Origin of the sequence: Bartonella sp. MU37NMGALS (assembly GCF_042194015.1) — a bacterium.
GTDB lineage: Bacteria > Pseudomonadota > Alphaproteobacteria > Rhizobiales > Rhizobiaceae > Bartonella > Bartonella grahamii.
Genome location: NZ_JBHIML010000006.1, coordinates 57672 through 115342, shown reverse-complemented (window position 1 = coordinate 115342; position 57671 = coordinate 57672). Strand labels below are relative to the sequence as shown.

36 protein-coding genes and 4 pseudogenes (2 of these 40 cut by a window edge) are annotated in these 57671 nt (G+C 36.4%); 26 read left to right on the top strand and 14 right to left on the bottom strand.

All coding sequences use genetic code 11. The features are described 5' to 3' along the window. The 3 genes from ACFIJP_RS05170 to alaS all read left to right on the top strand — a co-directional run. Positions 1 to 1258, top strand: partial view of a replication-associated recombination protein A gene (locus tag ACFIJP_RS05170; protein ID WP_375626037.1) — the 3' portion only. The gene continues 62 nt to the left of window position 1, outside the view; the window shows 1258 of its 1320 coding nt (coding positions 63-1320); its start codon lies off the left edge, out of view; its stop codon occupies positions 1256 to 1258. Between the two features lie 996 nt (positions 1259 to 2254). Then, on the top strand, positions 2255 to 3298 hold the full coding sequence (recA, locus tag ACFIJP_RS05165) for a recombinase RecA (protein WP_015856564.1): 1044 nt from the start codon (positions 2255 to 2257) through the stop codon (positions 3296 to 3298). A 209-nt stretch (positions 3299 to 3507) separates the two neighbouring features. Further along, positions 3508 to 6174 carry an alanine--tRNA ligase gene (gene alaS / locus ACFIJP_RS05160; protein WP_375626034.1) on the top strand — a complete coding sequence of 889 codons (2667 nt, stop codon included), beginning with the start codon at positions 3508 to 3510 and terminating at the stop codon, positions 6172 to 6174. 1167 nt (positions 6175 to 7341) lie between these two features. Here the strand turns inward: alaS and ACFIJP_RS05155 are convergent. Next, positions 7342 to 9123 carry a glucan ABC transporter ATP-binding protein/ permease gene (locus tag ACFIJP_RS05155; protein ID WP_375626032.1) on the bottom strand — a complete coding sequence of 594 codons (1782 nt, stop codon included), beginning with the start codon at positions 9121 to 9123 and terminating at the stop codon, positions 7342 to 7344. A 237-nt stretch (positions 9124 to 9360) separates the two neighbouring features. Between ACFIJP_RS05155 and ACFIJP_RS05150 the strand changes: the two genes are divergently transcribed. From ACFIJP_RS05150 to ACFIJP_RS05125, 6 genes and pseudogenes are all read left to right on the top strand, one after another. After that, on the top strand, positions 9361 to 10344 hold the full coding sequence (locus tag ACFIJP_RS05150) for an RluA family pseudouridine synthase (protein WP_375626030.1): 984 nt from the start codon (positions 9361 to 9363) through the stop codon (positions 10342 to 10344). A 796-nt stretch (positions 10345 to 11140) separates the two neighbouring features. After that, on the top strand, positions 11141 to 12160 hold the full coding sequence (locus ACFIJP_RS05145) for an ATP-binding cassette domain-containing protein (RefSeq protein WP_375626028.1): 1020 nt from the start codon (positions 11141 to 11143) through the stop codon (positions 12158 to 12160). Beyond that, positions 12135 to 12791 (top strand): ABC-2 family transporter protein, encoded by a 657-nt coding sequence (locus tag ACFIJP_RS05140; RefSeq protein WP_375626026.1) that lies wholly within the window; start codon positions 12135 to 12137, stop codon positions 12789 to 12791. The genes ACFIJP_RS05145 and ACFIJP_RS05140 overlap by 26 nt, the downstream gene beginning before the upstream one ends. 152 nt (positions 12792 to 12943) lie before the next feature. Then, positions 12944 to 13435 (top strand): annotated as a pseudogene (locus ACFIJP_RS05135) (ABC-2 family transporter protein); the annotation flags it as partial. A 416-nt stretch (positions 13436 to 13851) separates the two neighbouring features. Next, positions 13852 to 14211 (top strand): hypothetical protein, encoded by a 360-nt coding sequence (locus ACFIJP_RS05130; protein WP_375626025.1) that lies wholly within the window; start codon positions 13852 to 13854, stop codon positions 14209 to 14211. A 525-nt stretch (positions 14212 to 14736) separates the two neighbouring features. Continuing rightward, entirely contained in the window at positions 14737 to 15102 is a 366-nt protein-coding gene (locus ACFIJP_RS05125) for a response regulator (protein WP_375626023.1), read from the top strand. Positions 15103 to 15334: 232 nt separating this feature from the next. Here the strand turns inward: ACFIJP_RS05125 and rpsI are convergent, their stop codons facing one another. Together rpsI and rplM are read right to left on the bottom strand one after the other, a co-directional pair. After that, complete coding sequence (rpsI, locus tag ACFIJP_RS05120; RefSeq protein WP_015856545.1) at positions 15335 to 15820, bottom strand: 30S ribosomal protein S9; 486 nt, start codon at positions 15818 to 15820, stop codon at positions 15335 to 15337. Positions 15821 to 15822: 2 nt separating this feature from the next. Continuing rightward, a complete protein-coding gene (gene rplM, locus ACFIJP_RS05115) occupies positions 15823 to 16287 on the bottom strand; it encodes a 50S ribosomal protein L13 (RefSeq protein ID WP_015856544.1) in 465 nt (154 codons plus the stop codon). Positions 16288 to 16583: 296 nt separating this feature from the next. Between rplM and recJ the strand changes: the two genes are divergently transcribed. Then, positions 16584 to 18368 (top strand): single-stranded-DNA-specific exonuclease RecJ, encoded by a 1785-nt coding sequence (recJ, locus tag ACFIJP_RS05110; protein ID WP_375626021.1) that lies wholly within the window; start codon positions 16584 to 16586, stop codon positions 18366 to 18368. Positions 18369 to 18385: 17 nt separating this feature from the next. Here recJ and parE read toward each other — a convergent pair whose 3' ends face one another. From parE to ACFIJP_RS05090, 4 genes are all read right to left on the bottom strand, one after another. Further along, on the bottom strand, positions 18386 to 20452 hold the full coding sequence (gene parE / locus ACFIJP_RS05105; protein WP_375626019.1) for a DNA topoisomerase IV subunit B: 2067 nt from the start codon (positions 20450 to 20452) through the stop codon (positions 18386 to 18388). Between the two features lie 81 nt (positions 20453 to 20533). Next, on the bottom strand, positions 20534 to 21271 hold the full coding sequence (gene lipB, locus ACFIJP_RS05100; RefSeq protein WP_375626017.1) for a lipoyl(octanoyl) transferase LipB: 738 nt from the start codon (positions 21269 to 21271) through the stop codon (positions 20534 to 20536). A 122-nt stretch (positions 21272 to 21393) separates the two neighbouring features. Next, complete coding sequence (locus ACFIJP_RS05095; protein WP_375626015.1) at positions 21394 to 22245, bottom strand: TPM domain-containing protein; 852 nt, start codon at positions 22243 to 22245, stop codon at positions 21394 to 21396. Beyond that, positions 22245 to 22871 (bottom strand): LemA family protein, encoded by a 627-nt coding sequence (locus tag ACFIJP_RS05090; RefSeq protein ID WP_375626013.1) that lies wholly within the window; start codon positions 22869 to 22871, stop codon positions 22245 to 22247. The genes ACFIJP_RS05095 and ACFIJP_RS05090 overlap by 1 nt, the downstream gene beginning before the upstream one ends. A 252-nt stretch (positions 22872 to 23123) precedes the next feature. Here ACFIJP_RS05090 and ACFIJP_RS05085 point away from each other — a divergent pair. From ACFIJP_RS05085 to ACFIJP_RS05045, 9 genes and pseudogenes are all read left to right on the top strand, one after another. Next, positions 23124 to 23933: pseudogene (locus ACFIJP_RS05085) on the top strand (class I SAM-dependent methyltransferase). A gap of 1330 nt (positions 23934 to 25263) precedes the next feature. Then, positions 25264 to 26802, top strand: a complete 1539-nt coding sequence (hutH, locus tag ACFIJP_RS05080) for a histidine ammonia-lyase (protein WP_375626011.1) — start codon at positions 25264 to 25266, stop codon at positions 26800 to 26802. Between the two features lie 415 nt (positions 26803 to 27217). Continuing rightward, positions 27218 to 27577 carry a hypothetical protein gene (locus ACFIJP_RS05075; protein WP_375626009.1) on the top strand — a complete coding sequence of 120 codons (360 nt, stop codon included), beginning with the start codon at positions 27218 to 27220 and terminating at the stop codon, positions 27575 to 27577. Between the two features lie 448 nt (positions 27578 to 28025). Continuing rightward, the gene (locus ACFIJP_RS05070) at positions 28026 to 29402 is read left to right on the top strand and encodes an amino acid permease (protein WP_375626007.1); all 1377 of its coding nucleotides are present in this window, start codon (positions 28026 to 28028) and stop codon (positions 29400 to 29402) included. 1101 nt (positions 29403 to 30503) lie between these two features. Continuing rightward, complete coding sequence (locus tag ACFIJP_RS05065; RefSeq protein ID WP_375626005.1) at positions 30504 to 30710, top strand: hypothetical protein; 207 nt, start codon at positions 30504 to 30506, stop codon at positions 30708 to 30710. A 405-nt stretch (positions 30711 to 31115) separates the two neighbouring features. Next, positions 31116 to 31517 (top strand): annotated as a pseudogene (locus ACFIJP_RS05060) (hypothetical protein). 361 nt (positions 31518 to 31878) lie between these two features. Further along, entirely contained in the window at positions 31879 to 32280 is a 402-nt protein-coding gene (locus ACFIJP_RS05055) for a hypothetical protein (RefSeq protein ID WP_375626003.1), read from the top strand. A gap of 1511 nt (positions 32281 to 33791) precedes the next feature. Continuing rightward, positions 33792 to 36545: an autotransporter outer membrane beta-barrel domain-containing protein gene (locus ACFIJP_RS05050; protein WP_375626001.1), complete on the top strand. Its 2754-nt coding sequence runs from the start codon at positions 33792 to 33794 to the stop codon at positions 36543 to 36545. Between the two features lie 805 nt (positions 36546 to 37350). Then, positions 37351 to 38139, top strand: coding sequence for an ATP12 family chaperone protein (locus ACFIJP_RS05045; protein ID WP_375625999.1), 789 nt, complete (start codon positions 37351 to 37353; stop codon positions 38137 to 38139). 34 nt (positions 38140 to 38173) lie between these two features. Here ACFIJP_RS05045 and ACFIJP_RS05040 read toward each other — a convergent pair whose 3' ends face one another. The 4 genes from ACFIJP_RS05040 to uvrA form a co-directional block, all read right to left on the bottom strand. Continuing rightward, complete coding sequence (locus tag ACFIJP_RS05040) at positions 38174 to 38719, bottom strand: hypothetical protein (protein WP_375625998.1); 546 nt, start codon at positions 38717 to 38719, stop codon at positions 38174 to 38176. Positions 38720 to 38874: 155 nt separating this feature from the next. Beyond that, positions 38875 to 40284: a type I glutamate--ammonia ligase gene (gene glnA / locus ACFIJP_RS05035; RefSeq protein ID WP_273791493.1), complete on the bottom strand. Its 1410-nt coding sequence runs from the start codon at positions 40282 to 40284 to the stop codon at positions 38875 to 38877. Between the two features lie 59 nt (positions 40285 to 40343). Then, on the bottom strand, positions 40344 to 40682 hold the full coding sequence (locus ACFIJP_RS05030; RefSeq protein ID WP_273754282.1) for a P-II family nitrogen regulator: 339 nt from the start codon (positions 40680 to 40682) through the stop codon (positions 40344 to 40346). 1065 nt (positions 40683 to 41747) lie between these two features. Then, complete coding sequence (gene uvrA / locus ACFIJP_RS05025) at positions 41748 to 44663, bottom strand: excinuclease ABC subunit UvrA (protein WP_375625995.1); 2916 nt, start codon at positions 44661 to 44663, stop codon at positions 41748 to 41750. A 333-nt stretch (positions 44664 to 44996) separates the two neighbouring features. On the opposite strand from uvrA, the gene ssb reads away from it, so the two are divergent. The 5 genes and pseudogenes from ssb to ACFIJP_RS05000 all read left to right on the top strand — a co-directional run bounded on the left by ssb (position 44997) and on the right by ACFIJP_RS05000 (position 50173). Beyond that, positions 44997 to 45503, top strand: a complete 507-nt coding sequence (gene ssb / locus ACFIJP_RS05020) for a single-stranded DNA-binding protein (RefSeq protein ID WP_375625993.1) — start codon at positions 44997 to 44999, stop codon at positions 45501 to 45503. Between the two features lie 228 nt (positions 45504 to 45731). Further along, the gene (gene gyrA / locus ACFIJP_RS05015; protein WP_375625991.1) at positions 45732 to 48515 is read left to right on the top strand and encodes a DNA gyrase subunit A; all 2784 of its coding nucleotides are present in this window, start codon (positions 45732 to 45734) and stop codon (positions 48513 to 48515) included. A gap of 24 nt (positions 48516 to 48539) precedes the next feature. After that, a pseudogene (coaD, locus tag ACFIJP_RS05010) lies at positions 48540 to 49059 on the top strand (pantetheine-phosphate adenylyltransferase). Then, positions 49049 to 49642 carry a peptidylprolyl isomerase gene (locus ACFIJP_RS05005; RefSeq protein ID WP_375625989.1) on the top strand — a complete coding sequence of 198 codons (594 nt, stop codon included), beginning with the start codon at positions 49049 to 49051 and terminating at the stop codon, positions 49640 to 49642. The pseudogene coaD and the gene ACFIJP_RS05005 overlap by 11 nt, the downstream one beginning before the upstream one ends. A gap of 18 nt (positions 49643 to 49660) precedes the next feature. Continuing rightward, positions 49661 to 50173 carry a peptidylprolyl isomerase gene (locus ACFIJP_RS05000; RefSeq protein WP_273788293.1) on the top strand — a complete coding sequence of 171 codons (513 nt, stop codon included), beginning with the start codon at positions 49661 to 49663 and terminating at the stop codon, positions 50171 to 50173. A gap of 305 nt (positions 50174 to 50478) precedes the next feature. On the opposite strand, the gene ACFIJP_RS04995 is transcribed toward ACFIJP_RS05000, so the two are convergent. Continuing rightward, entirely contained in the window at positions 50479 to 50616 is a 138-nt protein-coding gene (locus ACFIJP_RS04995) for a hypothetical protein (RefSeq protein WP_375625988.1), read from the bottom strand. 968 nt (positions 50617 to 51584) lie between these two features. Between ACFIJP_RS04995 and tgt the strand changes: the two genes are divergently transcribed. Further along, positions 51585 to 52703, top strand: coding sequence for a tRNA guanosine(34) transglycosylase Tgt (tgt, locus tag ACFIJP_RS04990; RefSeq protein ID WP_375625986.1), 1119 nt, complete (start codon positions 51585 to 51587; stop codon positions 52701 to 52703). Between the two features lie 1275 nt (positions 52704 to 53978). Further along, a complete protein-coding gene (locus ACFIJP_RS04985) occupies positions 53979 to 55178 on the top strand; it encodes an MFS transporter (protein ID WP_375625984.1) in 1200 nt (399 codons plus the stop codon). A gap of 42 nt (positions 55179 to 55220) precedes the next feature. Here the strand turns inward: ACFIJP_RS04985 and ACFIJP_RS04980 are convergent, their stop codons facing one another. Together ACFIJP_RS04980 and ACFIJP_RS04975 are read right to left on the bottom strand one after the other, a co-directional pair. Beyond that, a complete protein-coding gene (locus ACFIJP_RS04980) occupies positions 55221 to 56648 on the bottom strand; it encodes an MFS transporter (protein WP_375625982.1) in 1428 nt (475 codons plus the stop codon). 119 nt (positions 56649 to 56767) lie between these two features. Continuing rightward, positions 56768 to 57671 carry the 3' portion of an NADP-dependent isocitrate dehydrogenase gene (locus ACFIJP_RS04975; protein ID WP_375625980.1) on the bottom strand. It continues 311 nt past the right edge of the window, so the window shows 904 of its 1215 coding nt (coding positions 312-1215); its start codon lies beyond the right edge, outside the window; it ends in the stop codon at positions 56768 to 56770.

Genomic DNA, 57671 nt, shown 5'->3' with positions numbered 1-57671 from the left:
AGAAAGAATGCGCCCTTGCTCTCTCAATGATGTTGTGGGACAAAAGCATTTGATTGGAGAGGATGGTTTGCTTTCACGTATGGTGGCAACTGGCTCAATTGGATCGATGATTTTTTGGGGGCCTCCAGGGACGGGAAAAACAACCGTTGCACGTTTGTTAGCACTTGAAACGAACTTCGCATTTGAACAGATTTCTGCTATTTTTACAGGAGTTTCTGAACTTAAAAAGATTTTTGAAGTTGCGCAGAGGCGTTTTATATCTGGAGATAAAACAGTTCTCTTTGTTGATGAAATTCATCGGTTTAATCGTGCACAGCAGGATAGTTTTCTTTCTGTGATGGAAGATGGTACTGTGGTACTTATAGGTGCAACAACCGAAAATCCTTCTTTTGAACTTAATGCTGCTCTTCTTTCGCGTGCACGTGTTGTAACATTTCTTTCACATGATCATGAAAGTTTGGACATGCTTTTGAGGCGTGCTGAAGAAGTGGAGGGAAAAACTCTTCCCTTGGATAATGATGCCAGAGACGTTTTCATAGAGATGTCTGATGGTGATGCGCGGGTAGTGTTAACATTGGCAGAGGAAGTTTGGTCTATTGCACCATTGGGAGAGATTCTTGATGTTGTTGCTTTGCAAAAAGTTATTCAGCGTCGTGTGCCCATTTATGATAAAGGACGAGATGGGCATTATAATCTCATTTCAGCGTTGCATAAATCCGTTCGTGGATCTGATCCTGATGCTGCGCTTTATTATTTGGCACGTATGTTGGATGCTGGTGAAGATCCTCTCTATATTGGGCGAAGATTGGTTCGTATGGCTGTTGAAGATGTTGGTTTGGCGGATCCTCAAGCTCTGGTCATTTGTAATGCAGCAAAAGATGCCTATGATTATTTAGGATCACCAGAAGGAGAATTGGCTTTGGCGCAAGCATGTCTTTATGTTGCAACTGCGCCAAAGTCAAATGCAACATATCTCGCGTATAAAGCAGCACTGCGTTGTGCGCGCAAAAATGGCTCTTTATCACCTCCTAAGCATATTCTTAATGCTCCTACGAAATTTATGAAGGAGGAAGGGTTTGGAAATGGTTATTGTTATGACCATGATGAACCAGACGCTTTTTCAGGACAAGAATATTTTCCCGAAACACTTGGGCGTCAGAGTTATTATAAGCCAGTTGAGCGTGGTTTTGAGCGTGAAATTGTAAAACGTCTTGAGTGGTGGAAACAATTGCGCAAAAAACGTAAAGATCAAAAATAAAATTTGAGTAGAAACACGTGTTTTATTGATCTTGGATTTATTTTTTATCTCTTATGTTATTGTATGAGCAATTTAGCTTATATTTTAAATATTTATTACATTGCTCGTAGAGATTTTTTTGATATCTTCAAAAGTGCATATTTTTTTATCAAATTTAAATGTGTTATTCAACTTTTAAGCTGCTTTATTTTTGTGGTTTTTATTAAATAATATAATTGATTTATAACGATAACTCACTGTTTTGTAAGTTGAATGAAAGTCCTAAATACCGTGAATTTTACTCATTCCAAGCCTGGTATTTGTTGAAGCAATCAAATCATTCGCTTGTGTGTTATAAGCAGGATTAGTGTGTGATAAAAACTGTACAAGAAAGAACTAAAAACTCTTCTTATGAAGCGTCTCAAGTGTCGAGAGCTGTCGCAACATTGGGGGATGATAAATAGTGTGATGGTGTGCCGGTTTGCTTCTTCTTTAGTGTAAAGATGGTGGCTCCCAAAGGGCTTTACAGTATACCGCATTCATGGGTGTTGTCACGAAGTGAGGTTTGGGGGTGTTGAGAGATGTTTCTTAAATCAAGTGCATGAATATGCAACACAATGGCGTTTTGTTCTTTGATGCGATAGGGGATGAGGTTGATTGATAATGCGTTTTTGTGTGATCAATAGCAGGAGAATTCTTAGTCTCTTAAGTACTTAATCAAAGGGATAAGCAGAAGGGCAGTAGAACATTGTGTTTAAATTTAAATTGTTCCTTTTCTAGAGGGATATAAATATGCTAACTACGCTCTCATGGGGATATTATTTTATTGGAGTTTATTTTGTGTGATAAGATAAGCAATGCCAATTCTTTATTGTGATGGTCATGAATGTTATGGGCATAATGTGGGGATAGGAATGGAAATAGTCTGTGAAAATCTAAACTCAAGCCTTTAGTTAAATTAAAAGTACAGTGTACACTTAAGTTTTAGGTTATTATGAATCGGTCAAGGATATAATCGTGGATAAAACAAAAGCTCTCGATGCTGCTCTCTCACAAATTGAACGTTCTTTTGGTAAAGGCTCGATTATGCGTCTTGGGCAAAAAGAGCAGGTTGTTGAAATTGAAACAGTTCCAACAGGGTCGTTATCCTTAGATATTGCTTTGGGGATTGGTGGATTACCGAAGGGGCGTATTGTTGAGATTTATGGACCAGAAAGTTCTGGGAAAACAACATTGGCTCTACATGCTATTGCTGAGGCACAGAAAGGGGGTGGGATTTGTGCTTTTATTGATGCAGAGCATGCACTTGATCCTATTTATGCGCGTAAGCTTGGTGTTGATTTAGAAAATTTGTTCATTTCTCAGCCAGATACTGGTGAACAGGCATTGGAAATTACAGAAACGTTGGTTCGTTCTGGTGCAGTTGATGTGCTTGTTGTGGATTCTGTCGCGGCTTTAACACCGCGAGCAGAAATTGACGGTGAAATGGGTGATGCTTTGCCCGGATTGCAAGCTCGGTTAATGAGTAAAGCTTTGCGAAAATTAACAGCAGCAATTTTTCGCTCTAACTGTATGGTTGTCTTTATTAATCAAATTCGCATGAAAATTGGTGTAATGTTTGGTTCTCCCGAAACGACAACGGGTGGAAACGCTTTAAAGTTTTATGCTTCTGTTCGTTTAGATATTCGTCGCATTGGATCCATTAAAGATAGGGATGCAATCGTTGGTAATCAGACGCGTGTTAAAGTGGTGAAGAATAAACTGGCACCCCCATTCAAACAAGTTGAGTTTGATATTATTTATGGTGAAGGTATTTCCAAAGTAGGTGAATTGATTGATTTGGGTGTCAAGGTTGGTATTGTGGAAAAATCTGGTGCTTGGTTTTCTTATAATTCTCAGCGTTTAGGACAGGGGCGTGAAAATGCAAAGCAGTTTTTACGTGAACATGCGGAAATAGCTACAGAGATTGAATCAGCTTTGCGCCAAAATGCTGGTTTGATTGCGATTGAATTGTTAGAAAATGCAGGGTCAGAAAATATAGAAAGTGATGAAACCATTTGATGGAGCGTTTTTTTCGTCTATAATTTTTTTCCTTTAAGATTTTTCTGTTTTTTTGTTTGAGTTTTTAAATATACAGTCATTTTTTTCTCAATTTTTTAAAACAAATATTCCATTCTTTGATTAAATTGACTCCATGCGTGGCGAAGAGGATATTTAATGAGGGGGGATTTTTCTTTTATGGTTTTGTGCTGTATTAAGCAGGTGTCAGTATGAATAGTGTTAATAATATTCGGTCAATATTTTTGGATTATTTTCATCGTAATGGGCATAAAGTTCTTTCTTCTAGTCCGCTTGTTCCGCGAAATGATCCTACACTTATGTTTACAAATGCAGGGATGGTGCAGTTTAAAAATGTTTTTACTGGACTTGAACAACCTCCTTATAAGCAGGCAACAACGGCACAAAAATGTGTTCGTGCGGGTGGAAAGCATAATGATCTTGATAATGTTGGTTATACGGCGCGCCATCATACATTTTTTGAAATGCTGGGTAATTTTTCTTTCGGTGATTATTTCAAAGAAGAAGCCATTTTTTTATCATGGAATCTTTTAACAAAGGAATTTTTCCTGCCAAAAGATAAATTGTTGGTGACAGTTTACCAGAGTGATGATGTTGCTGCTGAACTGTGGCGTAAAATTTCAGGTCTTCCAGATGAAAAAATTGTCCGTATTGCGACGGCTGATAATTTTTGGTCGATGGGAGAAACAGGCCCTTGTGGGCCTTGTTCGGAGATTTTTTATGATCATGGTGATAAAATCTGGGGCGGTCCTCCTGGAAGTATGGAAGAAGATGGCGATCGCTTTATTGAGATTTGGAATCTTGTTTTTATGCAATATGAGCAGATTTCCAAGGAGGAACGTGTTGACTTGCCTCATCCTTCTATTGATACCGGTATGGGATTAGAGCGTATTGCTGCTGTTTTGCAGGGTGTTCATGATAATTATGATATTGATCTTTTTCGTGCATTAATTGCTGCATCAGAAGAAATTACAGGGATTGAGGCAAAGGGTGATTTTATTGCCAGCCATCGTGTCATTGCTGATCATCTTCGTTCATCTGCATTTTTGATTGCTGATGGTGTGCTTCCTTCTAATGAAGGAAGAGGATATGTTTTACGTCGTATTATGCGTCGTGCTATGCGTCATGCGCATCTTCTTGGTGCTAAAGAGTCATTGATGTGGCGACTTTTGCCTGCTTTAATTCGCGAAATGGGACAAGCCTATCCTGAATTGGTGCGTGCTCAATCTTTGATTTCAGAAACTTTAAGGTTAGAAGAAATACGTTTTCGTAAAACGCTTGAACGAGGACTTGGTTTGTTAAATGAAGCAAGTACCGATCTTAAAGAAGGAGATCATTTAAATGGTGAAGTTGCTTTCAAGCTTTATGATACCTATGGTTTTCCGCTTGATTTAACGCAGGATGTTTTGCGGCGTCGTGGAATATCTGTTGATGTTGATACCTTTAATAAAGCGATGGAACGTCAAAAAGAGGAAGCGCGTGCCAATTGGTCTGGTTCTGGGGAAGCTGTAACAGAAAAGATCTGGTTTTCTGTTCGTGATCAAGTGGGGGCCACAGAGTTTTTAGGTTATGAAACTGAGACAGCGAAAGGTATTCTTACAGCTCTTGTGTGTGATGGTAAAATTGTTGATCATATTTCTTCAGGTCAGAAAGCTATATTTGTTGTTAATCAGACACCTTTTTATGGTGAATCTGGTGGGCAAATTGGTGATAGCGGTATCATTTCTGGTGAAAATTTTATTTTTGAGGTGCATGATACCCAAAGAAAGGGTGATGGTCTTTTTATTCATATTGGGGAGGTGAAATCTGGTCAGGCATCGAGATCTGATTGTGTCGAATTAACGGTTGATATTGTTCGTCGTAAGAAAATTCGCGCGAATCATTCTGCTACTCATTTGTTACACGAAGCTTTACGACAAGTTTTGGGATCTCATGTTACACAAAAGGGCTCTCTTGTATCGCCAGATCGGTTGCGTTTTGATTTTTCACATCCAAAATCCGTTTCACCAGAAGAACTGAAAAAAATAGAAGATTTAGCAAATGAGATTATTTTGCAAAATAGTAAAGTAATAACGCGCCTCATGGCTGTAGATGATGCCATTTCTGAAGGAGCAATGGCATTGTTTGGTGAAAAATATGGTGATGAAGTTCGCGTTGTTTCTATGGGGGAGCCACTTGAACAGGGAAGATTAGAAAAGCGTTGGTCAATAGAGCTTTGTGGAGGTACACATGTGGAGCGAACAGGTGATATCGGTTTGATTCATATTGTTTCTGAAAGTTCTGTTTCAGCTGGAGTGCGGCGTATTGAAGCTTTAACAGGCAAAGAAGCACGTCTTTATCTTAGCCGCCAAGATGAACGTATTCATGAAATTGCTGATCTTTTAAAAACTTCTTCTGCTGGTGTGGAAGAACGGGTGCGGATTTTGCTTGATGATCGTCGTAAACTTGAAAAAGAATTGAATGATGTACGCAAGAAAATGATGTTGAGTGGTGGAATAACAGAAAGGAGCCAAGGTGATATTACTATCATCAATGGGTTTTCTTTTACCGGACGCGTTGTTAAAAATATTTTACCACGGGATCTTAAGGCGCTCGTCGATTCTGAGAAAAAACAAATCGGATCTGGAGTGGTTGCGTTTATTAGTGTCTCGGAGGATGGAAAAGGGAGTGCTGTTGTCGGTGTTACGAATGATTTAACTCATAGATTGAATGCTGTTGATCTCGTTCGTATTCTTTCAGCTATGCTTGGTGGTAAAGGTGGAGGTGGCCGTCCTGATATGGCGCAGGCTGGTGGTCCTGATGGGAACAAAGCTGATGAGGCATTTGCGGCACTAAAAGATTTTCTGGAAAAAAATTAAAGAATGAAATCATTCTGCATAGGTGTTTTTTTACATTTTTATATTGGGTTGGCATCTAAGTATCACGAATATCTGTCTGGTGTGTTTCTGAAATCAAGATACAGCGTAATTGGAGGACAATACAATTGTAAAGACAAAAACAGTGTTTGTCTTTATTGTCACTTTTTCATTTGGCTTTGTAGCTTCCAAGCGTTTCAGGATTCACCGTTTTAAGATAAGATAGATTATGCAGCACTTCATGCTTTGCTGTCTATTCTTTTACTAGGAAGGCTAGTTATTGTGTTGCTCCTATAGATTTTTTTGAAGAAACATCTCTTTTTATGAAAGGGATAATACAAGATTTATTGCATACGATTATCCTTATAAAGTTATAAGCTGTCATTATTTTATTAGCTTTCAAATAACTAAAATCCCTTTCCTTGAAAAGGCTTATAAAAGAGTTGTTGTATCTTAGAGCTATTGTATTGTTTTCATTTTGCTTGTTATGTACAAGCAAACAGTTTTTTTGTTTATCATTAAAAGGTTTTGAAAAGAACATTCTCCTATCTTTATAAATCAAAGGAATGTTACACAAATCTAAAGATTTAGATTAATGTATGATTTATTATGATGAGATTTCCTTAATAAATTAATTTATAATGATAATTTATCGTTTCAAATTCTGTGTATGTTAAATTAATCAAAATTACTTACGGATGTCGTTGTGAAATGGGCTTAGGAGCATTGAGAAATGTTTCTAAAAAAGCCATATGAATGTGCAAAATAATGATGTTCTGTTCTTTATGAGAGGACTATAAAGAACGTGATAAACAAAAAGCAATACATAATATTCATTATCAAAAAGCTATTGTTTTAGTTCGTTTTGAAATTCGTAAAGCTGAGTTAAAAGAAGACGGTAAAACTGGAAGTTATTCTTACCTTTACAGCTTTATATTTTTCCTAAATGAGAGTGTATACTCGTTAATACGCACAGATATAGGGCAATATTTTTGTCCAAATCTAGTAAAATTGCAATAGCAGAGAAAATACTAAATTGTTTTAATATCTGTCTTAAATACCTAAAATGGATTGTGGCATTTTTAGAAATCTTTTTACTTGTATTATATAAGCGCTCTTGTTGTATTGAGGAGGATTTTTTTTGCATAAGATTTATGAAGAGTATCATTTTTATGATGCTATGGCTTCGTGTAAGGGGATAACATTTTCTCCTTCTCTTTCTGGTGGTTTGATTGTTAAACCACTTGCCTTTAAAAATTTAGAGAAACGCCCTCCTTTATCTATCAATTCTTGAAAGTTTCCTTTTTCCATTAAGTAACCATGTTCCAGAAAGAGTATCACATCAGCATTGCGTACTGTTGAGAGGCGATGTGCTATAATAAAAGTAGTGCGGTTATGGCGTATTGAATCCAGAGCATCTTTGACACGTGCTTCTGTTTCAACATCAAGAGCGCTTGTTGCTTCATCTAGAATGAGAATAGGGGCATTTTTTAAAACAGCGCGTGCAATTGCTAGTCGCTGTTTTTCTCCACCTGATAATTGAGATCCTCGTTCGCCCACCATTGTGTTATAACAATCAGCTTTTTTTAGAATAAAATCGTGAGCTTCTGCTATTTTTGCTGCTTCATAAAGTTCTTCATTTGTTGCGCTCGCTTTTCCTATTGAAATATTGTCATAAATAGTGCGGTTGAAAAGACCTGAGTCTTGAAATACTGTTGCTAGAGACTTGCGTAAAGATTCGCGATTGATCGAGCATATATTTATTCCATCAATGGAGATATGCCCAATGGTAGGGTCGTATACGCGCTGCAACAGATTGATCAATGTTGTCTTCCCAGCCCCTGTTGGTCCTACAATCGCAACAGTTTGTCCTGCTTTAACCTCAAAGGAAATATCAAAAACGCCTTGAGAAGAATTTGGAAATTTATAGGTCACGTGATGAAATTGGATGGCGCCTTTAACATTTTGGAGGGAAGGAAGATTTTGTGGTTCGTTGGTATGAAAGGTTGAGTCTTCCATTTCAAAAAATTCTTGCAGTTTTGCTTGTGAGGATATTGCACAATTAATGAAATTGCTCATTTGGTCTAGACGACTAATCATGAGTTGTGCAAATCCAACAAAAGCAACGATTTCACCTACTCGTAATTGACCTTTTGCAACAAAAAAAGCTCCAAGGAGAAGAACACAAACGATTGAAATTGTTGAAGCCATTCGATTTAAGCCACTGGCAAGCGCCCACCAATTAAGAACAGGATTTTGTGCTTTAAGCAGAGCATTTGTATGTTGATGCAGTATAGAAGTTTCTTCTTTTATTCGGTTATAACTTTGTACAATGGAAACATTAGAAATTGAATCACTGACATGTTTAAAAAGGTTGTGGTGGTAGCATTCTACAGCGGCTTGTCCGTCTTTTGTTTTTCGCATCACTAAACGTGCAATTAATACGTAGATGATGGCAAGCACAACCAAGACTATTGAAAGACGCCAATTCATATTAAACGCTATGGGGATGAGAACCAATAAAGCGACAAGCGTTGAGAGGTGTTGGCGCATAAAATCAAGCCATATGGTTGACATGGAATCTATTGCGCGCAAAAGTGTATGGAGTGCGTTGGAAGTTCCGCGTTGTTGATGCCAAATTAAAGGCATGGCAATGATACGTTCGAAAGATTCCGTTAAAACCGTTAAGCGGCGTCTATGGGCTAAGCGGTCAGCACCGCGAGCAACAAGGACATAAGCAATAATATGTGAAAGTCCAAAACAAACCCAAAGGGTAAGAGTAGGAATGATAGCTGATTTTTCTGAAATAGAATCAATAACGCGTCCGAATAAAATAGGTTCTGCAATAGTGATAATAGCTAACATAACATTAGCGGTACAGATTAAAAGGGATGCATTTTTTTCTCTATTTAGGTAAGTGAGAACACGTGCATAGGTTTTGAATAAGGACACGGTTAATTATCTCCATTCGCTATTAAGCGTAAAGGTTGTTGATTTTTACTACGCTTAGTTTTTAGCTAATAAAATTTGGACGTTAAGAAAAGGCAATTTTGGATACTAACTGTAATATGGTGTGATAAAGCCAACTAAAATATCAATTTTTGTGTTTATAAAGGCGCAAAAATAGATCAATAAAATTATCAGGTAAAAAATATTGGGCAGAGAAAATTATCAGGTAAGGGAATTTTCATGGCAGGCGTAGAAATAAAAAAAGTTGAGGCAGATGAAAATGGAATGCGCTTGGACCGCTGGTTTAAAGTGCATTACCCTGGGCTTGGTTTTGGAGCTTTGCAAAAATTGTTGCGTTCTGGTCAGATACGGGTTGATGGTGGACGTGTTAAAGCTGATACGCGTCTTTGTATGGGGCAAGCTGTTCGTATTCCACCTCTCCCTATTAATGACAAGGAAAATCTTTCAATAACGGATAAAACACTTCGTGGGCAGGATGATGAAACCGTTTTGAAAAAAATGCTGCTTTATGAAGATCCAAAGGTATTTGTTTTTAATAAACCAGCTGGGTTGGCTGTACAAGGAGGCTCTGGTTTAACACGTCATATGGATAGTATGCTTGAGGTATGGCGCAATAAAAAAGGTGAAAAGCCGCGTTTGGTTCATCGTCTTGATCGTGAGACGTCGGGGGTGCTTATTGTTGCGCGATCAAGGGGAGCTGCTCAGTTCTTAACAGCTGCTTTTAGAGCGCGAGAAACAAAAAAGACTTATTGGGCGTTGGTTCGGGGCGTGCCTAAAAAAAAGCAGGACAAAATTTCAACGTGGATGGTTAAGGAAATGACTGCACAAGGTGACAAAATGCGTGTTTGTGAACATGGGGAGCCAGATTCGCATCATGCGGTTTCCTACTATCGCGTTTTAGACACGCGAGGGCGGGCTCTTTCGTGGCTTGAAATGGAACCCTATACAGGGAGAACACATCAGCTTCGTGTGCATGCTGCCCATGTGGATCATCCTATCATTGGCGATACAAAGTATTTTTTTTCTGATAGTAATTGGACATTACCAGGAGGAATTCAAAATCGTCTTCATCTTCATGCACGTCGTATTCGTATTCCTCATCCTTCAGGAGGAATATTGGATATTGTTGCACCTTTACCGCCTCATATGGTCCAAAGTTTTAATCTTTTGTCTTTTAATGAGAGTGATGCTGAAACAGAGTAAAGAAACTTCATTTGTTCTTTTTGATTGATACAGATTTTGTCTATAAATTTTATAAGATGAATAGGGCATCATTTGAAGAAAATTTTTGATAAGTAAATTGCTATGAGAAAATTGTGTTTTTGAGTGATGAAATTTTCGAATATCATAAGTTTTCTTTCTACAGCTCTTTATCCATATAGATTGTATTGTTATTTTTGGATATGGTGTGTTATTTAATAATCTGAGCTGGTGAAGCTGCTCCTTTGAATTATCTATAGAGGTCATATATTGGGGAGGCGTGTCTGTTGAGGGAGATGAGTTAGATAAAATCTGAAAGATATTTACTAAAATAGTGAAGGCGATTTTAATTTTTTCATGGGAGATAATTGAGGCATTTTATAGTAATGCTGAGGAAAAGTAGCCTCTCAAAAAATTCCTGTTGTCAAGGAAGTTTGTTCTGTTATCAAAGTGATTTGATAGGCTTATAGTATAGATTTATGCTTTGTATCTTTGCTTATACAATGAAGTTTTATGAGAAAAGTTCTCCTTTCAATGAGCAATTATTTTTCTACTTACTTAGTTTATTCAAAAGATTATCTTTCATAAAAGAAGAAATAAGTTTTTAGTATCTTAATGCTTCATTGAAGTGAACTCATCACATTGAAAAATATCTATACAAAAAATTGGAGATAAAACGTCAGGTGCGTTTTATTGCTCTAGGGAGGGCTTGAACACTTTTGTTTTTTCTAGTGAACAAAAACAGATAGTTATTATGGGAACATTTAAAGGGGAGATAAGTTGAAATTAGGAGTGACGGATGGGATCATTATTGATTGACGTTAATAACGTCTCAAAAATATATCGCAACATTGACAGAGGAATTGGTTTTAAAAACAAGGTGGTTTCTCTCTTCAAGCCGGTTTATACAAATCATCATGTGTTAAAAGATATGAGTTTCACTCTCTTTTTAGGGCAATCATTAGCAATTCTTGGCCCTAACGGAGCGGGTAAATCGACACTGATTAAAATACTTTCTGGTATACAACATGCTGATGAGGGATGTGTTAAAGTCCTTGGTGTTGATCCTTATAAAGCGAAGAAAGATCTATTCAAGTCTTTGGGTGTGGTCTTTGGTCATAAGAATTGTTTATGGTGGGATTTGCCCTTACGCTACAGTCTGGATATGGTTCAACCATTATATGGTCTTGAACGCGCTTCTTTTACCCGTGATCTTAAAGAGATCACTGAGTTGCTGGGTCTTGAGCATATTATGGATAAGCCAGTGCGGATGCTTAGTCTGGGTGAGAGAGTGAAAAGTGAATTGGCATTTAATCTCTCCTTTAGACCTAAACTGTTGTTTCTCGATGAGCCAAGTATTGGTCTTGATATTACATCTAAGCATGAAATCAGGGAGCTTCTTAAAAAACTGAAAAGGGAGCGCGGCACTGGGTATATCATCACGAGTCATGATATGGGAGATATTGATGGATACGTCGATGATATTATTCTCTTGCATAAGGGAAAGAAACAGTTTCATGGCAATCTTCAGGCGCTTAAAAATGTCATTCCTTCTTTGGTGAGAATGACACTTTTTTGTGAACACTTGGCTGCACCTTCAACTGTTGTAGAAAAAATTGATGAGATTGCGTTGAAATTATCTACTCCTTTAAAGGATAAGCACTTTAACACTGAAGAATGCTCGCTGGAGATTTCGCTGCCTCGTGAGGATTTTGCGCATTTTGTACGCGAAATTACAACCGAATTGAACTGTACGTTCTCTGTATCCACTCCCTCGCTTGAAGAGATGCTCCGTGTTAAATTTAAAGAATTTATCTAACCACTGCTTTGGCGTGTTTCTTTTTGCCAAGAATGGATTACTCACTGTTCTAAGTGATAGAGCAATGTTTTTTACCGACATTATCATTGGAACACTTTCGCCATTTGTTATTCAATTTCTATTATGGAATGCACTTTTCTCTGATATGGGCAACACCATAAATGGCTTTAGCTTTCATGATATGATGTATTATTATGCTTTTTCTTTAGTCCTAGGACGCTTAAATAATGGTTATAATGTGATTAAGTTTTTCTCTCATCATGTTAAAGAAGGTCAATTAGAAGTATATCTTACAAAGCCCTTCAGTTATATGACACAAATGCTTTTTACTTTTTTAGGGGAGAGTGTATTATATAGCATCCCGTTATTGGCTCTTTTTGTTGTTAAGCTTGTTTCATCCTATGAAAACATTCTGGGATTGGTCATCGCTTTTCTATTCTTTTTTCTCATTGTTATTCTATCACAATTGCTTTGTTTTTTACTCTCTTTTGGAATTGCCTTATTAAGCTTTTGGGTGATTGAGTACAATATATTACTCTCTTTCAGTATTCTTAGTTCAGCGCTTCTTGGGGGGGGGGCTTTTACCACCATCTTTTTGGCCGGTGTGGCTTATTCCGCTCATGCAATTTAATCCTTATCGTTTCGTGATCTCAGCTCCTGCCGAGTTTTTTGCGACGCAAAATTTAGCGTTGTTTCAGCAGTTTATTTTCGGAAGTTTTACTTATATTTTGTGTTTTTTATTCTTAATTTATATTGCTTGGAATAAAGGGATGAAAGCATATAATGGAGCGGGTGGTTGAGATGAAAATAATCCTTCATTTTATCAGTTTGAATATCCGCCGACAGATTGTTTATGGTAAGAATTTGGCTGGGGAGTTTATTCTTTCTCTATGCTATTATTTTATTCAATTCATATTTATTGATAGAATATCTTCTTTTTCAGGAAAGATCGGTAACTATAGCAGAGATGAAATCCATTTTATCTTTGTTATCTTTGTTTTACTTGGAATATTTTTGAATATTTTTACTAATTCTATTGAAACGTTTTTTGAAAAAGTAGCGGATGGTAAAATTGAACCATACTTGATAAAGCCCGTTTCAATTTGGTTGTTGATGTTGTTTGGTTGGTGTAAACCTCTTAATCTGATCAAGCTCTTTGTTCTTTATGTTAGTGCCTATTTATTTGTATCATTACCGAATATATCCGATCTTAAGCTAAGATGGATCTCTTTTATTGTTGCAATATTTTGTGTTTTTATCGTCAATATTTGTTTTTTGTAAATTTTAAAAATATTTATCTTACTGTACTATACAAAAAAATAAAAACAATATGTGTAACTAAAAAACAACACATTAATATTTTTATAATGTAATAACATAGTAATATTTATGATAATAAAGCTAAAATTATAATAAAAACAATAAAATAATTCTAATTTAATACATTTTAGCATTAAATTGTATAATATAAAAACACAAATAAAACAATTGACAAACTTAAGATAAATATGTAACGGATATAATATAATATAAAAATAGCAATTAAAATAAAATTATTAATTAAAGTTTTGTATTATATTTTTATTATAAGAAGATAAATATACGTTATCGATAGATGATGTAATGTTTTATATTTAGAGGGGGTGGTAAAGAAAAATTTATTTTATTAAACATTGTAATAGGTGGTTATGATGAAAATATTTAAGCATTGTATAGTATGTGTGGTTGCAGTCGCTATTTTCTTTTCACAGGTTTTAGGAGCCAATGCCGATTCTTTAAATGGTAGATTTCAAAATGCTGGTTTCATTTCTGTAATGACACAGGAAAATAGAGTTATTAAAGCTGTTGATATGATTATTAGCCAATTTGGAGGACAAGGGGCTGAGAAAAATGTCCAAAAAGTCGCGGGTTTAATGGGGATGGAGGCAGCGATTTTTGGTTTAATCGCATATCTTGTATATTTCTTTACTAGAAAGCCACCGAGTCCTAGCAGAGAGACAGGTGGAAGAACATTCGATGCTTTTGCTCATAGTGCATGGGCTTTGAATTAAAAGATATTGTACTTGATTAACTTTGAATTATTCTTTTGTTGAATATTTCATATAACTAAACCGTGATATTTAATCATGGTTTAGTTATATTTTACTCTTAATGATGTTGATTAGTTTATCCTTAAGATATTTTTTTGGGTAAGGCAATATATGGCACATTAAATTTAACTAATCAGCTATTTTAAAGGTTACTTAAATTTTTCCCTCTTCAAAATACACATTTGAGCTAAGTTTGTGGTTGATATTTTTTTATGATGCGAATGTATTAATTGAGATATCCATGAACTTTGCATATCAACTCAAAAAATACAGGGGATCACAATCTTACGACTATTTGTGGGTTTCATTCTTATGAAATGAAAAAGCATAGTGATGAGTATTATAAATGTTTGCGTAAAAAGCTTTTATTGGAAGCTTCTAGTCTCTTTGTGGTTTACAATTCATTTTATCATTTTATCTTAAGCAAAGAGAATGTGGATTCATTTCTATTTCTCTATTTTATCTGAGAAGGGTGGAGTTATACGAATGTCAAAAAAAGTCATGATCGTGGAAGATAATGAGCTTAATATGAAGTTATTCCGTGATCTTGTAGAAGCGAGTGGTTATGAAACCGTTGAAACGCGCAATGGTCTTATGGCATTAGATTTGGCGCGTTCATCAATGCCATCTCTTATCCTTGTGGATATCCAGTTGCCAGAGGTCTCTGGAATAGATGTTATTAAACAATTAAAAGGAGATGAAGAACTAAGATCGATTCCCGTTGTTGCTGTAACAGCCTTTGCTATGAAAGGGGATGAAGAGCGAATTCGTGCCAGTGGATGTGAAGAATATATGTCAAAGCCTATTTCTGTCCCGCATTTTATCACAATGGTAAAGCATTTCTTGGACTAAATTTTGTTAAGTAATGATAGAAAAAGACATTGAAAAGCTTATGAGATAACTAAAGTTATATTACAGATATTTTTTGATCTAATTTTTTAGTTCTTGTTTAAGGAGAATCTGTTGTTTTGCATTCTTGTTTTCTTCTAACAGATATAAATTTGTCTCTACGAAAGGTCTGTTTTAGCAGTTAAAAAAAGCCCCGTTTTTGTCCGAGGCTTTATGCATTGTACAAAAAATGAAATTAACGCTTTGAGAATTGGAAAGAACGACGTGCTTTTGCTTTACCGTATTTTTTACGTTCAACAACACGACTATCACGGGTAAGAAAACCACCTTTTTTCAAGATTGAGCGAAGTTCTGGTTCGTAATACGTTAAAGCTTTGGAAATGCCATGGCGCACTGCACCGGCTTGTCCGGAAAGACCACCACCTGCAACGGTTGCAATAATATCAAACTGGGTATCCCTGTTTGTTGCAACAATTGGTTGACGAAGAATCATTCTAAGAACAGGACGAGCAAAATATTTGTCAAATTCCTTATTATTGATCGTGATTTTTCCAGAACCTGGTTTAATCCATACGCGTGCAACAGCGTCTTTACGCTTTCCTGTTGCATAAGCACGTCCTTGTGAATCAAGCTTTTGCACGTGGACAGGAACAACATTTTCATGTGTTTCTGTAATACTTGTTACTATGCTAAGCTCAGAAAGAGAATTAATTTCAGCCATAATCAAGCAATCCTTTTGTTTTTGCGGTTTAAAGCACCAACGTCAAGAGATTCAGGCTGTTGTGCTTCATGTGGATGTTGGCTTCCAGCGTAAACACGTAGATTCTTCAATTGACGGCGACCAAGGGGACCACGAGGAATCATGCGCTCTACCGCTTTTTCAATAACGCGTTCGGGAAAACGCCCCTCAAGAAGTTGACGTGCTGTACGTTGTTTGATTCCACCAATATAGCCGGTATGCCAATAATATTTTTTATCCGTATATTTTTTGCCAGTGAGAGCTATTTTATCTGCATTAATGACAATAACGTTGTCACCATCATCAACATGTGGAGTAAATGTAGCTTTATGTTTGCCACGTAAGCGGTTAGCAACAAATGTGGCAAGACGACCTAAAACAAGGTTTTCTGCGTCAATAATAACCCATTTTTTCACCACTTCAGTTGGCTTTTGTGAAAAAGTTGCCATAGAAGTATCCTTTATTAGAACCCTTTTAATATAAGGGAATTTTTACTGTTTTGCGTTGAAAATTGTTACCATAGCGAAATATTTAACGCATACACCTTACTCTGATATAATGTCTTTTGATTGACGTCAAGAGAAAATAAAAACTTTATAAAACAACATGTTATGATAAAGGTATTATAATACCTCATTAAAAGAAGTTTGTGGACAATTTAAGCTTAAAATGAATGTTGCAAAAGACTATTTTATCTTTAACGTATGATTGTATTTTATCGTTCTCCATTATAAAATGAGCAATAATGCAGTGGTCTCGTTACTTTCTCAATGTTGAATCTTCTGCTTGTGGTCAAGCTTGGTTAGATGCCCTTGATGTCAAAGGGATAAATAATGCGCGCGCTATTTCTCAAAAATTTGGTTTTCCAGATCAGTTAGCTCGAGTACTTTCAGCAAGAGATGTGGATGAAGCTGAGGCTGTTGCTTTTATTAATCCAACATTACGTACGCTTATGCCTGATCCAGAAAGTTTTAGGGATATGCAATGCGCTGCAGAGCGCATTGTTAAGGCTCTTCTCAATCAAGAACAGGTTGCTGTTTTTGGTGATTATGATGTTGATGGTGCTTGTTCTTCGGCACTCATAGCGCGTTTTTTTCGTTATTTTGGTATTGAAGTCAAAATTTATATTCCTGATCGTATTGTTGAAGGCTATGGTCCGAATGAACAAGCAATGAGGATGCTTGTGCAAGAAGGTGCTCGGTTAATTATCACTGTTGATTGTGGCGCAAACAGTCCAGATGCGGTAAAAGCAGCGAGGCTTGCTGGTGCTGATGTTGTGATTTTAGATCATCATCAAATGTCAGAGATTCATCAAGAAGCCGTTGCTCTTGTCAATCCTAATCGCCCTGATGATTTTTCTAAACAGGGGCATTTATGTGCAGCGGGCGTTGTTTTTGTTACGTTAGCTTGGGTTCATCATTTACTGCGGAAAAAACAATTCCAAGGGCAGCTGCCTGATCTTTTAAGTCTGCTTGATCTTGTTGCATTGGCAACCATATGTGATGTCGTCCCATTACAGGGGGTTAATCGTGCTTTTGTGATAAAAGGGCTTCAAGTTGCTCGTTCTATGCATAATCCAGGAATAACAGCTTTAACAAAGGTTGCACGAATAGGGGAGCCGCTTAATAGTTTTCATTTAGGTTTTTTGTTAGGCCCTAGAATTAATGCAGGAGGGCGCATTGGTGATCAAGCTTTGGGAGCACGTTTGCTTAGCTGTGAGAATAAAGATGAAGCGGACAGAATAGCAGAACAATTAGATCAGCTTAATCAAGAACGCCAAGAAATGGAGAACATTCAATTAGCACAAGCGGAATCTTACATTGCTTCTCTTTATCAAGATCAAGAAATACCCTTGTCACTTGTAATTTCTCATAAAGAATGGCATCCGGGAATTATTGGTATTCTTGCTTCCCGTCTCAAAGAGCGTTTTTTTTGTCCTGTTTTTGCTATTGCTTTGAAAGAAGATGGAAATGGCGTAGGGTCGGGACGCTCAATTAATGGTATAGATTTAGGAGCACTCGTTCGTGAAGCTGTTACATTAAATTTATTAGAAAAGGGAGGGGGACATAGTATGGCCGCAGGAATTACAATTCAATCAACAAAAATTGAAATCTTTCGAAAATGGCTAGAAGAAAAAGTTTCTTTAAGGGTTTCTGAGTTGCATGCTAAAAAGTCTCTTAGTATAGATGGTTCTCTTTCTGCTTCTGGTGTTAATGAAGCGCTGTTTGAGTTGCTTGAAAAAGCAGGGCCATTTGGGACAGGGAATGCAACGCCTGTTTTTGTTCTTCCCTCTCATCGATTGGTGAATCTATCTGAAGTTGGTAAAGGACATCTTCGCCTCATTGTATCTAATGTTGAAGGAAAAAAACTGCAAGGAATAGCTTTTCGTGCTGTAGGGACATCTCTTGGTGATTTTCTTTTTGAAAATATTGGTGAAATGATTCATTTAGCTGGTCATCTTAGTTTGAATTATTGGAATGGAACGACCAATCCGCAACTGCGTGTGATTGACGCAGCCGCAGTGGTTTGAAAGGGATATTTTTTACATTAGATGTCTAGATTAGAAGCAAAAGTAGAATTTTCTTGTATGAAACGAAATCGTGCTTCTGGTTTTGTTCCCATGAGACTTTCTACAGTCTTTTTCGTTTCTTGCATTTCCACGGCATCAATAGAAACACGAAGCAATGTACGTTTTTGAGGATGCATAGTCGTTTCTTTAAGTTGTTCCGCGCGCATTTCACCCAGCCCTTTAAAACGCCCGATTTCGATTTTAGCTTTTCCAGTAAATTCAGTTTTGAGCAATTCATCCTTGTGAATGTCGTCACGAGCATAAGCAACTTTTCCTCCTTGCGATATTCTATAAAGGGGAGGGACGGCGAGATATAAATGTCCCTGATGAATAAGGTCAGGCATTTCTTGAAAGAAGAAGGTAATGAGCAGTGACGCAATATGAGCACCATCAACATCAGCATCTGTCATGATGATAATACGTTCATATCTGAGATCTTTTTCACGATACTTGGAGCGTGTTCCACATCCAAGAGCAAGGATAAGATCGCTAATTGTTTGGCTTGAGTTCATTTTTTCATGTGCAGCACTGGCGACATTTAAGATTTTACCACGAAGAGGTAAAATTGCTTGGTTTGCTCTATTTCTTGCTTGTTTAGCAGATCCTCCTGCAGAATCCCCTTCAACAATGAATAGTTCAGCACCCACAGCATGGTTCTGGCTACAATCTGCAAGTTTACCGGGCAGACGTAATTTACGGACAGCAGTTTTTCGACTTATTTCTCTATCTTGGCGTCGTCTAACACGTTCTTCAGCACGTTCAATAACCCAATCGAGAAGTTTTGTTGCTTCTTGCGGGGAATTTGCTAACCAATGATCAAAAGGATCGCGGATTGCATTCTCAACGATACGCTGTGCTTCAATGGTCGCTAATCGATCTTTTGTTTGTCCAACAAATTCAGGGTTACTGATAAAGACTGAAAGTATTGCGGCTGTTGAAATCATAATATCGTCAGACGTAATAATTGTTGCGCGCTTGTTTCCTATTAACTCAGCGTAGGATTTCAATCCACGCAAAAGAGCTTGACGTAATCCTATTTCGTGTGTTCCGCCTTCTCCTGTAGGAATCGTATTGCAGTAAGATTGCACACAAGAATCACCACCATGCCAAGCGATAGCCCATTCAACGGAGCCATGGCCATTATTTTGTTGTGTTTTGCCAGAAAAAATTTCTGATGTTACTCGATATTCATCTTTTAGTGACGAGAGTAAATAGTCTTTAAGCCCATTGGGGAAATGAAAAACAACTTTTTCAGGAATATTTTCTGCGCCTTCAAGTATGACGGGATCACAAGTCCAGCGAATTTTTACGCCACCAAAAAGATAAGCTTTGGAGCATGCCATCTTATAGATTTTTTCTGGATCAAAAGCTGCGTTTTCACCAAAAATTTCACGATCAGGATGAAAACGAACGCGCGTACCACGACGATTATAAACATCTCCCAGATCTTCCAATCCAGATTGAGGAATGCCGCGTGAGAAACGTTGGCGGTAAAGTTTTCGTTCTCGTGCAACTTCAACTTCCATATCATCAGAAAGAGCATTGACAACAGAAATCCCTACCCCATGAAGTCCACCTGCAGTTTGATAAGCCTTTCCATCAAATTTTCCCCCTGAGTGGAGTTGTGTCATAATAACTTCAAGAGTAGATTTCTCAGGCATTTGAGGATGATTTTCGACAGGAATACCACGTCCATTATCTGTAACGGTTATATAACCGTTCCTATCTAATGAGACCTCAATAAAATCTGCATAACCCGCAACAGCTTCATCCATCGCGTTATCAATAATTTCGGCAAATAAATGATGAAGCGCTTTACTGTCTGTTCCACCAATATACATTCCAGGACGTAAACGTACGGGCTCTAAACCCTCAAGCACTCGAATAGAGAGGGCATTATAGTCATCTTCTTGCGTATCTTTTGCGCTTTTTTTTGAAATCATCGCTTTTGATTTCATTGGAGACTGCAGAGTGTTTTCTTTTGTATTTACCCGAGATGGGGCTTTATTTAAAACACTAAAAAGATCCTTTTTGTTATCGCTCATAGCGTTTAACTATCTACCCCATAAAATAAAATATTTATTAAAACGATTTTATGCCTGTTTTTTATTTAAAAATCAATGCACTTAGGAAACATCAATTGTTGGACCGAAAATTTGTTCAAAGGCGTGTTTGAGAGCAATATCAATATCATGCATTGTTACAGGGTAACCTAGATCCAGAAAGCTTGTTACACCGTGGTTTTTAATTCCACAAGGAACAATTCCTGAATAATGGGCTAAATTAGGATTAACATTGATAGAAACTCCATGAAAACTTATCCATTTGCGCACTCGAATGCCAATAGCTGCAATTTTATCTTCGGAAGAAAGATCATTTTGTTTTGATGGGCAATGAGACTGTTTAACCCAGACACCAACTCGATCTTCTCTGCGTTCGCCTTTAATATTAAAGTTTGCAAGCATCTGTATGATCCATTCTTCTAATGCACTAATAAAAGCACGAATGTCTTGTTTTCGGCGTTTAAGATCAAGCATGATATAAGCAATACGCTGCCCTGGACCGTGATATGTGAATTCGCCTCCACGTCCTGCTTCATAAACAGGGAATAAATTAGGCGCCAAAAGATCTTTTTTATTTGCACTCGTCCCTGCTGTATAAAGGGAAGGGTGCTCAAGAAGCCAAACCTGTTCATGCGCGGTTTTTGCAAGAATTTTTTCTACACGTTCTTGCATATAACGCAGAGCTTCAGGATACTCAACTAGATGATTACTTATCTTCCATTCAACGGGTGGATTTCCTAGAATTGCATTAAAATGATATGATAAGTTATTACGATCCGTATGTTTTAATTCAAATGTCATTGGTAATATTTATCTTGATGTTTGAGTTTGTATTATAATCAGAAAAATAAAAAAAGAACAGGATTAAGAGATAGTTTATAAGAAGTGCAATGAATTTTATTAAAAAAATCGTTATGCTCGTTTTACCATCTTCCTGTTGCACCGCCACCACCTGATGATCCACCACCACCTCTGAATCCTCCTCCCCCTGAAGGTCCGCCAAAGATTCCACCAGAACCTCTACCGCTCGCATTTAAGTTTAAAAACCAAGGTGTGAAGACAATACCCAGCCAAAGATACTTTCGTGGACCTATTTTTTTACCAAAAATCATAGCAAGAATGGGCAAACAAATGACTATAAAGAGAATGAGAAACGTGATTGTATTTGTAATCATTTCTTCTTTTTCAGCTTGTTTGCGTTGTTCTTCAACAGCTTTAGCTTTTTGATTGATTCGAAAAGAAAAATCAGCATCACTTTGTGTGATCACTTTGATAATTGCGTGAACGGATTCGACAATTCCTTTTTGATAATTTCCTTCACGAAAATTAGGAATCATGAAGCTATTAATAATGACAGAGGAAATGGCATCTGTTAGTTCTCCTTCCAGACCGTAGCCTACCTCAATACGTGCTTTGCGTTCATTTGGTGCAATGACGATTAATATGCCGTTATTGATTTGTTTTTGACCTAATCTCCATGTACGAAAAAGAGAATTGCTGTATGTCTCTATATCATTGCCCGAAAGAGTAGGGAGCGTCACAAGAACGATTTGATCTCCTGTTTTCTCTTCGAGTGTAGCTAGCTTTTCCGTTAAATTTCTTTGTGTTGCATGATCAAGTAAATGAGCCATATCGTTGATATAGCCGGTTAAGGGAGGAAACTTAGTGTGTGCGTAAGTGACATTCCCCAATGCAATGATCAAATATAGAATACTCAAAGGAACCCATAAACGTAGAAAAATACGACGTTGTATAGAGTGTTGAAATATTTTCATTAATTAAAATTAACCTTTGGTGTTTGTTGGCTATCAGTATCGATGGTAAAAGTAGGCATAGGTTTAGCATCACGAAACCATAGCTTTGCCCAAATCATCGTCGGCATTGTTTTGAGAGCAGTATTGTAAGCACGTACTGTTTCAATATAATCGCGGCGCGCAACGGAAATTCGGTTTTCTGTTCCTTCTAATTGTGATTGAAGAGCAAGAAAGTTCTGGTTTGCTTTAAGATCCGGATAGTTTTCGACAACAGCCATAAGCCGCGAAAGGGCACTTGATAAATTTGCTTGATTTTTGAGATATTGCTGCATAACTTCTGGATTATTCAACATATCTGCATTAATGTTGACTTGCGTTGCTTTGGCACGTGCCTCAATTACATTTGTGAAAACGCTTTGTTCATGAGCTGCGTAAGCTTTAACTGTTTCTACAAGATTGGGGATGAGATCTGTACGACGTTGATATTGATTGAGCACTTCACTCCATGCTGCATGTACTTTTTCTTCATTTGTTGGTATCGTATTAAATCCGCACCCACTTAAAAATGGCACTAACCATGCCAAAAAAATCACGATTGAAAATTGTTTTAATATTTTAAACATTGAAGAAGTTTGTACATTTAACATAAAGATGTCTCCACAGATATTTTATGTATTATATAGGGTTTATCTTCTTGCTGGAAAGTATTTTGAATTTTATCAACAGGCATATTTATCAATAAACTGACACCTCTATGCGTTTTAGGAACGCTTAAGTGACTTGTTGATATTAAAATAATAGCGGTAATATAGAGGTCATCTTATAAAAGATCAATGATATTCATATAAATTATTATTACAGGAAAATATATTATTTTTATAGTATTTTTGTTTCAAAACATGCATATAATAATTGGGAAGGGGGAAAATCCTGTGATAGAAAGTGTTCAACGGCAAAGTGAAAAGTTTGATGGATTGGCTAATGATTATGATCGTTATCGTCCTCGCTACCCCCCTCACTTTATTTAAAACCATGCTCCATCCTTTTAAGAACAAAAAGCATTTGTCCATTGTGGATGTGGGGGCTGGGACAGGTATCGCACTAGAGGGAGTTGTTAATTTTTGAGGAAATGAGCACCAATATCATGCTATCGATGTATCGGCAGATATGATTAAGAAGGGGCGAAGAAAATTTCCTACGGTGCAGTGGTATCAGGGGCGTGCCGAAGACCTATTGCCTCAAATTGGTGAGGTCGATCTTGTCATTGCAGCGCAAGCGTTTCAGTGGATGGATCGTCCTAAGTTGCTTTGTTCTGTTTCAGATCAACTTCGAGTCAATGGTGTCATGGCTGTTATTCAAAATAATCGTGATTTCAAGCATAGTGAATTTCTAGAGGCTTATGAGACATTGTTAGAGAAAATGAGACCGAACTATTCCCGGTATTATCGTAATTTTGATTTTTTACAGGAAATGAGGATGGCTTTGGGGTAGATCCAGAAAAGATTTTTTTCCATACGCACAATTGGACGATGATGATCCCATCTGAAGCTTTTATTGGAATGAGCCGCTCTTCAACGCAAGCGCAACGTGCTATTGCTTGCTATGGGGAAGAATATTTGCGGCAATTGGTTGCATTGACAAAGAAATATGAAGTGCAAGGTAATTTGGAGCTTTTGTATCGAAGTGAGCTCTATATGTATGCAGGATAATCTGATATCGATGATTACTTTTGCTCTTTTAGCACATCAGAGTAGGCGGTATTCAGGAGATTAACGTATTATTAAGGTAGATTTTGAGGGGGAGAGTTTTTTCTTCTTCAGCATTCAAATTGACATCTTATTACATATTACATCTTATTTTTATTGTTCACTTTATATGAGAGAGTTTTAAATAGAAAATTTATGAACTAAATTATAGCATCGGAGTGCTTTCTTTACTGTAGTTTAACAACAGATTATTTTATAAAAGGGGAAGAGGTAGATTGAATAGAAATATTTGATAATTCTTTGTTTTTACGCTTATTTCTTATTATTAAATGAGAGTTCTTAAATTTTGACAAAAATAACTGAAAAAATACAAAAATTATCATAATCAGAAATTTGCAGAAAAAGGGTAATGGCTTGGAAGAATCTTTAAAAAAACTAATTCTGAAATTATCTCTAAATTCAGATTCAATATAACAAAAAAGTAAAATATAAATATGTTATATGAAGCATTTCTCTTTTTAAATATATAATATAAAAACAATATGTTAATTAAATTTTTTGATATAAGAAAGCTTCTTTTATTTTTATTTTAAATAACGGGTTAGTTCGAGTCTTGTGTGGTTTTATTGAAGATGTACTTTTCAGGTTTCAATCTGGCGCTTTAAATACAATTTTAGAAGTGGTAAATAAGCTTAATTTCTTCTATGTTGTGATATGTTAAATAAGTTTTTTAATTTTCTATAGAGTTTAATTTTTGCAATCATGATAGATTGAGACAGCTATCTGTCTAAGATTTTTATAAGTTTAGTAGGAATAGCTTAATGATATACCCATATGATAAATCCATTGAGTCCTTCGTCTTTACGCTTCATACACAAGAACAAGTCTGCACCATCACACAGTTTATCATTTCCCAATGTTGCGACAGCCCTTGAGACGGTTCATAAGAGGGGTTTTAGTTCTTTTTTGTACAGTTTTATCCATACGCCAATCTCGCTTATGACGTTCAAGCGAATGGTTTTGATTAATTCAACATACACAGATTTAGAATGGGAGAATCTTAAGATGTTCGGATCTCTTATCAAATTCAATATAAATAATGCTAGATTATGATTATAAATTAATGCGTTATCTATTTTTGAAATCCATGACCTTGGTTGTGCTTGTCAATATTTCATTTATCGTCAACTATTCTACTTTTGGATAATGACTCCATCGTAAGGAATACCTTTAAGAAAGTATTCCCGTTTTAAAGAGTCGTTATAGTTTTTTTGTTTTATAGAAGGATCAATAATGCTAAACATTACGCTTTGATTAAAAAAGAAAGTAAATTATGACTATTATACTAAAACCAAGCGAGGTGACGCTTAGTGAACTTGAAGCTATTTATTTTAATGGTGAAGTGAGTAAACTTCATAATGATACGCATTTAGCTATCGAGAAAGGGGCTCAGCGCATTGCTGAAATTGCTGCTGGAAGTGAGCCTGTGTACGGTATTAATACTGGTTTTGGGAAGTTGGCTTCCATTAAAATTGATGCGGACGATGTCGCTGTTTTACAGAGAAATCTTATTTTGTCCCATTGTTGTGGGGTAGGAGAGCCTTTAGCTGAAAATATTGTGCGTTTGATAATGAGCTTAAAGCTTATCTCTTTAGGAAGAGGAGCTTCAGGAGTTCGTCTAGAATTGGTAAATTTGCTGGAAAATATGCTTGCAAAGGGCGTCATTCCTGTCATCCCTGAAAAAGGGTCTGTTGGTGCTTCAGGTGATCTAGCTCCACTTGCTCACATGGCGGCTGTTATGATGGGAGAAGGAGAAGCATTTTTTCAAAATATTCGTATGAGTGGAGCGGTTGCATTAGAGAAAGCGGGATTGTCCCCTATTATTTTAGAGGCAAAGGAAGGTCTAGCTCTTATTAATGGGACTCAAACATCAACAGCCCTTGCACTTGCTGGTCTTTTTCGAGCTTATCGGGCATTGTGTGGTGGATTGCTGGCAGGAGCTTTGACGACAGATGCCATTATGGGATCAACGGCGCCATTTCATCCTGATATCCATATTTTACGAGGACATTATGGGCAGATTGCCGTATCGAAAACATTAGAAAAGCTTGTAGAGGATTCAGAAATTCGTGCAGCACATTTACGGGGTGATGAGCGTGTACAAGATCCTTATTGTATACGTTGTCAGCCACAGGTCATGGGGGCATGTTTTGATATTTTGCTGGCAGCAGCAAAAACACTGATTATTGAAGCAAATGCTGTTACAGATAATCCATTGATTTTAAGGAATGGTGACGTTGTATCAGGTGGGAATTTTCATGCTGAACCTGTAGCGTTTGCTGCTGATCAGATTGCTCTTGCTTTATGTGAAATAGGATCTATTTCTCAACGGCGTATTGCTCTTATGGTTGATCCAGCAGTTTCTTATGGACTTCCAGCTTTTTTAGCGCATAATGCGGGTCTTAATTCAGGTTTTATGATTGCTGAAGTAACAGCAGCAGCTTTAATGTCTGAAAATAAGCAAATGGCCTATCCTGCTTCCGTTGATTCAACACCAACTTCAGCCAATCAAGAAGATCATGTTTCAATGGCTTGCCATGGAGCTCGTCGGTTATTGCTAATGAGCGAAAATCTTTTTACACTTATTGGCATTGAAACGCTTGTTGCAGCACAAGGAATTGAATATCGTGCACCTTTAAAAACAAGTACTTTTTTGCAATCTGTTATGGAATGTTTACGCAAAAATGTTGCTTCTCTTAAGGAAGATCGCTATCTGGCTCCAGATCTTCATCAAGCACATATACTTGTGCGTGAAGGGCACTTATTATCTGTTTTACCAGAAACAATTTTTCCTTCATTAAGTTTTCAATAATATTTGTTTTAAGGACAATGATGAAGGGCGGATATTGAATTTTGAAACTTCCTCATATGAAAATATAGAAGATCAATACTATATTTGAATTATTTAATGAATTATGTATATATATATTATTTATAGTCAACTAGATATTTTATTATTTTATAGGGATCTGATTTAGCATCATAATTTTATAGAAACTATAAATTTAAAGTACCTATATTTTCTGATTTCTATCAGAAATTTTAATCTAAGTTAAATAATATTCACAAATTATATGTTGTAATATTATATTTTTATAAGTACAAATTACAATATATGTATTATATTAAGTAAAAATAAAAAATTTATTGTATATTCTTCTTATTTGTTAATACTTTATGAATTTTATATTTCATTTTTGATATTTTAAATAAAAAAGGAGAAAGAAATGTTTAAAAGTGCTAGATTATGTGTATCAATAACAGTTATTTTTTTCTCTCAAATTCTTGAGATTCATGCAAATTGTAGGAGAGGTGGCTTTCCAGAGGAAGTTTTCATTACAATAGTGGCCCAAGAGAAGGGGCCTCTGATTTTAGCGAAAAACAAAGATTTTATTGCTATCTCAGGGCAAAATCCCGAAGATAAGGAGAATGCTATCATTAGGCCAACAGTCAAAGATTCTATTTTTAGCGCATATTTTTTTTCCATTGGAAAGTTTATCTTTAAGACAGTTGGAGTCCTTAAAAGATGGGTTGTAAATACAATTTCTCATACTTTTGAAGGCTTGCGAGATTCGTATTATCATTGATTGAGCTATTCAATTGGCGTAAAAAGTTTGCTTTGTGGGCTCAAAGAGAGTTTTCTTAAAGTAACAAAAAATTAATTGTACGCATAGTTAATGCGTTTGTTATGAATTTTTAGGCTTCTATTTCCGTGCACGGAAATAGAAGCCTAAAAGTTTAGATTACATTAAGATTAATTTTCTCTGTAAAAAACTAGAGAATACGAAATGAATTAAATGACAATTATAAAAAAATTCATTATCACTTTATTTGAATAAAATAATACAAAATTGCAGGTTATAAAAGCTGAGTAATCGCAATAAAAGTATTTTTTCATTGTCTAGAGCAAAGTGTTTGACGGGCTAGTCTTCAATGTTTTTTGAAATATATTTGTGAAAGAAACATGAGGCTTTATTTATCATAAAGCTGTTATCGTTGTGTAGATTGTCAGCATTTCAAAAAGTAAGGAAAGAAATGGCAATAAATGAACTGAAAAGAGGGATGAGTAAGCGCCAAGTTATTTTTTTAGCTCTTGGCTCTGCTATTGGAACAGGTCTTTTTTATGGGTCTGCACAGGCAATTAAGCTTGCGGGTCCCAGTGTTTTGATTGCCTATTGTATTGCTGGTTTAGCTATTTTTATGGTTATGCGGGCTCTAGGAGAGATGATACTTCATAATCCATTACCTGGTTCTTTTGCTCGTTATGCGGCAAATTACATATCACCATTAGCAGGTTTTTTAACGGGATGGACATATGTATTTGAGATGATTCTTGTTGGTTTGGCTGATATTACAGCTTTTGCGACTTATATGGGGTTTTGGTATCCTGATGTTGCTCCTTGGGTATGGGCACTGAGTATTACATTAATCATCACAGGTATTAATTTAGCGGCTGTAGAAGTCTATGGTGAACTAGAGTTTTGGCTATCTTCTATTAAAGTTATCGCTATCATTGCGATGATTATTTTAGGAATAGCAATTATTTTTTGGGGGTGGGGTGAAGGTGCAAATTTTTCTACCGTTACTGTTCATAATTTATGGAAAAATGGTGGACTTTTTCCCAATGGTTGGTTTGGTTTTTTAGCTTGCTTTAGTGTTGTTGTTTTTGCTTTTGGTGGCATAGAAATCATTGGCATGGCAGTCATGGAAGTTCAAAACCCTCATCAAACAATTTCAAAGGCAATTAATTCTACTCCAGTTCGTATTTTGCTTTTTTATGTCATGACGTTAGCGATTTTAATGTCACTTTATCCTTGGAATGAGATTGGTCTTATGGACAGCCCTTTTGTATCCATTTTTGAAAATCTTGGGATTTCGTATGCGGCAAATATCTTAAATATTGTTGTTGTTACAGCGGCTATTTCTGCAATGAATAGTGGAATGTATGGTGCTTGTCGCATGATACATGGTTTATCGCAGGAAGGTTATGCTTTAAAGAAGTTTCAATATTTATCAAAAAATGGTATACCGATTTTTGTTATTTTGATGATTTTCGGTATTTTTCTTCTTGGTGCTGTCCTTAATTATTTTTACCATGAAAAGCTTTTTTTTCTTATTGCTGCAATGGCAACATTTGCGACAGTTTTTGTTTGGATGATGATTCTACTTTCACAATTTTTTATGCGAATTAAGATGCCTAAAGAAGCACAGAATGGTTTAAAATTTCCAATTCCATTTTGGCCAATAGGATCGATTTTTTCTATTTTATTTATGGTTTTTATTTTTATTCTCTTATGGTATTTTGATGAGACACGGCCAATTTTAATTATAGGTTTTAGTTGGATTGCTTGGCTTGTTATTTGTTTCTATGCACTTAAACTTTATAATTTTAAGCAAAAGAAACAGCAATAAAATGTGAATAGAGATAAAACTCAAAACAAATAACTGATGTCATCAGGAGAACAGTTGTTTGATTGTTATACTCTAAAGATTAGAACAATTGAGATTGAAAAAAATCTGCTCGTTATTATTTTGCTTTGGAAGTTTTTGTGAGCCATTGCTTATGCTAACGGCCAAATCATATAAATATTGGGCATTTTTTTATGGTGAGCTTTGAAATCAATATAAGTCTTTCATGTTAAAATGCTTAACAATGCAAATAGATTTTAATAGAGACAAGATTATAGGCAGATATCTTTTTCTAAACGTATTAATGGAGTTCTGTTTTACAAGATAAGTTATTGTTTTTATTATTTTATAAGCTCTTTAAAAAATTTGTTGTTTAAATTTTGTTGTTTAAGAAACTACTATTGCTTTTAGAAGCGAAGATAAAGTTCTAGATGTATTCTCTCGAAAAGAAGGGTTGGAGTCTTCTGTATCCTTTAAAAGGATATTTGAGTTGTTATGGGGTAAAGGGGATAAGTTTTTTATTGTCTATTATTTTTTCTCAAAGAGGATTGGCGTTGGTAGAAAATAGTGAATAATCAAAGTCATTGTATCATTGCGTTTGCAAAAACTTCAATAAAGAGCAGTAAGGTATCACAATAAAATTTCATAGAAGAGTAAATTAAAGAGAACAATGAACGTGTGACAGTTTTACGATTCTTGTTGTTATTGCGAGCAAAAGAGCAAGGATCTAACTTATTTTTTATAATATTGATACGGGATAATTTTTATCACAAGTGGAGAAGGACAAAATGCACTCCGCAACTGTATTGTGGGTCATAGTAATCATAGTTCAAGTACACAGGAAGAGCACACAGGCTTTGGCTTTGAGATTGAAAAGAGCAGCAGCGGTGCTTCTGTTGTGGGTGCGAGTGCGAAAGACACTGGCGATCAATAGGAAAATAGCTCCGTTCAATCCTATTTCAAAGCGCAGAGAGGTGCAGATTATTGCTGATCATGATGTAAACATGTAAGCCGACAAATGTTTCAGCAGAGTGTGATGTCAACGTTGATGCTGGAAATAATATCACGCTTTCGGAAAACTATGATATCTCTAAGATACAAGAAATGCCTGAAAAGTCCTTTGTTGGTGTGACAGGATCTGTCAATGTGGGCATTCTTGGTACCATAAAAGATGTAAGGGGCGCAGCCAAACGTTTTGATTATAGAGATGTAAAACACAAAATCGATAATAGTTTGATTAGCGGGCTAAATGGCAATACAGTCGCGATTGTTCGTGCACGTAGCCCCCCAAGGTGCCATAACAGTAGGTAAAGGATTGCGTGACTTTAAAAAGCGAGATATCCACAATATAGCAAAGAAACAATATCTATCTTTTGGGAACAGCTGATAAGGCTCTATCGATAGAAAATCTATTATATGTCGTAAATGATGGCGAAAAAGATCATGTTTACCTACAAAACCATTTACTTAACCCCATTGGTATAGGATTTGGTCACAATCCACCTACTTTTTATAAGGTATCCTTGGAGTTTCCCTATATATTATTTCCACCAGCAATTCCCATGCGAAAGGAGAGGAGAGCGCTAGGCGCCTATGATCCTAGAATTTTTATAGTCATGCGCCTTATACGTGTGCAATGCACTATGGAACGCTTCATATTATGCCAATTTATTCGATTTTAGATAATTTAGGTTTAGGTTATTTATGGAGAAAAAAATGCAACAAATCTTAAAATTATTAAGTGGTCTCATTCTGTCAAATATCGCTGGATATAACATCGACAAGTTCCACTAGGAGTTTTGAGTGCTTGGGAGAAACCTAGAGCAGACTTTACTGAGGTAAGAAAAGCACTGTTAGAATGTGGCATGCCAGCTCCTTATGATATCTTTCCAGAAAATAAAAAGTTAAGCATCAATGCAGTGGCTTCCATTGATGTTTGCATGATCCAAGCAAAATTCCACTACAAATGGGGAGGACTATATTGGTGTTATACTTAATAAAGATGAAAACCTCTCCATTTGTCGTCCTAGTGCTGTTATCCCGCAACAAAGTGTCAAGAAGCGTTTGAACAGCTCGTTTTGTAAAAAATATAAAACCGCTCCTGAATATCAGCCTTAATTTTTGCTGATGATGATCAACAATCCCTATCTTCATGTTTTTCATGCCTGTGCACTGGGGTGTCCTTAAGTCACCATTTCAATGTTATTTATTTATGGGTACTACAACTGTAGGCGCAATAATATAAAAATATCTATTTTTGTTGTAATCAAAATATTGATAATAATTATAAGCATGCCGTTGATAGAATATGATTTTAGTAATAATTTTACCGTATTTTTGATATAAAAATAATGTTATAATCTTCGGGAAGATAAAAATAATAAAGGTTGATAATGTCCATCATTGTTTTGAAAGTAAAAAACAGCATGTAAAATAATTTATAGATTGTTTCGTGCCAAAATTACTCAAGGATAGGAAAATGAAGCATATTTTAAAATTATTAAGCGGGATAACCTTATTTGTTATGGCTGGATGTTACGAAGAACAGCCTTCTCGAACGGCTGTAGATGCATGGGAAAAGCCCGGCGCAGATCAGCTTGAGATCAAAAAAGCTCTGTTGGAATGCGGAGTGCAGCATTTGGATGGTCGGCTTGATACAGAAACAAGTATGGATGAGAAATTCAATGCTGAGGAGGCAGAGAATGCATGTATGATCCAAGCAGGTTTCCGAGATAAATTGGGAAGGGTGAAGTGGTGTGAGAAATATGAAAATCTTCCAATTTGTCAGCCTGATGCAGTTATTCCTCAGCGAAGTGTAGAGAGGCGTTTGAATAGTCCTCATTGTAAAGAGCATAAAGAACAACCTGAATGTCAACCTTAGGTATTGATGTTTCTGTAATCAATAATCCTCATATTCTTTTTCTCGCATGGGGGGAGGGGTTTCTTTTTTTTATGTACTAGCCATCTTGTATGCGAGAAAATACTAGCAAGTTTTTCAGCCTTTCTATCGTAAATATTGAAGGGGGGAAATGAAAAATATTGAAATTATTGAGTGTTATAATTTTATTAAGCTCTGCTGGATGTGTTAGCAAATCTCCTCCAATCGATCTTGGCATTATGAGAAAAGCCCAATGTCAATGAATCTACGATCTCACAAGCACTGTTCAAATGTGGCAGGCAGCCAATCTACGCTTTTCCTGAAAATATGGATTCGTGTGCAAGTGAGTTTGCAGCAATTTATGAATGCATGACTAAAGCAGGTTATCGATACAAACCACAAGATTCAAAGAGAATCTACTTTTATCAGTATCGCGAAGTGATTCATTTTTAGCAAATTTAATGGTAGTAAGGTATCAGCAGGTTATAGATAATGATATTTTTGGTGTACCAATTAGACGAAAAAGATGTTACGTCTTGATGAATGATAAAAAACGCTAGTAAATAAAAAAAGCTTTGCACAAGTGATCATCAACAGTAGAATACTCATTTTAAAGCAATAATTGAATGAAAATATTAAACGGGAGAAGAGAAAAATACGGCTCTTTTGTCTCCAATATAGTTATATTCATCAGCTACGAGATTAGCAATAGTGTTGTTGTCAGATGATGATAGTGGAGGATAGTGGGTTGTTGTTTAGAGAAATTTATTCAATATAAAGAATGTCAAATAATAGCTTTGCTAAAATATCTGCTTTAATGATAATAAACAGATAGCTTTCATAAAACTGATTTTGATGAAATTTTATTTTGGTGTTTTTTAATTTTAAGATGGTGAGTGTTTTACTGTATTTTAGATTTTATCAAAAGATCTAAAGTATTATGCAAGTAATTTTGATATAAAGATCTTTTCATTTTATGATAATTTTTTTGTTAGATATTAGCATTTTTAATACAGAAATTGTGTACATTAGGTTATAAATTAGTGTGCGATTTTTTGTTTTTTTATTGTAGTTAAAGAAATGATGCTGTTATAGCTTTCATATATTATATCTCATTATATCGTATTTTTATTAAAACGGTTGGATTGTTTAAATCTTAAAAATTGTTATCATTTTGTTGTATTTTTATTTTTCGGTGGTGAGATAAATTGAATATTATATCTCTTCAAAATTCACATTTTTCGCGTTTTTTGAGATTAGTTTTTTGGCATTTTGTATCGCAGTTTTTAGCGGTTTTTGAGATGCACTCTTTAAAGAGATTGTCATCATAAATGGTGTTTTTAAACTTTTTGTTCTTTCTTTACATAAAAGACAGAACGTATTATTTGTATGCTATAATTTATCATAAAAAATAAAAAACATCAATTTATTTCATTCTTATTGTGTTTAATTTGTGGTTTGTTTTTTTGCCAGCATTTTTTGTTTTGTTGAAAAAAAGAGAGTTTTGAAAAACAATGATAACCAAGGTATCTAAAAATCACTTGTATTCGTGTGTTTTTACAGCAGCTATTTTTTCTTTTTTATTAAATATAAATATTGAGGCGTATTCTCATTCATATACATCGCTGTCATGTGACGAAAACAAATTGCCTTATAAATGCAGTGATGGTGTAAAGCATACAATTAGTGATAAAGTATATAAGTTCACGGTACCTGTTAAAGAAAAGAATGGGGAGGGTAGTTCTCTCATATTGCCTGCTGCTATAGTAGTGCAGGAGCCAAATACAGTTATTCAGGCAATGCGTGTAGAGGTTGAAGCTACTGGGGGTATAGAAGATATTTATGGTGTTTCTGTATCACAAGGGGGAAGAATTGTTTTGAGTGATTCAGCTTTTAAAAATGTGTCAATAGGTCTTAAAGCTGATAGTGGAATGATTGAGGTTAATCGTGGAACAATTGAGGCTTCTCAGTTTGCAGCTTATGCAGAGAAGCGAGGAGCATCTGTTACGTTAACGAATACAAAAATTAAAGTGGAAGGTTTGGGTATCGGTCAAGAGAGTGCTCTTTTCGTTAGGGCTGATGCGGGTATTCAGATGAAAAGTGGTTTTATTGATGTGAATGATGCTGCTGCGCTTTATGTGGGGAGAGGGGGGAGTGCGACTTTAGATGGTGTTACCATTACTTCAAAATATCAAAAAACAGAAGACAATGAAAATACAAATGAAAAGATTGCACATACAGTTTTCAATGTAAAACATCAGGGCTCTGTTTATTTAAAAAATACTAATATTATTTCTACGGATGTTCATGTTTTAACAGTTGGACAAGATTTTCACACACCCTCCAATAACGGCAGAGAAGGGAATATTTTAATTTCGCGGGTTAACATTGAAGATTCAACTATTAAAGCAATAGGTAACAAACATGGTATGTATTTTGAGATGGATGAGGCGAATGATGCGTATGAACAGGGACTTGTCTTTTTGAAAAGGACGATTTTTGAGATTCCAGATGGAATAGCTATTCATAGTAATAACAGTCGTAGTTATATTGCAGTAACAGAAGGTACAAAAATTTTTGGTGACTTATTATTAACAGCTGAAAAGGGAGGGACTATAGCGATTTTGGCGGATTCTTCTTCGTTGATAGGAGGGACACGTGTTGCTGATGATTCTATTGCTGAGCTTTATTTGACGGGGGGATCAAAATGGTTTTTGACAAAAAGAAGAGAGATAGATTCGCAAGTTGCAAACCGCACAAGTTCATTTATTTCATTTGTAAAAATTTCTAATAGCTTTATTGCTTTTGAAACTCCAATGTTTCAGGAGTATCAGACACTTTATATTGGAGAGGGAGAGAAAGAAGTTTATAGTGCGCAAGAAAGTGCTGATATTTATCTCAATACACATTTCAGTAGTGATGGTTTGCTCGATAATAAAAAGACTGATCGGCTTTTGATACATGGTGATGTTTCTGGAAAAACGACAGTTTATGTGCAATTTGTTGCAGGAAATCAGGGTGAGATAGCAACCGGTGAAAATGCTCATAGTATTTCACTTATTCAGGTTTCTGGAAAAGCGGCAGAAGATTCTTTTCAGTTAAATCGTGCTTATATTGCATTAGAGGGGTTGCCTTACCAATATTATCTTCATGCTTATGGTCCAGATTCTACCCTTGGAAATGCACAAATTTCTCAAAGATTGGTTGAAGGAAATGGAGATTTTTGGGATTTTCGCCTTGAAAGTAAGTATATTCAGCCTTATTTGGGAAGGTCTGTTATCCCTCATTCTGAGTTAAAGGTCAGAGAGGTTGTTCCACAAGTTCCAACCTATCTTTTGTTACCAAATGCTTTGTTTCATATTGGACTCATGGATATCAGTAATCAACAAAAGGAATTGCAAGTTACACAGTCTATTCCTCGTAAATTATTAAAATTTGAAGGTAATTTTGCTTTATCTGTCTACGGTTATGGTGGGAGTTATCGTTATTTCTCAGATCTTTCTACACTTAAATATGGGTACGATGGTCATGTTGATTATAACGCTATAAAAACAAAGATTTTGCTCAAAACAATAGAGAGCGCATATAGTACAACATCTTTTGGGATTATGGGAAACTATGGAAAGCTTTCCTTACAACCTCGTAACGTGGAACAGAGCCAAAAGAGTACGTTTAATAAATGGTCATTTACGACATACAGTAGTGTGAAACACAACACTGGTTTTTATCTACATGGTTTTTTATCTTATGGTCTGTTTAAAGGGGATGTGCTTACCCATGCTTGGGGTAAGACGGCGACATTAAAAGCAAATCCTTTGAACGTTTCGTTTTCTGCTGGTAAAGTGTTTATGACAGGATATGAAGATCTTATTTTTGATCCGCAACTCCAGCTTATTTATCAACATCTTCGATTTGATAAGTTTCGTGATATTGATGGATTTGATGTTGAGATGAAAAAAATAGGTCAATGGTTGGTGCGTATTGGTGGGCGTTTAAATAAAACATTTTCAGCATCTGAAAAGGATCGTATCATTTGTTTTTATGGTAATATTCATTTTTCAAATCGTTTTGGTAAAAAACAATTTGTTCATTTTAAAGATGTTTTCCAGTTGGGTTCTTTTGGTTCTTCTTTAGAAATAGGTTTGGGTATTAATGCGCAGTTTTCTTCTAAAGTTATACTTCACAGTGATCTTAGCTATCAGCATAGGTTAACCAAGGCTGGTTTTTCTGGAGTTCATTTTTCTGGTGGTTTGCGCTATCATTTTTAATAAATCGTTTTAAAAATAATAAATGTGATTTTTAAAGTTTTGTTTTATTGTCGAGATTAAACCCATTGATGGTGCAGAATTTTAATTGCTTCTTTTAATAATGGCATCATGTGTTTTAATAGGTATGAAAGGATCACGTTGATTTATTTTTTATCTGGTTGATAGGGGGCTTAAATGCTTCAAAAAAATTGACAATGAAACTGTAAATCTATTTGTGTTATTTTGGCTATAAATATTGGGGATGTATTCGTTATCAGCTTTTTAAAATAGCAGCATTGTTTATCCTATTATGCTGTAAAGTACTGTCATTTGAGGTTGCTGATATCAATCATGAAAGGCAGGAAAATATTGGCTGCTGATTAAGAGCTTTTGTTGTTAAGGAAAGGAGGAGATTTGTAAAATATACAGCTCTATCATTTCGTGGATGATGCGCATTTTTATGCTTTGAAAGTTTATAAAAAGCGTTTTTGAAGCTGTTCGTATTAATCGCATTATTATAGGTGGATAATAAGCAAAATGATAAAGCGTGATCACCTTTATTATCATATTCAATGTATTAAACTTTTTAATTAAGATTATACTTTAAAAAAATTATTCTATATTCATGACTTTAATTGAATATATGAAAAGATATTATCATTGTCTTGTTTGTAAAAGAAACATGAAATATAACTCTTTAATTAGATTGGGATTGGCAAGATCTTTTTCTTATTTGAGGCATGGGAAGATCGGATTAAATCTTATTAAAGTGTATAAAACTTGGATAAAACAGTTGCTTTCTTGAAAAGATCAGAGGTAAACAAATATGCGTGAAATTTTGGATCATTTTGATATGCCATTGAATAAGAATAGAAAAAGTTCTGTTCAAAAGATTCAAAATCTTTCATGCCCATCACACCCAAAACGGTTTTATAAGCAAGTGAAGATTGCTTGTGGGGAGGTCGGCTTTACGATTTTGTTGGACGAACGTCCCGTTAAAACGCCCGCAAGGCGTCATTTTCATGTGCCAACAGAAGTGTTTGCTGAATACGTTGCTCAGGAATTTGAGAACCAAAAGCACGTTGTTGATCCTGCAAAAATGCCGATGACGCGTTTGGTTAATACTGTTATTGATGGTATCGCTGATGATATGCAGGTTGTTTTTGAAGATTTATTGCGTTTCGTTGCGTGTGATATGATCTTTTATCGTGCACAGACACCTAAAGAGTTGGTGCAAAAACAATCTGAACAATGGGATCCTTTATTAGATTGGGCAGAAAAAAAACTGGGTGCAAGGTTTTATTTGACAGAAGGGCTGATACATGTGGAACAATCATCAGAAGCACTTCAAGCTGTGAGTCATTATTTACGTAGCGTTGAGTCTTCTTATATGCTTGCCGCACTTCATATGATGACAACCTTAACGGGATCTGCTCTCATTGCTCTTGCTGTTGCTGCGGGAAATATTGATGCTGATCATGCTTGGTCTATTGCCCATTTAGATGAAGATTGGATGATGGAACAATGGGGAATAGATAAAGAAACAATGGCACGCCGTGCTCATAAAAAAGTTGAATTTAAGGCTGCTGCTACAATTGTTACAACTTGTTTATAGGGGTAAATCTTTTATTTACGTGCGTTCTTTTCACTCAGAGTATTTTTGTGACTTTTTGGGGATTGATTTTTACTTTTTCAAGTCCAGGAAATAGTTCATTGGTTATGTTTAAGAGCGTTTCGTCATTCCTACGGATAAAATACCATTGGTTATCGTGAAGTAGGGCAATAATTTCAGTTTGAATAGAGCATTTTTTTCCAGCATTTGTTGTGGTTACAAGCTCCACGGGTATAACAAAATAAGGGGTGCCATTATCAAGTGTACCTTCACGTTTTTGTTTTTGGTCAATGTTGATCGTTTCAATCTTGTAACTTTCTGCCAACCGTTCTATTTGGCTTTTCATGATTTGTCGAAATTGTGATTGACTAAGATTTTTTTTAGCGGTTAAGCGGTTGATGATTTGGGGAGGAATAGCATTTAAGATGACATTTGCATCGGCATTTTTAAGTGCTTTACTATAAGCGGATGCCGCTTTTTCAAGAGCTATGAGTTTTTGATTGGTTATCGTATGTGCTTGAGTTGTTGATGTGATAAAGACAATGCATAAAAGAAAGGGAACGAGAAAACAAATTCGCGGCATTAGAGACCTTGTTAGTTCATTTGAAGAGATTCAACACGTTATAAAGGAAAAGCGGATGAGCAAAAAGCCTCTTGCGCTTTTGCATGAGAAGAATATCCACAAAAATGGAGGCTTTTGCCTCCATTTTAAAAATCAGAAGAATGCGTATTGATTGTTTAAACAGAATAGTACATATCAAATTCAACAGGATGAGGTGTTGTTTCGTAGCGCAAGACTTCTTGCATCTTTACTTGAATGAAGGAATTAATCTGATCATCATCAAAAACGTCGCCAGCTTTAAGAAAGCCACGATCTTTGTCAAGTGCTTCAAGCGCTTCACGCAGACTTCCTGAAACAGTAGGGATTTCTTTGAGTTCTTTTAAGGGAAGATCATAAAGATCTTTATCCATAGCATGTCCGGGATGAATTTTGTTTTTGATGCCATCAAGACCAGCCATTAAAAGGGCTGCAAATGCCAAATAGGGATTTGCTGTTGGGTCTGGAAAACGAACTTCTACGCGTTTTGAATTTGGTGAGGAGCTCATTGGAATACGGCAAGATGCAGAACGATTACGTGCTGAATAGGCAAGAAGAACAGGAGCTTCATAACCAGGAACCAAACGTTTATAGGAGTTTGTGGATGGGTTTGTAAAAGCATTGATTGCTTTTGCGTGCTTAATAACACCACCGATAAAAAATAAACAGGTTTCTGATAGTCCGGCATATTCATTTCCTGCAAAAATGGGTTTGCCATCTTTCCAAATGGAGATGTGGACATGCATTCCAGAGCCGTTATCACCAAAAACTGGTTTTGGCATGAAGGTTGCTGTTTTCCCATAACTGTTTGCTATTTGATGTACAACATATTTAAAAATTTGCATCTTGTCAGCTTCGCGAACGAGTGTATCAAAACGAATACCCAATTCATGTTGGCCTGCTGCTACTTCGTGATGGTGTTTTTCGACCTGTACGCCCATATCCTTGAGTGCTGTGAGCATTTCAGAACGCATATCTTGGCAGGAATCAATCGGCGGAACAGGAAGGTATCCTCCCTTTATTCGTGGGCGATGCCCTAGATTGCCTGTTTCATATTCCGTGTCATCATTGGAGGGAAGTTCACTTGAATCGAGTTTAAACCCTGTGTTGTAAGGATCCGTTTTATAGCGCACATCATCAAAGATAAAAAACTCTGCTTCTGGACCTACATTAATTGTATCTCCAATGCCTAAAGATTTCATATAAACCTCAGCCCTTTTGGCGATAGAACGAGGATCTCTACGATAAAACTCACCAGAGACAGGATCAAGTACATCACAAAATATTACCAAAGTAGATTGAGCAAAAAAAGGATCAATATGTGCTGTTTCTGGATCTGGCATTAAAACCATGTCAGATTCATTAATTGTTTTCCAACCAGCAATTGAAGAACCATCAAACATGACACCATCACTAAAAGTATCCTCGCTGATCTCTGCGATATCCATTGTAATGTGATGCAATTTTCCTCGTGGATCAGTAAAACGTAAATCAACAAAACGGATTTCATTGTCTGTAATCTGTTTGATAATATCTGATGCGGTTGTCATATTCAATTTCCTTAATATGGCGTTGAGGTGGATAAAAAAGTGAATTTTCTCATTATTTATTAAAGGGCATCGATACCAGTTTCGTCGGTGCCTATACGAATGGCATCATCAATGGAAAAGACAAATATCTTTCCATCTCCTATATGTTTGGTTTGAGCTGCTTTACGTATTGCATCAACAGTTTGTTCTAGTTTTTCATCGGACACAACAATTTCAATCTTTACTTTAGGTAGAAAGTCAACAACATATTTCGTGCCACGATAAAGTTCTGTATGCTCCCTTTGATGGCCAAAACCTTTCGCCTCTGTTACTGTAATACCATGTAATCCAATTTTTTGAAGCGCTTCTTTCACTTCATCAAGTTTGAAAGGTTTTATAATGGCTTCAATTTTTTTCATGCTGAAATTATCTCCAACGTTATTTTGTCTTTTTAGACTGCATCACATTATATTGACAACTGTAAGATGTCCAACAGATACTTTGTGCACAAAAAGTCGAAAATAATGACACTCTATGCTCTTTTAGGAGAGTTTCTTTTGTAGAATAAAGTCAAATACTGTTTTTTGGGAAGAAATCTTACAATTTTTGTACAAGAATTAAAATAATATAATAAAAGAGTTTTGTTTTTTTTGTTAGATAATACGTTGATTTATAAGGATAATTAGACGTTTTCTATACGGAATGAGAAACTCTAATAGCGTAAGATTTTCTCATTTTAGATCTTTTTATCGTCAATCAATCAAAACGATACCTTTGTATATCATGAATAGTAAGAGTGTGTGGATAAAAACATTTGAAAAAATAACATGCTTTTTATGAAAGCTTTCGATAACTAAAGGTTTTGCAATATTAGGGAGTAGGGGGAGACAAATATTGGAAAAGAGTGTGATGATGCCGATCATGCTCCTTCATAAACGTAAAGATGGTTGTGTACAATAGTGGATTTATCATTATAGCATTAGGTACCGTCGTGAAATGGGCTTGAGAGCGTTGAGAAATATTTCTTTAAAACAGATGTGTGATTTGGCAACGCAAATATATTTTGTTTGGGGCGTTTTGTCTCTTCGTGAGGAATGTGATTCCATTAAGGAACGCGATAAACAAAAGCGTGAAGCAATGGGCAATCTTCATTATAAGATACTGCTGCGGATACCTTTGAAAATCGTAAAGATAAATTAAAAGAAGATGTAAAGATAGGAACTTATTTATATCCTAAAACTTCGTATTCTTTCCAAATTGGGCTGTTTGGTCGTTTCAGATATAAACAAAACAGAGAATAAATACGCAATTATGCGTGCGTTCCTATGGGCAATACGAAAATTGAAACAGCTTATAAAGCGCTAAATTGTTTCAGCCTTTGCTTTAAACATGTTGCACCACTGGAATTAGGTGTTGGTGTTTACAAGGTAACAATAGAAGTACAGGCTTTGTTCGTATGATTTATTTTACAATGGAAACCGTTTTTAAGAATTGGAATTATAGAGAGAGGGGCGCAGTAAAACATCTTTTAGAAATTTTCCTGTGTAGGAAGCGGGGACCTTAATGATGTCTTCAGGGCGTCCAATTGCAACGATTTCGCCACCACGATCTCCACCTTCGGGTCCTAAATCAATAATCCAGTCGGCTGTCTTTATAACATCGAGGTTATGTTCAATGACTATAACTGTGTTGCCTTGCTCGACTAGTTCATGCAGCACTTCAAGAAGTTTGGAAATATCGTGAAAATGTAAACCTGTTGTCGGTTCATCCAAAATATAGAGTGTACGTCCCGTTGTTTTACGTGAAAGTTCTTTCGCAAGTTTCACACGTTGTGCTTCCCCACCAGAAAGTGTGGTTGCTTGCTGTCCTACTTTTATGTAACCTAATCCTACTTTAATGAGAGTTTCCATTTTATTATGAATAGCGGGAATAGCTTGGAAAAATTCCTCTGCTTTTTCAATTGTCATATCCAAAATATCGGCTATAGACTGTCCTTTGAATTTTATTTCTAGTGTTTCTCGATTATAGCGTTTTCCTTTACAGACATCGCAAGTAACATAGACATCAGGTAAAAAGTGCATTTCAATTTTTATGACTCCATCACCTTGACATGCTTCGCAACGTCCTCCTTTAACATTAAATGAAAAACGACCAGCTTTGTAACCACGGGCTTTTGATTCTGGAAGATCGGCAAACCACTCACGAATCGGTGTAAAAGCGCCTGTATAGGTTGCGGGATTAGAGCGTGGGGTGCGTCCAATGGGGGACTGGTTGATATCAATGACTTTATCAAGAAATTCTAATCCTTCAATTTTGTCATAGCTGGCAGGGCTGTGATGAGAGCCCATGATATGATGTGATGCTGCTTTGAAAAGTGTTTCAATAAGAAATGTTGATTTTCCTCCTCCAGAAACACCGGTTACACATGTAAAGGTTCCAAGAGGAATATTCGCATTGATATTTTTGAGGTTATTTCCTTTGGCACCGATGACTTTAAGTGTTTTCATTTTTGATATTTTACGTCGTTTGGCAGGTATTTTAACAGCCATTTTTCCTGAAAGGTATTGTCCTGTGAGAGAGGCTGAATTTTCTATAATTTCCTGTGGTGTCCCTTGCGCTATGATTTCTCCGCCATGAACGCCCGCGGCAGGGCCCATATCGACAACATGATCTGCTGTGAGAATAGCGTCTTCATCATGTTCAACGACAATAACTGTATTGCCAAGATTGCGTAAATGGCGCAGCATTTCCAAAAGGCGTTCATTATCGCGTTGGTGTAAACCGATAGATGGTTCATCTAAAATATAAAGAACGCCTGTAAGACCAGAACCAATTTGGGATGCTAACCGAATGCGTTGACTTTCTCCACCTGAAAGCGTTCCTGAAGTTCGAGACAAGGTAAGATATTCCAATCCTACATGATTTAAAAAAGCTAAACGTTCGCGAATTTCTTTTAAAATACGTATAGCGATATTACGTTGTTTTTCTGTGAGATATTGATGAATATTGGCAAACCAATCATCTGCCTTTAGAATAGAAAGATCTGATATTTGCCCAATATGCATTCCGTGGATTTTTACAGCAAGTGCCTCTGGTTTTAAACGATAACCATGACAAGCTGGGCAAGGCGAAGAAGACATATAACGTTCGATTTCTTCTCGAGACCAAGCAGAATCGGTTTCTTTCCAGCGTCTCTCCATATTGGGGATAATTCCTTCAAAAGGTTGGGTTGTTTTATGCGAACCAGAATTATTTTTATAGATAAAAGAGATTTCATCTTTTTTTGTACCGTAGAGAATTGCCTGTTGTGCTTCATTAGAGAGTTCACACCATTGATCTGTGAGTTTGAAACCGTAAGCTTTTCCTAATGCTTCTAAGGTTTGTCTGTAATAAAGTGAATCCGATTTAGCCCAAGGAGCAATGGCTCCATTCTTTAGGGTAAGATTTTTATTTGGCACAATTTTTAGTGGATCCATTGCCTTTTTTATACCTAATCCATCGCAGAGAGGGCAGGCCCCGAAAGGATTATTGAACGAAAAAAGGCGTGGTTCAATTTCAGGAATAGAAAAACCAGATATAGGGCAAGAAAACTTTTCTGAAAAAATGAGCCGTTTGTGTGTATCATTTTTTGATTTATGAGCAGATTCCTTTGTCGTTTCTTTTTGTGCCAAGGGCTGGTCTGCCATTTCAGCTATGGCAAGTCCATTTGCTAATTGTAAACAGGTTTCTATACTATCAGCCAAGCGAGAGGTGATATCTTTTTGTACAACAATGCGGTCTACCACGACATCGATGTCGTGTTTATATTTTTTATCAAGAGGTGGAATATCGGCGATTTCATAGAATTTTCCATCAACTTTAGCGCGTTGAAATCCTCTTTTTAAAAGTTCTGTTAGCTCTTTTTTATATTCGCCCTTTCGTCCTCGCACCAAGGGTGCCATAATAAAAATTCTTGTTCCTTCTGGTAAGGATATAATTTGATCCACCATTTGGCTTACTGTTTGGCTTTCAATAGGAAGTCCTGTCGCAGGAGAATGAGGAATACCAATACGTGCAAAGAGAAGACGCATGTAGTCGTGGATTTCAGTAACGGTACCTACCGTTGAACGAGGGTTGCGACTGGTTGTCTTTTGTTCAATGGAGATAGCTGGAGATAGACCGTCTATGCGGTCGACATCGGGTTTTTGCATGACTTCCAAAAATTGGCGTGCATAGGCTGAAAGGCTTTCGACATAGCGGCGTTGTCCTTCAGCGTAAATTGTATCAAAAGCTAAGGATGATTTTCCTGATCCAGAAAGTCCTGTTATAACAATGAGTTTGTCACGAGGCAGATCGAGATCAATATTTTTAAGGTTATGCTCACGTGCACCGCGAATGGAGATATATTTTTGATAAGTCATATTTTACCCTTGGCATATGTGACAAAAACTGAGCATCTAAAATGGAATAAAACTGTTTTTTTAGAATTACAATGTGTTTAACTGCTTTAATGCTAAAAGAAGGTATAAGTTTTATGAAAAGAGGAATACAAATGAGTAGCTTTTTATTCTCTCGTGGTGGAATAAACTATGCGTCTTTATCATCTTTTGTTATAATTACACGGATACAGTATTGGGAAGTGGTAGCAATATCCATATTGAAGGTCAATTGCAGACATGTAAATTGAAGGTCAAGATGGTTATAACTATTATAAAACAGAGTATTTTACGAATTAAAATTTTGGAGTTTATGCGATGGCTGGTAGCCTTAATAAAGTTATTTTGATTGGTAACCTTGGTGCGGATCCTGAAATCCGCCGTTTGAATTCTGGTGATCAAGTGGCAAATTTGCGTATTGCTACTTCAGAAAGTTGGCGTGATCGGAATACAAATGAGCGAAAAGAACGCACTGAGTGGCATAGTATTGTTATTTTTAATGAAAACCTTGTCAAAGTTGCAGAGCAATATTTAAAAAAAGGCAGCAAAATTTACATTGAGGGGCAGTTACAGACACGAAAATGGCAAGATCAAAATGGAAATGACCGTTATACAACAGAGGTTGTTTTGCAAAAGTACCGTGGTGAATTACAAATGCTTGATGGGCGGGGAACCGCGGGCGGGGAGCAAGGAGCAAGTCAAGGGGGGAGTTATAGTGGTGGCTTTGCCGATAGTAACTCAAATCAGAGAAATACGTTTGGTCAAAATAATAATCAATTGGGAGAAAGTTTTTCACACAAATTAGATGATGACGTACCTTTTTAAGAGTCTTTAATTGCAGTATCATGATTACTTTATGATTTGTTTGTTTCAGATTTTTGAAGTTTAGCGAAGTGGAAATTGTTGATTATTATTGGTAATTTTAATATAAATTAATAACATATTGAAAAATATTGTTAAATTTCTTTTTTGTCATGGGGGAGAAATTAGCATTTTGGTGTATTTTTCGATATAAATAAAGTGAAATGATTCTTTTTTGAAAGTTTTAAAATTGTGACCGATCTTACTCCACTTCCAGAACGTGATGTGCTAACCGGTATTGAACCAATCAGTATTATTGATGAAATGCAACGCTCCTATCTCGATTATGCGATGAGCGTGATTGTTTCACGTGCACTCCCCGATGTCCGTGATGGTCTTAAGCCTGTTCATCGACGTATCCTTCATGCTATGAATGAGATGGGGCTTTCTTTCAATAAGTCATATCGTAAATCTGCTGGTGTTGTTGGTGAGGTTATGGGGAAATTCCATCCCCATGGTGATGCTTCAATTTATGATGCTTTAGTGCGTATGGCGCAGGACTTTTCTTTAAGAAATCCATTGATTGATGGTCAGGGAAATTTTGGTTCCGTTGATGGTGATCCACCCGCGGCTATGCGCTATACTGAGTGTCGTTTAGAAAAAGTTTCAGAAGAACTTTTAGCTGATATTGATAAAGATACTGTTGATTTTCAGGATAATTACGATGGGCGTGAGCGTGAACCGGTTGTCTTACCAGCGCGTTTTCCCAATCTTTTGGTTAATGGGTCAGGGGGGATTGCTGTGGGAATGGCAACCAATATTCCTCCCCATAATCTTGGTGAAGTCGTTGATGGTTGTATCGCTTTGATTGATAATCCCGATATCACACTCGATAAAATAATTGAAATTATTCCTGGTCCGGATTTTCCTACAGGGGGCATTATCCTCGGACATTCTGGTGTTCGTGCAGCTTATGAAACAGGACGTGGCTCAATCATTATGCGTGCTAAAGTTGAGATCGAAGAAATTCGCAATGGTCGACAAGCAATTATTGTGAATGAGATCCCTTATCAAGTTAATAAGGCAACGATGATTGAGAAAATGGCCGAATTGGTGCGCGATAAACGCATTGAGGGAATCTCTGATTTGCGTGACGAATCTGATCGTGATGGATATCGGGTTGTTATTGAGCTGAAGAAAGATGTCGTTGCGGAAGTTGTTTTAAACCAATTATATCGGTATACGCCGCTACAAACTTCCTTTGGTTGTAATATGGTTGCTTTGAATGGGGGAAAACCCGAACAGATGACGTTGCTTGATATGCTTCGTGCATTTGTTTCTTTTCGGGAAGAAGTTGTCAGTCGGCGAACAAAATATCTTTTGCGTAAAGCGCGTGAGCGAGCACATGTTTTGGTTGGTCTTGCCCTTGCTGTTGCCAATATTGATGAAATTATCGCACTTATTCGCAAAGCTCCTGATCCGCAGACAGCACGTGCACAGTTAATGGAGCGACGCTGGCCAGCAATGGATGTCGCACCTTTGATTAAACTTATTGATGATCCTCGTCATATTATTCATGAGGATGGTACTTATAATCTCTCTGAAGAACAGGCGCGTGCTATTTTAGAATTGCGTTTGCAACGATTGACAGCCCTTGGGCGTGATGAAATCGCTGATGAATTGAATAAAATTGGCGTGGATATCGCTGACTATCTTGATATCTTGGCATCACGCATACGCATTATGTGTATTGTTAAGGATGAGTTGAGCGCTCTTCGTGAGGAATTTGCAACGCCGCGACGTACCGTATTTGGTTTTGGTAGCGCTGAGATGGAGAGTGAAGATCTGATTGCACCAGAGGATATGGTGGTAACGGTGAGCCATAGTGGCTATATTAAACGTGTGCCTCTTAATACCTATCGTGCACAGCGACGTGGTGGTAAGGGGCGTTCTGGTATGTCCACGAAGGATGAGGATTTTGTAACGCGATTGTTTGTTGCCAATACGCATACTCCGGTTCTTTTCTTTTCATCACGTGGAATTGTTTATAAGGAAAAAGTTTGGCGACTGCCGCTGGGGACACCCCAATCGCGTGGGCGGGCTTTGATCAATATGCTTCCTTTACAACCAGGTGAGCGTATTACAACGATTATGCCTTTGCCTGAAGATGAAGCGAGCTGGAGTGCATTGGATGTTATGTTTGCGACAACACGTGGAACTGTGCGTCGTAATAAATTATCAGATTTCGTTCAAGTTAATCGTAATGGTAAAATTGCAATGAAACTTGATGAAGAAGATGAAATTCTTTCTGTTGAAACCTGTACAGAACATGATGATGTTGTTCTAACAACAGCCAATGGACAATGTATCCGTTTTCCAGTTGTTGATGTTCGTGTCTTTGCTGGGCGTAATTCTGTGGGAGTTCGTGGTATCAATTTAGCTAAAGGCGATAAAGTCATTTCGATGACAATTTTAGAGCATGTCGAGGCGACGTCCATTGAGCGTTCTGCTTATATTAAACGTGTAATGAATGAACGGCGTGCTTCTGGTGCAGATGCTGATGTTGAAGATATTGTAACTCTTGATGAGGAAGATGGGGGTGCTGAAACAGAGTTAACAGATGAACGTTATGCAGAACTTCATGCACGTGAACAAATGCTTTTGACGGTGAGTGAGTTTGGTTATGGTAAACGCTCTTCATCCTATGAGTTCCGGATTTCCGGACGTGGCGGAAAAGGGATTCGTGCAACAGATCCATCTAAAACAGCTGAAATTGGTAAATTAGTAGCGGCTTTTCCGGTGAAGGCGCAAGATCAAATTATGTTGGTATCAGATGGGGGACAGCTTATTCGTGTTCCTGTTGAGGGAATTCGTACTGCTGGGCGCTCAACTAAGGGAGTCACAATTTTTAATACAGCCAAAGGTGAAAGGGTCGTATCGGTTGAACGTATTTCTGAACCTGAAGATGATACGAGTTCATTAGATGATGAAGGTGAGAAGCATTCTGATACAGTTGATATGAGCGAAGAAAAATAATTTTCAAGAGGATGAAGTAAAATCATGAAAATTGCTCTTTATGCAGGTTCTTTTGATCCTCTTACAAATGGTCATCTTGATGTTTTGAAAGGATGTTTTGTGTTAGCTGATAAGGTGGTCGTCGCTATAGGGATACAGGCTGACAAAAAAACACTCTTTAGCTTCGAAGAGCGTGTTGATTTCATTACGCAGGTAGGGAAAGATTTGTTTGGCGCGGATTCTAACCGATTGCAGGTTCTTTCATTTAGCAACCTTCTAATTGAGAAGGCGCGTGAAGTTGGTGCTTCATTTCTCATTCGTGGATTGCGTGATGGTACTGATCTTGATTATGAAATGCAAATGGCAGGGATGAATGGCGTTATGGCTCCTGAATTGCAAACTGTTTTTTTGCCGGCAAGCGTTTCTGGGCGTGCGATAACTTCTACATTGGTACGCCAAATTGCCTCCATGGGAGGTGATGTGACACCATTTGTACCGCCCAATATTGCACGAGCTTTGAGCTCGAAATTCCAATCTTTTAGGGGAGAATAATTGTGTCTCGTAGAATTTTTGCTGTTTTGATATGTGTGTTTTGTTTTTTTTCATTGTCCGCTGTCGCCGGTAATTCTAGCCCAGCAAGTGATGCAAGCCTTCTTGTTTTATCTCTCAAAGATGGTGATGTCATTATTCGTCTGCGTCCTGATTTGGCGCCAAAACATGTTGCGCAAATTAAAAGATTAACAGAGGAGGGGGCTTATAATAATGTTGTATTTCATCGTGTTATTCCTAATTTCATGGCACAAACTGGTGATGTAAAGTTTGGAAAAAAAGGCAGTAGAGATTTTGATTTGAAACGCGTTGGTATGGGTGGCTCAAATTATCCCAATATACCGGCAGAGTTTTCAAAGCAGCCGTTTAAGCGTGGTACTGTTGGGATGGCACGGTCACAAGATCCGGATTCCGCGAATTCTCAATTCTTCATTTGTTTTGATGATGCTGCTTTTTTAAATGGTCAGTATACGGTTGTTGGAGAGGTTATAAAGGGGATGGATATTGTTGATAAAATAAAAAAAGGTACGACAAGTAATAATGGATCTGTAAAAAATCCTGATGTTATTAATGCTGCTACTTTACAAGTTGAGAAATGAATCAAAGGAGCTTTCCATATGGCTGAGAATAAAAATCCAGAGAATACTTTAATTCTTGAAACAACAAAGGGCAGAGTTGTTATTGAGCTTTTGGCTGATTTAGCGCCAAAACATGTTGCACGTATTAAAGAATTGGTACGTGAAGGTGCTTATGATAATGTTATTTTCCATCGCGTTATTGATGGTTTTATGGCGCAAACTGGCGATGTCCAATTTGGAAAGAAGGATAGTGAAAAATTCAATTTATCCCGTGCGGGTATGGGGGGGGCAGAAAAACCAAATTTAACAGCAGAGTTTTCAAATCTTTCTCATAAGCGTGGTACAGTTTCTATGGCACGTAGTCAGAATCCAAATTCTGCTAATTCTCAGTTTTTTATTTGTTTTGCAGATGCTCCGTGGCTTGATCGTCAATATTCCATATGGGGACAGGTTGTTGAAGGTATGGAAAATGTTGATAAAATTAAACGTGGTGAACCTGTTGCAGATCCAGATTCAATTACCAAAGCCGTTATTGCTGCGGATGCAAAATAGTATAAATTATGCTGATTTCAATTGTCAGTTTCTAAGAAAAAATACTCTTTTCTGATCAATAAAGGCACACAAAACTCTTTTGTAGTATCACACTTACCTTTTATAATTTCGAGCTAAGAATTGTCCATATATTTCCTTCAATCGGATCTTCTTGAAGAATATAACGCAAAGGATTTGTACAAACACTTGTCAGAATAGGAAAACGCAAAGTCTGTTGTGTTATGGTTGTTGTTTGGAAAAGTATTTTATAAAAAATTCGGCATTTCTCTTCAATTCATTGTTGGTCTATTAATGGTTTTATGATGTTACTTTTCTGAGAGAGCGTGTGCTTTTGTTGCTGCTTGTAAATCAACATCCAATCCTAATGCAGCAGCACACATATTAATACGGATAAGAGCCTTACTAGCTGCTCCAGTTTTCCTAGCAAGGTGGAAAACCAGCATTTATGTATATCTCATTGGTGTCATCTTTAAAACAAGAAGACAGTTTAATCTTAGAAGAATGTGAAGGCGCAGAGGTGAAACAAATGGCTAGTCTTGCCATATTCTTTTTAATTCAGCTTTACTTTTTTAAAAAGTATCTAAAGCGATATCATTTAAATAATGAAGGTTATGCATAGCCTTACGCTTTTATTTTTCTCGTTTTTTAATAGAGGAACGCTCCAAACGGAATATACTTATGTTGCACATTTATGTATTTTTTTAAGAAGAATTTCTCAGTATATATCAACATTCACTTCCACGATGACATTCATGGTATGTATAGTTTTAAAGCTTGTGAAGGAGCAAACGGGTACCATCATACGCTTTTTCAGCCTCTAATGTTACGATAGAGCTTTTGGTATTTGAGAATCTTTACAAAAAGCATTTTTAGTTTTTTTAAGTGTTTTTACACGTTAATTTCTTTTGTGAATTATCTCAAGTGCCAAGAGCTATCTCAATATTGTAAGGGGATAAATGATTATGCTCATTTGCGCTTTTATTAAGCGTGGGGATTGCCGTGCTCAGCAGATGAAAAATTTTTATCTGTAAAAGTAAAGAATATTGTAAGCTGTACAATGCGTTCAGAATTTTCTTCTATGCGTACAAAGTTATTGCTTATGGAAGTATGTGAAGATGAGATTATTGTGATAATAATTTTGCAGTTCTATTAAGGCTTTAGTGCATTAATCGTAGGTATTTTGAGGTATGATATTATAAGGATTTTGCTATTTTTTTGGAGCTAGATTATCACTTTTATTATGGTGATTTCTTAACAAGAAATGTTCTTTTATCTCGTTTAATTTTTTATGCTGGTTACAATATTGAGCGAATCAAAAATTAATTCATAAAGCTTATGACAATGCTCGTAAGGGGATATCTTTTTTCTTTCTATAGAGATATGCATTGATGGAATCAAAAAGACGAGAGTTATGATAAAGACATTTCATTATAGAAAAATTGCTCAAGATGGGTATGCACGTCGAGGCGAAATTATAACGGGGCGAGGATGTGTTCGTACACCCGCATTTATGCCTGTTGGGACGGCAGGAACCGTTAAGGCTATGTATATGGATCAAATACGTGATCTTGGTGCAGATATCATTTTGGGGAATACTTATCATTTAATGTTACGTCCAGGAGCTGAACGTGTTGCGCGTTTGGGAGGATTACATGAATTTTCACGCTGGAGCGGACCTATTTTAACCGATTCTGGTGGCTTTCAGGTTATGTCATTGGCGGGAATCCGTAAAATTACTGAACAAGGTGTGATTTTTCGCTCTTACATTAATGGAGCTTACTATGAAATGAGTCCAGAGCGTTCTATCGAAATTCAAGAACTTCTTGGTGCGGATATCCAGATGCAGTTGGATCAATGTATTGCATTACCTGCAACTGAAAAAGAAATGGAAGAAGCTATGGAACTTTCATTGCGGTGGGCGCAGCGTTGTAAAACAGCTTTTGGAGATCAGCCAGATAAAGCATTGTTTGGGATTGTTCAAGGTGGTGATAATATGAAACTGCGTGAACGTTCTGCTCAAGCATTAAAAGAAATGGATTTAAAAGGTTACGCTATTGGAGGGCTTGCTGTTGGTGAGCCGCAGAGTGTTATGACAGCAGTATTGGATACTACTTGTCCGATTTTACCAGAGGATAAACCACGCTATCTTATGGGAGTAGGGACACCTGATGATATTTTACAAAGTGTTGCTCGTGGTGTTGATATGTTTGATTGTGTTATGCCGACGCGTGCAGGACGTCATGGTTTAGCTTTTACCCGCTTTGGTAGAATTAATTTGCGTAATGCGCGTTATGCAGAAGATCCACATCCTCTTGATCCGCAGTCACTTTGTCCAGCAGCACATGATTATAGTTGTGCTTATTTGCATCATTTGATCAAATCTGGTGAATCTCTTGGGGGTATGTTGTTGAGTTGGAATAATCTTTTTTATTATCAACAACTGATGCAGGGAATTCGTGATGCCATTGAAGAAGGCTGTTATGCTGATTTTTGCGCTGAAACGCGCGCTCTATGGGCACAAGGACGCTAAAATATTAATTGTAATATAGCGTTTCATTTTTTTATTGAATTTATTCTTGCACTTACAAATTTAGCTAAAAATATGAAATTAGAAAACACCTTCAAAAATTATAAATTCCACTATCCTAAGATATAGAAGTGCGGTTTTATAGGGCATATATTCTTTTTCTAATTACTATATAAAACAGAAACTGTTACTCCGGTACGCGCTACCTGATCCGGAGAAAAACAGTTTATTTCTGTTTCTGATGACTGTTTAAAGCAACAATGTTAATGAGGTGTTAGCGAACTCTTAAAGAAGTATGAAAATTGTATTTTTATGAGCTAATTTGTGTTTTTTATTACTAAAGGTAAAGAATGGGTTATATACAACCGAATAGATAAATCTTTAGAAAATTAAAATAAAACTAAAATAAGATTACAACATTTTAAATATTATAATTATATATTTTAAGTTTTTATTATTTTTATATCTTAATAATAAGTATTATTTATAAGATAATTATATATTTTAAGTCATAAAAAATTTAAATATTAATCACGATAATTAGCACATTTATAAAATATCGATAAATATATTGAGATAAAAATTATTATATTTGTTTTCTGCTCTGTTTATAGAATTTATCTGAAAATAAGCATAGTATATTTAATTGAATATTTTAATTTAAAGATAATGAGTTAGATATCTGATGCGATTCCTCTGTTAGAGGAGGGAGGGGTAAAGATGCCTAAAAGAGGATATTTAATAAATCTAGAAACCAAGCACTATTCTCATGAGAGTTTTTAAAAGATTCTATAATAATTTATAAGAATGGCGTAAAGTTGAAATTATAGCTTATCAATTTGGAGGATCTGCATTTAGATAACAAAAATAATGCAACAATAATTTTGGGAGAAGTTTTATCTTTGTATCAAGATAATGATGAGATGTGGTTCACTTGTTTGAAGTGCATTATTCGACAAATTTTAGAATTATTTATAGGGTATAGTATATCGTTGCAAAATAAAGGTTTCACTGTAAAATCGGAACTGATAAAAATAGGAGACAAAGTTTATTATCTGGCAGATCTGAGAAAAATAGGTGAATACGTCTATAACCTTGAGGGTTTCAAAGGTTTTTCATTAAAGAATCTTACCTGAAACTTCATAAAATGCTTTATATATCAAAATATTTCTAAAACTTCATTGGGGACTATTGGGTATGCGTATAACAATGTTTTGAATTTTTGTTTGTGTGTATTACAGATATCTACAGTTAAAACTCCTATCCAGAAGTGATGATATGAGGGATTCTTATAAACAAAAGGTTCTTGCATTGGAAATTGATTCGAGAATACGGCGTTTAATAATTTTAGCCCTTGCCGTGGGGAGTTTTGCTATTGGTACTGCAGAGTTTGTTGCAATGGGGCTACTGCCAGAGATGGCACGAAGTTCATATGTTGATATTCCTATCGCTGGTCAATATATTTCTGCTTATGCATTAGGAGTTGTGATTGGAGCACCTCTTTTAGCTGTTGCAACAGCTCAAGTGTCACGCAAAACTGTTTTGATAGGATTGATGCTTTCTTATGCCTTAGCAAATGTTACTAGTGCCTTTGTTTCTGATTTTAGCATATTAGTCGTATTACGCTTTCTTAGTGGACTTCCCCATGGAATCTATTTTGGACTTGCGGCTATGGTTGCCTCTTCAATGGTAGAAATGAAAGAACGTTCTAAAGCTGTTGGATATGTTATGCTTGGCTTAACAATTGCAACCGTTTTGGGAGCACCCAGTGCTACTTGGATTGGTCAACTTATTGGTTGGCAAATTGCTTTTGTCCTTGTGGGTATGATTGCTTTATTATGTTGTTTGCTTATTTGGAATTTTTTGCCTTGTGATTTAAGTTTTCCAAAAACGAATCCTTTGCACGAAATGGGTGCATTAAAGCAAAAGCAGGTATGGCTTCTTTTGTTAATGGTTTCGGTGGGAGCGTCAGGATTATTTTCTGTTTTCACTTATATCAAGTCAACATTAATGCATATTTCTGGTGTTTCACTTGAGTGGGTACCATTTATCATGCCGTTAGTTGGATTGGGAATGGTGGTAGGAAATCTCTTGGGGCCTAAGTTAGCTGTTAAAATTGGTATTTCGCCGATGATATTTTTTTCTATGCTTTGGAGCGTATTTGTTTTTTTTCTTTTTTTCTTTTTGTCCTATGCTCCGTTAACAGCGGCAATAGGATGCTTTTTTGCTGGGACTTCTTTTGCTGCTATGCCTTCTATACAAACAAAAATTATGGATGTTGCACTACAGGGACAGATTTTGGCAGGAGCATTAATGCAGTCTGCTTTTAATATTGCTAATGCTCTTGGTGCAGAATCTGGAGCATTGGTTTTAAAATTGGGCTATAGTTATGAATATACAGCTATTTTAGGAAGTGTTCTAACTTTGTGTGGACTAGTGATTTTTTGCGTCTCATGGTATATGGAAAAGCATGCTTAATACTTTTGATTTTTTTAATGAAGAAGGTATTTTTATGTTTATTTAATTATTGGAATGTCCTGTTGGACTTTTTAATATGCAGTAAGAAATGCGCAGCGCTAATGGAATAGCAAAACAAAATAAAAAACCAATGAGCACTATAAGAAGAGTTTTTGCTGCTAAGATCATTCCTATTGTTCCTCCAGGATTAAGGAGTCCGGCAAGATTGGTGATAACTCCGGCTAGAGTTGCACTCAATGCGGCTGAAAATAGTTGTACGGAGGTAAGGGATTCACTGGCACGTAGAGCATCTTCATCATTTGTACATTGTAAGATCCGTGTGAGCAAATGTGGCCATGCTATGCCTGCACTGATTCCAATAGAAAATAGTGCTAAGCAAATAATAAAAATATATTCAAGTGTGGAAACTTCTGTTGGGATGAGCCATAAAAGAATCGCTATACCTAACAGTTTAAATAGGGGCGAGTATATAATGATGTTGCGAATTTTTTTTGTGGAGACAGCAGCACTTGAGAGGGCTCCACACGTCCACCCTAGGCTCATAAGTGCTGCTATATAACCGGCTATAAGGGGAGCTTGTCCATGAAGTTCTTGAAGAAAAAGTGGTAAATAAAGTTCTATACTGTACACGACTGTTGTCATAACAAGTATTAATGCGTAAACGGGAAAAATTTCAGAAGAGAAAGAAAAGGATTTGCGCGGCAACATAGGATGAAAGCTATATGATTCGATTTTTCCTAGAACAAAGAGAAGACTAAGTCCGATAACTAATCCGCAAATTTTTGCCATTGTTGTGTCCATAGCTCCTCCGACAGAAATGATAAAAATCAATAAGGTGAGTATGAAAAGCTGAAGAAGAGGGAGGGGGGATGTTGGAACATAGTTTTCATTCTTTTTAGGTAAAATTTTACAGGCTATGAGTAAGAAGAATATAGCTAATGCGCCAATGATCCAAAAGGATGCTCTCCATAGGCCATAATATACAGAAATTCCTCCTATCGCTGGACCTAATAAGGTTGATATTCCCCACATTCCAGAGATAACACTTAATGCATGTGACCATAAAGAGGGGCTGAAAATAATACGTACCATGGAATAGGATAGAGATAACAAAGAACCACTTCCCAATCCTTGAATAAAGCGTCCTATTAAAAATAATGACATAGATGAAGAAATGCTGCACAGGAAAGTGCCTAAGGTAAATATAAGTCCAGAGATAACATAAGCGTTGCGAGGACCTAATTTTCCTAATATTTTTGTTGCAAGTGAAGTACCAAGGAGTGAAGCTGTAATAAAGACAGTTGCCACCCAAGAATAATATATCTCATTGCCAATATGATTCATAAGGGAGGGTAAAATAGTGATAACAATATAAACGTTGGTGGCATGTAACACAACACCACCTGTAAACGTTAAAAAGCAAAGACCATTTTTACCTAATAAAAGCGCGGACCAGCTTTGTTTTTTCACTGTTTTTTTGCTATTTAATAAAAATTTACCCTCTTTTTACTTATAAGGTATTTTTTTGAATTTGCCAAGAGAAATTCAAAGCTCTGTTTAGAGCTTTGAATTTTAATTTAAGTAATAACTTAATTGCCCATTGCTTTTTTGAGATTCTCATCAATTTTATCGAGGAAACCTGTTGTAGAAAGCCATTTTTGTTTAGGACCAATCAAAAGTGCGAGATCTTTAGTCATAAAACCCTCTTCGACGGTTTTAATACAAACTTCTTCCAATGTCGTGGAAAAGTTTTTTAATTTCTCATTGTTGTCTAGTTTAGCACGGTGTGCCAGCCCACGCGTCCATGCGAAAATAGATGCAATAGAATTTGTTGATGTTTCTTCACCTCTTTGATGCTGACGGTAATGGCGTGTTACTGTGCCGTGTGCTGCCTCTGCTTCAACAATTTTACCATCAGGTGTCATGAGAACAGAAGTCATGAGACCAAGAGAACCAAAGCCTTGGGCAACAATATCAGATTGAACATCACCATCATAGTTTTTACATGCCCATACATAGCCCCCTGACCACTTTAATGCAGAAGCAACCATATCATCAATAAGACGGTGTTCGTAATATAATTTACGGTTTTCAAATTCAGTTTTAAATTCCGTATCAAATATTTCTTGAAAGATATCTTTAAAACGACCATCGTAAGTTTTTAGAATGGTATTTTTTGTTGAAAGATAAACTGGAACATTCCTTTGTAGTCCATAATTAAAGGATGCGCGGGCAAAATCACGAATTGACTCATCAAGGTTATACATAGCCATAGCAACCCCTGCGCTTGGGGCATCAAAAACATCATGTTCAATAACTTGATTGTCATCACCTACAAATTTAATACTTAATTTCCCTTTTCCTGGAAATTTAAAATCTGTTGCCTTGTATTGATCAGCAAAAGCGTGACGTCCGATGATAATTGGCTTTGTCCAGTTAGGAACAATGCGAGGGACGTTTTTACAGATAATGGGTTCGCGAAAAATGACTCCT

Coding starts and splice junctions, on each gene's coding strand:
- alaS (WP_375626034.1), top strand. CDS start 3,508: ATGAATAGTGTTAATAATATTCGGTCAATATTTTTGGATTATTTTCAT.
- parE (WP_375626019.1), bottom strand. CDS start 20,452: ATGAGCGATAACAAAAAGGATCTTTTTAGTGTTTTAAATAAAGCCCCA.
- ACFIJP_RS05130 (WP_375626025.1), top strand. CDS start 13,852: ATGAAAATATTTAAGCATTGTATAGTATGTGTGGTTGCAGTCGCTATT.
- ACFIJP_RS05095 (WP_375626015.1), bottom strand. CDS start 22,245: ATGAAAATATTTCAACACTCTATACAACGTCGTATTTTTCTACGTTTA.
- ACFIJP_RS05030 (WP_273754282.1), bottom strand. CDS start 40,682: ATGAAAAAAATTGAAGCCATTATAAAACCTTTCAAACTTGATGAAGTG.
- ACFIJP_RS05090 (WP_375626013.1), bottom strand. CDS start 22,871: ATGTTAAATGTACAAACTTCTTCAATGTTTAAAATATTAAAACAATTT.
- ACFIJP_RS05040 (WP_375625998.1), bottom strand. CDS start 38,719: ATGCCGCGAATTTGTTTTCTCGTTCCCTTTCTTTTATGCATTGTCTTT.
- ACFIJP_RS05050 (WP_375626001.1), top strand. CDS start 33,792: ATGATAACCAAGGTATCTAAAAATCACTTGTATTCGTGTGTTTTTACA.
- uvrA (WP_375625995.1), bottom strand. CDS start 44,663: ATGACTTATCAAAAATATATCTCCATTCGCGGTGCACGTGAGCATAAC.
- lipB (WP_375626017.1), bottom strand. CDS start 21,271: ATGACATTTGAATTAAAACATACGGATCGTAATAACTTATCATATCAT.
- ACFIJP_RS04985 (WP_375625984.1), top strand. CDS start 53,979: ATGAGGGATTCTTATAAACAAAAGGTTCTTGCATTGGAAATTGATTCG.
- ACFIJP_RS04995 (WP_375625988.1), bottom strand. CDS start 50,616: ATGCTGGTTTTCCACCTTGCTAGGAAAACTGGAGCAGCTAGTAAGGCT.
- ACFIJP_RS05125 (WP_375626023.1), top strand. CDS start 14,737: ATGTCAAAAAAAGTCATGATCGTGGAAGATAATGAGCTTAATATGAAG.
- ACFIJP_RS05045 (WP_375625999.1), top strand. CDS start 37,351: ATGCGTGAAATTTTGGATCATTTTGATATGCCATTGAATAAGAATAGA.
- ssb (WP_375625993.1), top strand. CDS start 44,997: ATGGCTGGTAGCCTTAATAAAGTTATTTTGATTGGTAACCTTGGTGCG.
- ACFIJP_RS05000 (WP_273788293.1), top strand. CDS start 49,661: ATGGCTGAGAATAAAAATCCAGAGAATACTTTAATTCTTGAAACAACA.
- glnA (WP_273791493.1), bottom strand. CDS start 40,284: ATGACAACCGCATCAGATATTATCAAACAGATTACAGACAATGAAATC.
- ACFIJP_RS05055 (WP_375626003.1), top strand. CDS start 31,879: ATGAAGCATATTTTAAAATTATTAAGCGGGATAACCTTATTTGTTATG.
- ACFIJP_RS05150 (WP_375626030.1), top strand. CDS start 9,361: ATGGCAGGCGTAGAAATAAAAAAAGTTGAGGCAGATGAAAATGGAATG.
- ACFIJP_RS05065 (WP_375626005.1), top strand. CDS start 30,504: ATGCCTGAAAAGTCCTTTGTTGGTGTGACAGGATCTGTCAATGTGGGC.
- ACFIJP_RS05070 (WP_375626007.1), top strand. CDS start 28,026: ATGGCAATAAATGAACTGAAAAGAGGGATGAGTAAGCGCCAAGTTATT.
- ACFIJP_RS05075 (WP_375626009.1), top strand. CDS start 27,218: ATGTTTAAAAGTGCTAGATTATGTGTATCAATAACAGTTATTTTTTTC.
- recJ (WP_375626021.1), top strand. CDS start 16,584: ATGCAGTGGTCTCGTTACTTTCTCAATGTTGAATCTTCTGCTTGTGGT.
- ACFIJP_RS05145 (WP_375626028.1), top strand. CDS start 11,141: ATGGGATCATTATTGATTGACGTTAATAACGTCTCAAAAATATATCGC.
- rpsI (WP_015856545.1), bottom strand. CDS start 15,820: ATGGCTGAAATTAATTCTCTTTCTGAGCTTAGCATAGTAACAAGTATT.
- rplM (WP_015856544.1), bottom strand. CDS start 16,287: ATGGCAACTTTTTCACAAAAGCCAACTGAAGTGGTGAAAAAATGGGTT.
- hutH (WP_375626011.1), top strand. CDS start 25,264: ATGACTATTATACTAAAACCAAGCGAGGTGACGCTTAGTGAACTTGAA.
- tgt (WP_375625986.1), top strand. CDS start 51,585: ATGATAAAGACATTTCATTATAGAAAAATTGCTCAAGATGGGTATGCA.